Source organism: Roseovarius litorisediminis (genome assembly GCF_900172295.1).
In the GTDB taxonomy this organism is placed as follows: Bacteria; Pseudomonadota; Alphaproteobacteria; order Rhodobacterales; family Rhodobacteraceae; genus Roseovarius; species Roseovarius litorisediminis.
Genome location: NZ_FWFL01000013.1, coordinates 1 through 57,179 on the forward strand (window position 1 = coordinate 1; position 57,179 = coordinate 57,179).

Annotated in this window: 57 protein-coding genes and 1 tRNA gene (1 of these 58 running past the window's edge); 38 read left to right on the forward strand and 20 right to left on the reverse strand. The window is 57.1% G+C overall.

Annotated elements, in window-relative coordinates; genetic code table 11:
• Positions 1-228: 228 nt before the first annotated feature.
• Both PEL8287_RS18120 and PEL8287_RS18125 read right to left on the reverse strand, forming a co-directional pair.
• Positions 229-1,377, reverse strand: a complete 1,149-nt coding sequence (locus PEL8287_RS18120) for a M24 family metallopeptidase (protein ID WP_085893857.1) — start codon at positions 1,375-1,377, stop codon at positions 229-231.
• A 140-nt stretch (positions 1,378-1,517) separates the two neighbouring features.
• On the reverse strand, positions 1,518-2,471 hold the full coding sequence (locus tag PEL8287_RS18125) for a radical SAM protein (RefSeq protein ID WP_085893908.1): 954 nt from the start codon (positions 2,469-2,471) through the stop codon (positions 1,518-1,520).
• A gap of 172 nt (positions 2,472-2,643) precedes the next feature.
• On the opposite strand from PEL8287_RS18125, the gene zwf reads away from it, so the two are divergent.
• From zwf to pgi, 3 genes are read left to right on the forward strand one after another with little or no spacing between them, the layout of a single operon-like run.
• Complete coding sequence (gene zwf, locus PEL8287_RS18130; RefSeq protein ID WP_085893858.1) at positions 2,644-4,098, forward strand: glucose-6-phosphate dehydrogenase; 1,455 nt, start codon at positions 2,644-2,646, stop codon at positions 4,096-4,098.
• Entirely contained in the window at positions 4,095-4,766 is a 672-nt protein-coding gene (pgl, locus tag PEL8287_RS18135) for a 6-phosphogluconolactonase (RefSeq protein ID WP_085893859.1), read from the forward strand. The genes zwf and pgl overlap by 4 nt, the downstream gene beginning before the upstream one ends.
• Positions 4,767-4,774: 8 nt before the next feature.
• Complete coding sequence (gene pgi / locus PEL8287_RS18140) at positions 4,775-6,379, forward strand: glucose-6-phosphate isomerase (protein WP_085893860.1); 1,605 nt, start codon at positions 4,775-4,777, stop codon at positions 6,377-6,379.
• A gap of 52 nt (positions 6,380-6,431) precedes the next feature.
• Here pgi and PEL8287_RS18145 read toward each other — a convergent pair whose 3' ends face one another.
• From PEL8287_RS18145 to PEL8287_RS18165, 6 genes are all read right to left on the reverse strand, one after another.
• Positions 6,432-6,857: a cupin domain-containing protein gene (locus tag PEL8287_RS18145; protein ID WP_085893861.1), complete on the reverse strand. Its 426-nt coding sequence runs from the start codon at positions 6,855-6,857 to the stop codon at positions 6,432-6,434.
• 18 nt (positions 6,858-6,875) lie between these two features.
• Positions 6,876-7,037 (reverse strand): hypothetical protein, encoded by a 162-nt coding sequence (locus tag PEL8287_RS20120; protein ID WP_176228693.1) that lies wholly within the window; start codon positions 7,035-7,037, stop codon positions 6,876-6,878.
• A 109-nt stretch (positions 7,038-7,146) separates the two neighbouring features.
• Positions 7,147-8,421, reverse strand: coding sequence for a phosphopyruvate hydratase (gene eno, locus PEL8287_RS18150; RefSeq protein WP_085893862.1), 1,275 nt, complete (start codon positions 8,419-8,421; stop codon positions 7,147-7,149).
• A 113-nt stretch (positions 8,422-8,534) separates the two neighbouring features.
• On the reverse strand, positions 8,535-9,428 hold the full coding sequence (locus tag PEL8287_RS18155) for a DMT family transporter (protein WP_085893863.1): 894 nt from the start codon (positions 9,426-9,428) through the stop codon (positions 8,535-8,537).
• A gap of 63 nt (positions 9,429-9,491) precedes the next feature.
• Positions 9,492-10,382, reverse strand: coding sequence for a cation diffusion facilitator family transporter (locus tag PEL8287_RS18160; RefSeq protein WP_085893864.1), 891 nt, complete (start codon positions 10,380-10,382; stop codon positions 9,492-9,494).
• 112 nt (positions 10,383-10,494) lie between these two features.
• Entirely contained in the window at positions 10,495-10,908 is a 414-nt protein-coding gene (locus PEL8287_RS18165) for a Fur family transcriptional regulator (RefSeq protein ID WP_085893909.1), read from the reverse strand.
• A 174-nt stretch (positions 10,909-11,082) separates the two neighbouring features.
• Here PEL8287_RS18165 and PEL8287_RS18170 point away from each other — a divergent pair, with 174 nt between their 5' ends.
• The gene (locus PEL8287_RS18170; RefSeq protein ID WP_176228694.1) at positions 11,083-11,922 is read left to right on the forward strand and encodes a CE1 family esterase; all 840 of its coding nucleotides are present in this window, start codon (positions 11,083-11,085) and stop codon (positions 11,920-11,922) included.
• A 304-nt stretch (positions 11,923-12,226) separates the two neighbouring features.
• A complete protein-coding gene (locus PEL8287_RS18175) occupies positions 12,227-13,513 on the forward strand; it encodes a DEAD/DEAH box helicase (protein WP_235862337.1) in 1,287 nt (428 codons plus the stop codon).
• Between the two features lie 143 nt (positions 13,514-13,656).
• On the opposite strand, the gene PEL8287_RS18180 is transcribed toward PEL8287_RS18175, so the two are convergent.
• Positions 13,657-14,541: a LysR family transcriptional regulator gene (locus tag PEL8287_RS18180; protein WP_085893866.1), complete on the reverse strand. Its 885-nt coding sequence runs from the start codon at positions 14,539-14,541 to the stop codon at positions 13,657-13,659.
• A 243-nt stretch (positions 14,542-14,784) separates the two neighbouring features.
• On the opposite strand from PEL8287_RS18180, the gene dctP reads away from it, so the two are divergent.
• From dctP to PEL8287_RS18200, 4 genes are all read left to right on the forward strand, one after another.
• Positions 14,785-15,777: a TRAP transporter substrate-binding protein DctP gene (dctP, locus tag PEL8287_RS18185; protein WP_085893867.1), complete on the forward strand. Its 993-nt coding sequence runs from the start codon at positions 14,785-14,787 to the stop codon at positions 15,775-15,777.
• Positions 15,778-15,854: 77 nt separating this feature from the next.
• Positions 15,855-16,364, forward strand: a complete 510-nt coding sequence (locus PEL8287_RS18190) for a TRAP transporter small permease (RefSeq protein ID WP_085893868.1) — start codon at positions 15,855-15,857, stop codon at positions 16,362-16,364.
• Positions 16,364-17,665 (forward strand): TRAP transporter large permease, encoded by a 1,302-nt coding sequence (locus tag PEL8287_RS18195; RefSeq protein WP_085893869.1) that lies wholly within the window; start codon positions 16,364-16,366, stop codon positions 17,663-17,665. The genes PEL8287_RS18190 and PEL8287_RS18195 overlap by 1 nt, the downstream gene beginning before the upstream one ends.
• Entirely contained in the window at positions 17,641-18,423 is a 783-nt protein-coding gene (locus PEL8287_RS18200; RefSeq protein WP_085893870.1) for an alpha/beta fold hydrolase, read from the forward strand. Before PEL8287_RS18195 ends, PEL8287_RS18200 begins: the two co-directional genes overlap by 25 nt.
• A gap of 53 nt (positions 18,424-18,476) precedes the next feature.
• Here the strand turns inward: PEL8287_RS18200 and PEL8287_RS18205 are convergent, their stop codons facing one another.
• On the reverse strand, positions 18,477-19,370 hold the full coding sequence (locus tag PEL8287_RS18205) for a LysR family transcriptional regulator (protein WP_085893871.1): 894 nt from the start codon (positions 19,368-19,370) through the stop codon (positions 18,477-18,479).
• 140 nt (positions 19,371-19,510) lie between these two features.
• Between PEL8287_RS18205 and PEL8287_RS18210 the strand changes: the two genes are divergently transcribed.
• From PEL8287_RS18210 to PEL8287_RS18245, 8 genes are all read left to right on the forward strand, one after another.
• Entirely contained in the window at positions 19,511-20,842 is a 1,332-nt protein-coding gene (locus tag PEL8287_RS18210) for an NAD(P)/FAD-dependent oxidoreductase (protein WP_085893872.1), read from the forward strand.
• A 90-nt stretch (positions 20,843-20,932) separates the two neighbouring features.
• The gene (locus PEL8287_RS18215; RefSeq protein WP_085893873.1) at positions 20,933-21,973 is read left to right on the forward strand and encodes an ABC transporter substrate-binding protein; all 1,041 of its coding nucleotides are present in this window, start codon (positions 20,933-20,935) and stop codon (positions 21,971-21,973) included.
• A 67-nt stretch (positions 21,974-22,040) separates the two neighbouring features.
• A complete protein-coding gene (locus PEL8287_RS18220; protein WP_139837859.1) occupies positions 22,041-23,117 on the forward strand; it encodes an ABC transporter ATP-binding protein in 1,077 nt (358 codons plus the stop codon).
• A 7-nt stretch (positions 23,118-23,124) separates the two neighbouring features.
• A complete protein-coding gene (locus tag PEL8287_RS18225) occupies positions 23,125-24,009 on the forward strand; it encodes an ABC transporter permease (protein ID WP_139837860.1) in 885 nt (294 codons plus the stop codon).
• Positions 24,009-24,833: an ABC transporter permease gene (locus tag PEL8287_RS18230; RefSeq protein WP_085893876.1), complete on the forward strand. Its 825-nt coding sequence runs from the start codon at positions 24,009-24,011 to the stop codon at positions 24,831-24,833. The genes PEL8287_RS18225 and PEL8287_RS18230 overlap by 1 nt, the downstream gene beginning before the upstream one ends.
• A gap of 1 nt (position 24,834) precedes the next feature.
• Positions 24,835-26,451: a GMC family oxidoreductase gene (locus PEL8287_RS18235; protein ID WP_085893877.1), complete on the forward strand. Its 1,617-nt coding sequence runs from the start codon at positions 24,835-24,837 to the stop codon at positions 26,449-26,451.
• 11 nt (positions 26,452-26,462) lie between these two features.
• Complete coding sequence (locus PEL8287_RS18240; RefSeq protein ID WP_085893878.1) at positions 26,463-27,566, forward strand: mandelate racemase/muconate lactonizing enzyme family protein; 1,104 nt, start codon at positions 26,463-26,465, stop codon at positions 27,564-27,566.
• Positions 27,567-27,916: 350 nt separating this feature from the next.
• Positions 27,917-29,509 carry an FMN-binding glutamate synthase family protein gene (locus PEL8287_RS18245; RefSeq protein ID WP_085893879.1) on the forward strand — a complete coding sequence of 531 codons (1,593 nt, stop codon included), beginning with the start codon at positions 27,917-27,919 and terminating at the stop codon, positions 29,507-29,509.
• 58 nt (positions 29,510-29,567) lie between these two features.
• Here the strand turns inward: PEL8287_RS18245 and PEL8287_RS18250 are convergent, their stop codons facing one another.
• Entirely contained in the window at positions 29,568-30,542 is a 975-nt protein-coding gene (locus PEL8287_RS18250; protein WP_217807694.1) for a LysR family transcriptional regulator, read from the reverse strand.
• A 76-nt stretch (positions 30,543-30,618) separates the two neighbouring features.
• On the opposite strand from PEL8287_RS18250, the gene PEL8287_RS18255 reads away from it, so the two are divergent.
• The 12 genes from PEL8287_RS18255 (at position 30,619) to PEL8287_RS18310 (ending at position 43,996) form a co-directional block, all read left to right on the forward strand.
• Positions 30,619-31,491 (forward strand): ABC transporter permease, encoded by an 873-nt coding sequence (locus PEL8287_RS18255; RefSeq protein ID WP_085893880.1) that lies wholly within the window; start codon positions 30,619-30,621, stop codon positions 31,489-31,491.
• A 10-nt stretch (positions 31,492-31,501) separates the two neighbouring features.
• Positions 31,502-32,287 (forward strand): ABC transporter permease, encoded by a 786-nt coding sequence (locus tag PEL8287_RS18260; RefSeq protein ID WP_085893912.1) that lies wholly within the window; start codon positions 31,502-31,504, stop codon positions 32,285-32,287.
• Positions 32,288-32,312: 25 nt separating this feature from the next.
• Positions 32,313-33,482 (forward strand): ABC transporter substrate-binding protein, encoded by a 1,170-nt coding sequence (locus PEL8287_RS18265; protein ID WP_085893881.1) that lies wholly within the window; start codon positions 32,313-32,315, stop codon positions 33,480-33,482.
• A gap of 69 nt (positions 33,483-33,551) precedes the next feature.
• Positions 33,552-34,625 carry an ABC transporter ATP-binding protein gene (locus PEL8287_RS18270; protein ID WP_085893882.1) on the forward strand — a complete coding sequence of 358 codons (1,074 nt, stop codon included), beginning with the start codon at positions 33,552-33,554 and terminating at the stop codon, positions 34,623-34,625.
• Positions 34,622-35,965, forward strand: coding sequence for an aminotransferase family protein (locus tag PEL8287_RS18275; RefSeq protein WP_085893883.1), 1,344 nt, complete (start codon positions 34,622-34,624; stop codon positions 35,963-35,965). Before PEL8287_RS18270 ends, PEL8287_RS18275 begins: the two co-directional genes overlap by 4 nt.
• A 13-nt stretch (positions 35,966-35,978) precedes the next feature.
• Entirely contained in the window at positions 35,979-36,905 is a 927-nt protein-coding gene (gene kce / locus PEL8287_RS18280; RefSeq protein ID WP_085893884.1) for a 3,5-dioxohexanoate:acetyl-CoA acetone transferase, read from the forward strand.
• A 2-nt stretch (positions 36,906-36,907) separates the two neighbouring features.
• Entirely contained in the window at positions 36,908-37,390 is a 483-nt protein-coding gene (locus PEL8287_RS18285; RefSeq protein WP_085893885.1) for a GNAT family N-acetyltransferase, read from the forward strand.
• Positions 37,391-38,410, forward strand: coding sequence for a histone deacetylase family protein (locus PEL8287_RS18290; protein ID WP_085893886.1), 1,020 nt, complete (start codon positions 37,391-37,393; stop codon positions 38,408-38,410).
• Positions 38,407-39,513: an NAD(P)/FAD-dependent oxidoreductase gene (locus PEL8287_RS18295; RefSeq protein WP_085893887.1), complete on the forward strand. Its 1,107-nt coding sequence runs from the start codon at positions 38,407-38,409 to the stop codon at positions 39,511-39,513. Before PEL8287_RS18290 ends, PEL8287_RS18295 begins: the two co-directional genes overlap by 4 nt.
• Positions 39,514-39,791: 278 nt before the next feature.
• Positions 39,792-40,979, forward strand: coding sequence for a tyrosine-type recombinase/integrase (locus tag PEL8287_RS18300; protein WP_085893888.1), 1,188 nt, complete (start codon positions 39,792-39,794; stop codon positions 40,977-40,979).
• A 163-nt stretch (positions 40,980-41,142) separates the two neighbouring features.
• Positions 41,143-41,400 carry a helix-turn-helix transcriptional regulator gene (locus tag PEL8287_RS18305; RefSeq protein ID WP_139837861.1) on the forward strand — a complete coding sequence of 86 codons (258 nt, stop codon included), beginning with the start codon at positions 41,143-41,145 and terminating at the stop codon, positions 41,398-41,400.
• Positions 41,401-41,542: 142 nt separating this feature from the next.
• Positions 41,543-43,996 carry an AICE element replication initiation protein gene (locus PEL8287_RS18310; RefSeq protein WP_085893890.1) on the forward strand — a complete coding sequence of 818 codons (2,454 nt, stop codon included), beginning with the start codon at positions 41,543-41,545 and terminating at the stop codon, positions 43,994-43,996.
• Between the two features lie 19 nt (positions 43,997-44,015).
• Here the strand turns inward: PEL8287_RS18310 and PEL8287_RS18315 are convergent, their stop codons facing one another.
• A complete protein-coding gene (locus PEL8287_RS18315; protein WP_085893891.1) occupies positions 44,016-44,516 on the reverse strand; it encodes a hypothetical protein in 501 nt (166 codons plus the stop codon).
• A gap of 1,119 nt (positions 44,517-45,635) precedes the next feature.
• Here PEL8287_RS18315 and PEL8287_RS18320 point away from each other — a divergent pair.
• From PEL8287_RS18320 to PEL8287_RS18355, 8 genes are all read left to right on the forward strand, one after another.
• Positions 45,636-45,899 (forward strand): hypothetical protein, encoded by a 264-nt coding sequence (locus tag PEL8287_RS18320; protein WP_085893892.1) that lies wholly within the window; start codon positions 45,636-45,638, stop codon positions 45,897-45,899.
• A 29-nt stretch (positions 45,900-45,928) separates the two neighbouring features.
• Entirely contained in the window at positions 45,929-46,309 is a 381-nt protein-coding gene (locus tag PEL8287_RS18325; protein WP_139837862.1) for a hypothetical protein, read from the forward strand.
• 106 nt (positions 46,310-46,415) lie between these two features.
• Entirely contained in the window at positions 46,416-47,006 is a 591-nt protein-coding gene (locus PEL8287_RS18330; protein WP_085893894.1) for a hypothetical protein, read from the forward strand.
• Complete coding sequence (locus PEL8287_RS18335; RefSeq protein WP_085893895.1) at positions 46,996-47,385, forward strand: hypothetical protein; 390 nt, start codon at positions 46,996-46,998, stop codon at positions 47,383-47,385. The genes PEL8287_RS18330 and PEL8287_RS18335 overlap by 11 nt, the downstream gene beginning before the upstream one ends.
• A 1-nt stretch (position 47,386) precedes the next feature.
• On the forward strand, positions 47,387-47,974 hold the full coding sequence (locus PEL8287_RS18340; protein ID WP_085893896.1) for a hypothetical protein: 588 nt from the start codon (positions 47,387-47,389) through the stop codon (positions 47,972-47,974).
• Positions 47,971-48,186, forward strand: coding sequence for a hypothetical protein (locus PEL8287_RS18345; protein WP_085893897.1), 216 nt, complete (start codon positions 47,971-47,973; stop codon positions 48,184-48,186). Before PEL8287_RS18340 ends, PEL8287_RS18345 begins: the two co-directional genes overlap by 4 nt.
• Complete coding sequence (locus PEL8287_RS18350; protein WP_085893898.1) at positions 48,176-48,958, forward strand: terminase large subunit domain-containing protein; 783 nt, start codon at positions 48,176-48,178, stop codon at positions 48,956-48,958. Before PEL8287_RS18345 ends, PEL8287_RS18350 begins: the two co-directional genes overlap by 11 nt.
• Positions 48,943-49,674, forward strand: a complete 732-nt coding sequence (locus tag PEL8287_RS18355; protein WP_085893899.1) for a hypothetical protein — start codon at positions 48,943-48,945, stop codon at positions 49,672-49,674. Before PEL8287_RS18350 ends, PEL8287_RS18355 begins: the two co-directional genes overlap by 16 nt.
• Positions 49,675-49,684: 10 nt before the next feature.
• On the opposite strand, the gene PEL8287_RS18360 is transcribed toward PEL8287_RS18355, so the two are convergent.
• The 7 genes from PEL8287_RS18360 to PEL8287_RS18390 all read right to left on the reverse strand — a co-directional run bounded on the left by PEL8287_RS18360 (position 49,685) and on the right by PEL8287_RS18390 (position 55,153).
• Positions 49,685-50,095, reverse strand: coding sequence for a hypothetical protein (locus PEL8287_RS18360; RefSeq protein WP_085893900.1), 411 nt, complete (start codon positions 50,093-50,095; stop codon positions 49,685-49,687).
• 35 nt (positions 50,096-50,130) lie between these two features.
• Positions 50,131-52,062: an ATP-dependent helicase gene (locus PEL8287_RS18365; RefSeq protein WP_176228695.1), complete on the reverse strand. Its 1,932-nt coding sequence runs from the start codon at positions 52,060-52,062 to the stop codon at positions 50,131-50,133.
• A 105-nt stretch (positions 52,063-52,167) separates the two neighbouring features.
• A complete protein-coding gene (locus PEL8287_RS18370) occupies positions 52,168-52,503 on the reverse strand; it encodes a hypothetical protein (protein WP_085893902.1) in 336 nt (111 codons plus the stop codon).
• On the reverse strand, positions 52,500-53,132 hold the full coding sequence (locus tag PEL8287_RS18375) for a hypothetical protein (RefSeq protein ID WP_085893903.1): 633 nt from the start codon (positions 53,130-53,132) through the stop codon (positions 52,500-52,502). Before PEL8287_RS18375 ends, PEL8287_RS18370 begins: the two co-directional genes overlap by 4 nt.
• On the reverse strand, positions 53,125-53,901 hold the full coding sequence (locus PEL8287_RS18380) for a hypothetical protein (RefSeq protein ID WP_085893904.1): 777 nt from the start codon (positions 53,899-53,901) through the stop codon (positions 53,125-53,127). Before PEL8287_RS18380 ends, PEL8287_RS18375 begins: the two co-directional genes overlap by 8 nt.
• A gap of 183 nt (positions 53,902-54,084) precedes the next feature.
• A tRNA-Asn gene (locus PEL8287_RS18385) sits at positions 54,085-54,159 on the reverse strand.
• Between the two features lie 70 nt (positions 54,160-54,229).
• Complete coding sequence (locus tag PEL8287_RS18390; protein ID WP_085893905.1) at positions 54,230-55,153, reverse strand: MBL fold metallo-hydrolase; 924 nt, start codon at positions 55,151-55,153, stop codon at positions 54,230-54,232.
• 40 nt (positions 55,154-55,193) lie between these two features.
• Here PEL8287_RS18390 and PEL8287_RS18395 point away from each other — a divergent pair, with 40 nt between their 5' ends.
• Complete coding sequence (locus PEL8287_RS18395; protein ID WP_085893906.1) at positions 55,194-56,501, forward strand: ATP-binding protein; 1,308 nt, start codon at positions 55,194-55,196, stop codon at positions 56,499-56,501.
• Positions 56,502-56,772: 271 nt separating this feature from the next.
• Here the strand turns inward: PEL8287_RS18395 and PEL8287_RS18400 are convergent, their stop codons facing one another.
• Positions 56,773-57,179, reverse strand: the 3' portion of a protein-coding gene (locus PEL8287_RS18400; protein ID WP_085893907.1) for a hypothetical protein. Its footprint extends 61 nt past the window's final position; 407 of the gene's 468 nt are visible here — the last part of the coding sequence; the start codon falls outside the window, past its right edge; its stop codon occupies positions 56,773-56,775.

Here is a 57,179-nt window from a genome sequence, read left to right on the forward strand (position 1 = left end):
GATTACGCGGCCCATGCGGTGCAAATGACGAATTCCTCCTCGCCGCCACCGCCCAAAACCTCCGCAAACTGGCCAAGATCCTTCCTGCACCGCAGCAAACGCGCAAAGCCTGATAGAAAAGGCGCTCGCGCTCTGTTCAGAACCACACTTTCTGCAACAGCAACACGTTGCTTTTCCACAGAATCGGCTCGGACCGGACATTCGGGCAGGATCAATTTGATCCGTGGCTTAGCGCACAAGCAGATCAAGGGGCTGGCGCGACAGGCGCTCGACCCCGGTGGCGGTGACCCGAACGGAGTGGCCGTAACACATCGCCAGCCCGGCATCGCTGTCCATCAGGATCATATGGAGGAAGAACACCTGATTTTCCTGCATGATCAGCGGATTGCCGTGGTAGAACATCGGGAAGTCCACCCAGATCGGATTGTAGATCGCCCCCATGGCATAGCCGCAGGCCTGCGACCGGGCGTGGTTGAGCCCGGCGGCGTCAAATACGCGGGCGTGGGCGTCAAAGACATTGCCCATCGGATCGCCCGGGCGGATGGCGGCCTCGCAGGCCTCAAGCGCGTCGACGGCGGCGGCGTGCATGTGGCGCTGGTGGTCGTTGGGTTTGCCGATCACCACGGTGCGCATCATCGCCGCGTGATAGCGGGCATAGGCGCCGGACCATTCCCAGGTGATCTGATCCTGTGGGTCCAGATGGCGGCGGCCTGAATAGTAGCGGCACAACAGCGCGCCGGGGCCGGAGCCGAGGATAAATTCGTTGCCGGCGTAATCTCCGCCGCCCTTGAACACGGCACCCTGCATTTCGGCCAGAATATCGCCTTCGAAGGCGCCCGGGCCGGTGACGGCAAGGCCTGCGTCCATCGCATCATCCGACAGGGCGGCGGCACGGCGGTGCATTTCAATCTCTGCGGGGGATTTGATGCGGCGCAAAGAGCGGATCACCTCGGAGGCGTCGATCAGATCGGGCAGGGCGGCGCGCAGCATCTGACCGTTGAAATCCGTCAGGCCGACGGTTTTGGATTCAAACCCCAGCCGGCCCCCGGCAACGCCGAGCTTTTGTAGCAGCTTGAGCAGATCATCGGTGGGTCGTGCGCCTTCGACCTCGGTCCAGATATGGATTTCATCGTCCGAAAGTGTCGAGGTCAGCTGGGCCTGCCGCCAGTCGGGCAGGCGGGTGAGCAGGTGCAGATCGCCATAGGCCGTCAGCACCAGCGCCTGAAACATCGCAAAGCCGAAGGTGTCATAGCCGCAGATCCAGAAATGGCTTTCGGGGGCGAACATGATCAGCGCGTCAAGGCCCGCATCTGCCACTGCCCGGGTCGCAAGGGCCTGACGGTTGGTATATTCGTGATTGTCAAAATGCAGCGGCATGGGGGCTCCTCAAGGGTTTAGGCCCCTGGCGGGAGTATTTCTGCCAAGAAGAAGGGCAGGTTTGCCGCGAGGGGTTTACAGATGATTATGGTGGGCCATCACCGCTTGGGATAGCCAGTTAACGCAGTTTTATGTCGTTTTCAGGCTGAACACCTGGCCCCGCCCAGAACGCAAAACTTGGCGCAATGGGGATGGTTGAGGGCCACGTCACGTTCGGCCTGCTCGAGTGTTTTACCCAACTCGAACTCGGGCGCGTAGGGCAACAGGGTGCAGGCGAGCACGGCAGGTTGGTCGGCGCCTTTGCGTTTCACCACCATGCGAGAGGAGGAACACATCACATCATTGGGTGATTTGTTCAGGATATCCCAGCATTGGGTGGTGATTTCAGGCACCTCGGCGGTTTCGTCCATTTCAGGGAAAAGCACGGTTTTGCCGGGATCGTCCGCATCAATGTCAAAGCCATGCTTTTCATAAAGTGCGCGATAGCCGTCGCGCGATTGCGCCTCGGTCTCATTCCATACGGTGCGCCCGGCCACGGCCATGCGGATACCGGTGTCGCGCAGCCAGGCCATGCCTTCCAGCGTACGCTGGAAAGTGCCTTTGCCGCGCTCGGTGTCATGGTTGGCCTCGTCCCAATGATCTACGGAAATCCGCAGGGTCAGTTTGTCACGATACTCTGCCGCCAAAGCAGCAAGTCCCGCACGCACCGATTTGCGCATCATCGGACGCATGGCGTTGGTCAGGATCAGCACCTCGTAGCCCCGTTCAAGGGCCGCGCGGGCCATATCGTTCATCTCGGGGTTCATGAATGGCTCACCGCCGGTAAAGGCGATCTCGCGGATCGGCCACTGGCGTTCTTCTATCTGGTCCAGATAGCTGCGTACCTCTTCGGCGGTGATATAGACCAGCTGATCGTTGGTTGGAGAGCTTTCCATATAGCAGTTGACGCAGGTGATGTTGCATAGCGTGCCGGTATTGAACCACAGCGTTTCAGGAGCGCGGAGAGGAACGGTGGCGCGCGGCTGCCCGTCCGCCGTTACCGTTGGATTCTGGAATTTGCCGGCGTTGGCTGTCGGTAAAACAGAGTCTTTCATCGGATCCCGCGTTCTGGTGTCTGCCATTTCTCGCCTATCCTGTTGCGTCTGGCAAGGGAAGGTCTGCGTTGGGTTCCCTGACACCATTGTGAACGCGCCCTGACATGCTAGACTTAGACATTGATTTGCGTCACGCAAGCACAAGTGGCGTCAGATGGGCAGGAGTAAGCGTATGGTTTCGAGGGTCATTCCGGTAGAACCCTTCGATCTGGTGATTTTCGGGGGCACGGGCGATCTGGCCCGGCGCAAGATTCTGCCGGGGCTTTTCCGGCGGTTCGTTGCCGGCCAGATCGAGCCTGAGGCCCGTATCATCGGTGCGGCGCGCAGCGAGTTGGATGATGCCGGATACCGGGCCTTTGTCGGCGAAGCGATTGCCGATTTCGGGGGCAACGAGACGCGACAGAAGAAAAAGCTGAAAAGCTTTCTGGACATGTTGGGCTATGTCACTGTTGATGCGAAGGGCGATACAGGCTGGGAAGAACTGGCAGAGCGGGTAACAGATGATCGCATCCGCGCATTTTATTTCTCGGTCGGGCCGGGCCTTTTTGGCGATCTGGCCAAACGTCTGCACAAACACGGGATGGCGGATGCGCAAAGCCGCATCGTGGTGGAAAAGCCCTTTGGTCGCGATCTGGAAAGTGCGCGGGATCTGAACAGGGGTCTGGCCCAGCATTTTGACGAGAGTCAGATTTACCGGATCGATCATTATCTGGGCAAGGAAACTGTGCAGAACCTGATGGCGGTGCGTTTTGGCAATATGCTGTTTGAGCCGCTTTGGAACAGCCAATACGTGGACCACATCCAGATTACCGTGGCTGAAACCGTGGGTGTCGGTGATCGCGGCGGTTACTATGATAAATCGGGCGCCATGCGCGATATGGTGCAAAACCATATGATGCAGCTTTTGTGCCTGATTGCGATGGAGCCACCCGCCAAGTTTGATCCCGACGCCGTGCGTGATGAAAAACTCAAGGTCATTCGTGCACTTGATCCGGTTGAAAAAGATGATCTGGTGCGCGGCCAGTACGAAGGCGACGGTACCCAGCCTGGCTATCGCAATCAGGTTGAAAACCGTGACAGTACCACCGAAAGCTTTGTCGCACTCAAACTGCATATCAGCAACTGGCGTTGGGCGGGGACGCCGTTTTACCTGCGCACCGGCAAGCGTCTGCGCGAACGCGCCAGTGAAATTGCCGTTGTTTTCAAGGACACGCCCCATTCGATCTTTGGCCCCGAGGCGGGAAATCACCGCAACATCCTGACGATCAAGCTGCAACCCAATGAAGGGATCGAGCTGGGCGTGACCATCAAAGAACCGGGGCCGGGCGGCATGCGTCTGGTCGATGTGCCGCTGGACATGACCTTTGCCGAGGCTCTGGGCCCGGAAGAGGCCGATTTTCCAGACGCTTACGAACGGCTGATCATGGACGTGATCCGTGGCAATCAGACACTTTTTATGCGCGGCGACGAGGTTGAGGCCGCTTGGGCCTGGACCGACCCGATCATCGCGGGTTGGCAGGACCGTGGGGATGTTCCCCTGGCCTATACATCAGGCAGTTCGGGACCGGATGACGCATTGATGCTGATGCACCGGGACGGACGCCGCTGGAGGGAGATCAAGGCATGAATTTCATCGAATACCCCGACCAGGAAATGCTGGCGATTGATCTGGCCAACGTTTTGACAGGTGAATTGACAATGGCGCTTGATCATCAGGATCGGGTGCTTTTTGTTGTGCCCGGCGGCACCACGCCGGGACCGGTCTTTGACGGTCTGTGCGAGGCCGATCTGGACTGGGCGCGCGTGGATGTGCTGCTGAGTGACGAACGTTGGGTGCCCGAGGTGCATGTGCGCTCGAACACCCGGTTGGTGCGTGAACGGTTGCTGACCGGACGCGCCGCCGCTGCGCGCTATCTGCCGCTTTACGCCAAAGCCGAAACACCCGAGGCCGTGCTGCCCGAGCTTGAGGCCAATATTTCCCCCAACCTGCCGATATCGGTCTGTCTGCTGGGTATGGGGGCGGATATGCATACCGCTTCGCTGATCCCCAAGGCTGACAAGCTTGACGAAGCTTTGGCGCGTCGTGCGCCGGTTCTGGTGCCCATCCGTGCCCCCGGGGAGGAAGAGGCGCGTGTTACCCTGTCGGCACGGGTTCTGGATGCAGCCCTGTCCAAACATATCGTCATCACCGGCCAGCAAAAGCGCGCCGCACTGGAGCGGGCCCGCCAGCTTAAACCGGCCGAGGCGCCGGTTGCGGCCGTGCTGGACGGTGCGGTTGTGCATTGGGCGAAATAGGGGCTGGTATGTGGGATAAGCTGAAGAAAATCGCGGCTGAGCTGCGTAAAACCGATATGCTGACGCTGTTCGATGATCCCGATCGACCCGGGGATTTTTCGATCCGGTTTGACGGGATGCTATTCGATTATTCCAAGACCTATCTGACCGATGCGGCCCGTAAGGCCTTGCTGTCGCTGGCCGAGGGGCGCGGAGTAGCGTCCCGTCGGGATGACATGTTCAGCGGCGCGCGTATCAACCAAACCGAGGACCGAGCGGTGCTGCATACCGCTTTGCGCAATCTTTCGGGCCCCCCGGTGATCGAAGAAGGGCAGGATGTCATGCCTGCGGTGCTGAAGACGCTGGCCCGGATGGAGCAATTTGCCGATGATCTGCGTGCGGGTCGGTATGCCGGGGCTGGGGGCGCCATCACGGACGTAGTTAATATCGGCATCGGTGGCTCGCATCTGGGGCCCGAGATGGGGACGCTGGCGCTGGCGCCCTACCATAACGGGCCACGCTGCCATTTTGTGTCCAACGTGGATGGTGCTGACATCTCGGACAAGCTGAAAGGGCTGGATCCGGCAACGACACTGGTGATTGTCGCCTCGAAATCCTTTACCACCATCGAGACGATGACCAATGCCGAAACCGCCCGCCGCTGGATGGCGGAAGGCGGGGGCGACCCGGCGGCACAATTTGCGGCTGTCTCGACGGCTTTGGACAAGACCTCTGATTTTGGTATCCCCCACAGCCGCGTTTTCGGGTTTGAGGATTGGGTCGGCGGTCGGTATTCGATGTGGGGGCCGATTGGTCTGCCTTTGATGATCGCCATCGGACCCAGGAATTTTCGCGACTTTCTGTCTGGCGCCGAGGCGATGGATACCCATTTCCGAAAGGCGCCTTTAGCGCAGAACATGCCTGTTCTTCTGGCGCTTGTCGGGCTTTGGCACAACCAGGTTTGCGGTCATGCCACCCGTGCGGTTTTGCCTTATGATCAACGGCTTGCGCGGTTGCCTGCCTATTTTCAGCAGCTTGAAATGGAATCGAACGGCAAACGTGTGACGATGGATGGCACCGCGCTTGAAGGCCAAAGCGGCCCGGTCGTCTGGGGCGAGCCGGGCACCAATGGGCAACATGCGTTTTACCAGCTGATCCATCAGGGCACGCAGGTGGTGCCCTGTGAATTTATGGTAGCCGCAAAGGGGCACGAGCCGAATCTGGCGCATCATCACCGCCTGCTGGTGGCCAATTGTCTGGCACAATCCGAGGCGCTGATGCGGGGCAGGTCACTGGACATGGCGCGCGAGCTGATGGCCGCCAAGGGATTTGAAGGGGATGAGTTGGAGCGTCAGGCACGGCACCGGGTGTTCCCCGGAAACCGCCCCTCGACGACGCTGATCTATGACCGGCTAAGTCCGCGCCGTCTGGGCCAGATCATCGCGCTTTATGAACACCGTGTTTTTGTTGAAGGCACAATTCTGGGCATTAATTCGTTTGACCAGTGGGGGGTCGAACTGGGCAAGGTGCTGGCGGTCGAGCTTGAGCCCGTTCTGACGGGCAAGGCAGACGGGGCTTCCAAAGACGGCTCAACCCGGCAACTGGTGGATTTCATACGCATTTGTTCGAAATAAGGGCTTATCAGGCCTCACAGGTTTCGCCGCAAGCGCGCAAAGAGCGGCGCCATCAACGCAGAATATCAAACCCGGGTTCGGCCAGTGTGAATCCGTCGAACTGAAACCCGGGTGAAACCGTACAGCCAACCAGCGTAAAATCCCCCGTGCAGCGCGCCCTTTGCCAATGATGCGGGGGCACAATAAGCTGCGGGCGTTGCCCGGCGGACAGATCGGGGCCCAGTAAATGATCGGTGGCCGGTCCCAGGTCAGAATCGGACAGGGACAAGATCAGCGGGCTGCCCGTATAGAAATGCCAGATTTCAGTGGCATCCACCTTGTGCCAGTGACTGGTCTCATTCCTGCGCAGCAGGAAATAAATAGCAGTGCCCGCCGGGCGGCCAACACTCTCGGCCACCCAGGTTTCCCGGTAATGTCCGCCCTCGGGGTGGGGGCGGAGATCAAGCAATTTGATGATATCGTCAGCGCTGCGTGTCACGCCTGCGATAGTGCCACGTCAGACGCTGGGAGTGCAATCAGCGATTGATGCATCCAGATCCTGTACCGGGTCATCGGCGCTGCATTCCTCGCCTGAAATCGGGTAATGTTTTTCGTCTGCGCAGGCGCCCAGAAAGGCAATTGCGGAAAGAGTTAGAAGCAGTTTTAGAAATTTTGGCATCTTTAGTCTCCATCTCTGAGGCCGGGGCCCCCCCGTTTCACATCAAGATGTAATGCCAATCAGGGCAACTCGGTTTGATCCGGGTCAAACCGAGCTGCTTTTTTGCCCATCAGCGCAGAATGCTGCGTCCGGCATATTCGGCGGTTTCGCCCAGCTGTTCCTCGATCCGGATCAGTTGATTGTATTTTGCCAGCCGGTCCGAACGCGCAAGGCTGCCGGTCTTGATCTGCCCGCAATTTGTGGCCACAGCCAGATCGGCAATCGTTGCATCCTCTGTCTCGCCTGAGCGGTGCGACATCACATTGGTCATACGCGCGCGGTGGGCCATATCAACTGCCTTAAGAGTTTCCGTCAAGCTACCGATCTGATTGACTTTTACCAGCATCGAGTTGGCGGCGCCCCGCGCGATACCCTCGGCCAGACGGGTCGGGTTGGTCACAAACAGATCGTCACCCACCAGCTGTACCTTGTCGCCCAGCATTTTTGTAAGCGCAATCCAGCCATCCCAGTCGTCCTCGGACATGCCATCCTCGATCGAGATGATCGGATAGTCGTTGCAAAGCGCTGCCAGATAGGCGGCGTTTTCTTCTGATGTCAGGGATTTTCCTTCTCCGGCAAGGACATATTTGCCATCTTTGAAGTACTCAGTTGCGGCACAGTCCAGAGCCAGATAAATATCCTCACCCGGTTTGTAGCCAGCTTTTTCAATCGATTTGAGGATAAAATCCAGCGCTTCACGGGTCGAGGCAATATTCGGTGCGAAACCGCCCTCGTCGCCGATGCCAGTGGACAGGCCGGCCGCTGAAAGTTCTTTTTTCAGGGTATGGAATACCTCGGACCCCATGCGCACCGCCTCGCGGATACTGGTGGCCGCCACAGGCATGATCATGAATTCCTGAATGTCTATCGGGTTGTCGGCATGTTCGCCGCCGTTGATGATGTTCATCATCGGCACCGGCAGAACCCGGGCCGAGGTTCCGCCGACATAACGGTAAAGCGGCTGCGCCGAAAAATCTGCCGCAGCCTTGGCGCAGGCAAGGGAAACACCCAGAATGGCGTTGGCGCCCAGACGGGATTTGTTGACGGTGCCATCCAGTTCGATCATCGCCATGTCGATGGCAACCTGTTCACAAGCGTCCATACCAAGCAATTCTTCGGCAATCTCTCCGTTGACGGCGGCGCAGGCCTCAAGAACGCCTTTGCCCATGTAACGCGATTTGTCGCCATCACGCTTTTCGACCGCCTCATGTGCGCCGGTCGAGGCCCCCGAGGGCACAGCCGCGCGGCCCATTGTGCCGTCTTCCAGAATAACGTCTACTTCGACCGTCGGGTTGCCACGGCTGTCCAGAATTTCGCGGGCGTGAATGTCGATGATTGTGCTCATGTCCTATGTCCTCGGCAGAAATTACGTTTCGCGTCCCATAGCAAGTTTGACAGGGAAAGCAAAAGGGGCGCTCGCGCTAACAGGCAGATTTTACACGGGCGTCTTGTCGCAAGTCATCCGCGGCGCGGGCAGGGGGGCGCCAAACGCCGGGCCAGCTGCCTTTCGCGCAGGAAGGTATAAAGCCCTGTAGCAATGATCAGCGTTGCCCCGGCAAGGGTCAGCGCATCGGGCCGCTCGTGGAAGACAATCACACCTACCAGCAGTGAAAAGATCAGCCGCGAATACCGGAAGGGTGTCACTGCCGAAGCATCCGCAACACGCATCGCACTAACAATGCCGTAATATCCAAGTGCGCCAAACAGCACGCCCCCGGCCATCATCGCTGCCTCAGGCCCGGCAAGGGCCGTGGGCGCTCCGGGGCCAAACAGAAGCAGGGCAGCCCCCGCGGGCACCAACACGGCAAAGCCCTGAAAGGAAACAACAGTTGACGGCACAGCGGAGTCCACACGCCGCGTGATCAGGTCACGCGCTGAAACACCCAGTACCGCCACCAGCACCAGCAGAGCGGCGGGTTCAAACCCTTCAAGACCCGGCCTTATGATCAGCAGAACACCGGCAAAGCCCAGCCCGATCGCCGTCCAGCGGCGCCAGCCAACGTCTTCGCCCAGAAACAGGGCGGCCCCCATGGTAATGGCCAGCGGCGTTGCCTGAAAGACCGCCGCCACCACCGAGATATCAACCAGTGACAGCGAGGTGGCGAAACTGACTGCGGCAATCGCCTCGGTTGCGGCGCGCATCAGCATCAGGGGGCGCCAAGCCGCGCGCGCCCACAATCGGTGGCGGTTCAGAATGGCCAGTGTGGCAAAGATGAACCCGCTGCCCACGCCCAGGAATATCAGGATCTGACCGACCGGTACCGTAGTCGACAGTTGTTTTATGAACATGTCCTCGACGGTAAAGGCGGCCATGGCCGCAAGCACCAGAAGGATGCCACGAATGTTTTCCATATCTGGCTCCCGGCCCGTTGACTGTGCCGGGTTAGACCACCCTGAAAGAAGACGCCAGCGCGTTTAATCCAGCACGACGATGCCGTTGTGTTTGGCCTTGTGTTCCGGTTCGACATGAATGGTGACACGCGCGCCGGGGATTTCATCGCAAAGCGCGGCCTCGATCCGGTCGCAGACCTCATGCGCATCATGAACAGTTGTTTCGCCCGGGAGCACGAGGTGGAAGTCGATAAAGGTGACGCGGCCGGCATGACGTGTACGCAGATCATGCGCCTCGACTGCGCCAAAGCCCTCTTCCGAAATAACCCGGCGGACCTCGTTCAGCGTTTCGTCGGAGACAGATTCGTCCATCAGACCGCTCAACGATTGCCAGATGACAACCCAGCCTGACCAAAGGATATTCAGTGCCACCAGCGCCGCAAGCGCCGGGTCCAGTACCCACCAGCCGGTAAGCAGCGCCAGTCCGATGCCCAGCAACACGCCGCCGGATGAAATTACGTCGGTCAACAGATGTTTGCCGTCGGCCACCAGCGCGGGCGAGCGTTGTTTGCGCCCCCGGGTGATCAGAATCCAGGCCCAGAAGCCGTTGATGGCGCCGGCCCCGGCATTGATCAGCAGGCCCAGGGTTGGCGCGGCGATGGGAGTGGGATTGAAAAATCCGCTATAAGCCTCGCGCAGAATGAACAGGGCCGCGATGACGATCAGGACACCTTCAAGAACAGCCGAAAAGAACTCGGCCTTGTGATGGCCATAAGGATGGTTGGCATCGGCCGGAAGGGCAGCCACCCGTAACGCCAAGATCACGGCAAGGGCCGTGGCCACGTTCACCAGACTTTCCAGCGCGTCCGACATCAGCGCCAGCGATCCGGTCAGCCACCACGCCAGAACCTTTAACGCCATTACCGCCAGCCCGATTATCAGGCTGCCCACGGCCAGTTTCATCACCTGAGTCACAACGTCTGTTCCGTTACTCTTGTACTCTTGCCGCTTGGGGTCTAGCGCCCCGAAGAACGGCGCGCAAGTTTCTGACTTTTAATTGAGAATGGATACCACCTGCGCCAGTGTATCAGGTTTTCTTGATCGGCACGCCGTAAAGCTCCAGCCGGTGACCGATCAGCCTGTAACCCAGTTTTTCAGCGATCTTTTCCTGAAGCAGCTCGATCTCGGGGTCAACAAATTCGATCACCTCGCCCGAATTCATGTCAATCAGGTGGTCGTGGTGGTCACGCTCGGCATCCTCGTAGCGGGCGCGGCCGTCGCCGAATTCCAGCTTGTCCAGAATGCCTGCCTCTTCGAACAGTTTGACTGTGCGATAAACCGTGGCGATCGAAATTCGTGGATCACGCCCGGATGCGCGCGCGTACAGCTCTTCTACGTCCGGGTGGTCGTCAGATTCCTCCAGCACGCCTGCGATGGTGCGTCGCTGATCGGTCATGCGCAGGCCCTTGGCCTCGCAACGGTCTGAGATTGTATCGGGCATCTGTGGTCTCGCTGGCTCGTCGTGGCGTTGGATAACGGCAACGGCAACAGATTTCCACCGCTTTGTTGTGACGCCGGGGATCATTTGGTGGGCAGGTCCGGGGCGATTTTTCAGCCGATCTGTGCTAATATTTTTAGTGGCCGTTTCATTTTCGCAAGAATGGAGGTCCGAACCGTGCCATTAAACAAGGTGCCGCGTCACACCGCCTGTCTTGCCATGATGCTTTTTGTCATCGCCGTTCTGACAGCAACCCGCGTCGCTGCCTGCGGAATGACGACAGATTGTATGATCGGCGACCGGACATATCGCATCGCCCTGCCGGAGGGCAATGAAGGGGCAGCCCCGATTCCGGCAATCCTGTTTGTTCACGGCTATCGGGGCAAGGCCGCCAATGTCATGCACAACAAGGCCCTGCTGGCGCTGACCGCCGATCCCGGTGTGGCGCTGATTGCGGCGCAGGCGTCGGGACCCGAATGGAACATCCCTGGCGTGCCAAGTGTCGACGCCGCGCCAGGCGTGGACGAGTTGCAATATTTCGATGCGCTGATCGATGATGCGGTGCGGCGTTTCGATATCGACCGGACGCGGGTGATGGTGGCGGGGTTTTCCTCGGGTGCGATGATGGTGTGGAATCTGGCGTGCAACCGGGGTCAGGCCTATCTGGGTTTCGTGCCGATGTCGGGTACATTCTGGGAACCGCTTCCTGAAAGGTGTCCCTCTGGCCCGGTAAACCTGATCCATTATCACGGTACGAAAGACACGATCGTGCCCTTGCAGGGGCGGCTGCTCAAGGATTCGCATCAGGGTGACGTGACCCGCGCTATCAGTCTTATGGTCGGTCACGGCACCTACACGCCCCGGCGATCCACCCAAACCGGAGACCTGAAATGTGACCGGCAACAGAACAGCACGGGCAGGCTGCTGGAATTGTGTCTTTTCCCCGGAAAACATCAGATGCGGGTGGCCAATATCCGGCGGGCCTGGAAGATATTTGCCACACAATCCGGGGAATGACCCATTAAGCACCTTTGAAATAAGTGGTTTTCGATTTGCCGGTTGACTTTGAGGCGCGCGCCACCCATGTAGCGCTTAACCGATATTTCCTGCCGCGTGAGCAGTGCCGCCAACAAAGAAATGGCAGCCCAAGAATAGAAATGTCGTCGAATGATCCCAAAATCACGCGTGGGGCCAAACGTCTGATCGGCGGAGGACATGCTGTTCTTTGTCAGGATGCAGGCGCAACCACGAAAGCGGGTCCGCACCAGCGGTGCCCGTATTGGCATGGAGCAAAAGCTTTGTGCTGCCAAAGGATATGAAGTTGAATCTATTTGAAGAAATGGGCCTGCCCGGCCCGCTGGTCAAGAAACTGACAGCCATGGGCATTAGTGAGCCGACCCCGATCCAAAGCCATGCGATCCCGCATGCGCTGAACGGGCATGACGTGATCGGGCTGGCGCAGACCGGCACCGGCAAGACGGCTGCCTTTGGTCTGCCGCTGATCACAAAACTGATGGAAGAACCCGGCCGCCCGTCGCCGAAATCCGTGCGCAGCCTGATTTTGGCGCCGACGCGGGAACTGGCGGGGCAGATCCGCGACGCACTTTTCCCGCTGGTCAAGGACACGCCGATCAAGATCGGTGTTGTGGTTGGCGGCATGTCGATCAACGCCCAGATCAAACGGCTGGAGCGGGGCACAGATATTCTGGTGGCCACGCCGGGCCGTCTGCTGGACCTTCTGGACCGGCGCGCGCTGCGTTTGGACGCGACGACGTTTCTGGTGCTGGACGAGGCCGATCAGATGCTGGACCTTGGATTTATCCACGCTCTGCGCAAGATTGCCGGGCTGATCCCGGCCACACGTCAGACCATGCTGTTTTCGGCCACCATGCCCAAGCAGATGGAAGAGATCGCAGCCAGCTACCTGACCCACCCCAAGAAGGTGCAGGTCAGCCCCCCGGGCAAGGCTGCCGACAAGATCACCCAAGAGGTGCATTTTATTGCCAAGGCTGAAAAACCAGGCCTGCTTATCGAAATGCTGGGTAAACACCGTAACGAACTGGCACTGGTTTTTGGCCGGACCAAACACGGGTCTGACAAGCTGGCACGTAAACTTGAATCTGCCGGATATTCGGTCGCCGCAATTCATGGCAACAAAAGCCAGGGACAACGCGACCGGGCGCTGAAAGCGTTCCGGGATGGTCAGGTCAAGGTGCTGGTGGCCACCGATGTGGCCGCCCGAGGTCTGGATATTCCGGACGTCAAACACGTCTACAATTTTGACCTGCCCAATGTGGCCGAAAACTACGTCCACCGCATTGGCCGGACCGCGCGCGCCGGGCGCGATGGCGCGGCGATTGCCTTTTGCGCCCCTGATGAAATGGGGGAATTGAAGGATATTCAAAAGGCCATGGGTGTTTCGATTCCCGTTGCCTCGGGTCGTCCCTGGGAAGTGCTGCCAAGTCCCAAGGCGAAATCTGGGGGCAATCGGGGTCGTGGTGGCCGCCCCGGCGGAGGGCGTCCCGGTGGTGGACAGGATGGCAAACCGGGCAGCGAGGGGCAAAAACGCCGCCGGTCGCGCAACCGGCGTCCCAACAAGGCTGCCTAAAGTCTTTTCGTAAAAATAAAAATGTGTGAACCCCGTCAATTCTGGCGGGGTTTTCGCATGGCATGCGCGCAAACCGGGGCGCTTCAGATCTTCCGGGTATTGCCTTTCGACCGTTGGTCCGCAGCGCGCGGCAAGCGCACCTGCTACAAAGTTTCCCAGAATAGCTGACCTGTCTTGTCCAGCCGGTCCAATGAACTGAACAGCGATAAAGTAAGATCCGTCTGCCACTCCGGCCCGCCAACGCAGACCAGCTTTCCGCTTGCCAATTCATCCGCGACAACGCGCTCGGACAGCCAAGCCACACCGCTACCATCAATGGCGCTGCGCTTTAGGGCTTCGGCATGAGCATCCATATATCGCAGAACCAAAGGAGGTTGTCGCGTTCCGATAATCTGGTCGACAACTGTCCCAAGGTAACTGGCCGGATCATAGCTTAGGTAGGGGATGTTCTTGACATCCTTGCTGGAAATATCCCAACCGCCTTCGGCAGCGGCATTTGCTTCTGCAACCGGAATCAGTTTTTCAACGCCTATGTCTTTTCGCGCCACCAGGTCTTCGTCGAAAAAAGGAGCGCCATTCTTGTGCCGATAGCACAGTAGGAAATCACAGGTGCCGTCGGAAAACAGCTGGCAGCACGTGGCCAGATAATCGGAAAAGACGCGAACACGCAGGTTAGGCAGTTCGTTCTCAAGTTCTTTTACGCGTTTGGTCAGAAAGTTTACAGAAATCGTGTGCAGGACCGCGATCCGCTGGAAAGCGGTTCTTCCGAATTCTGTGCCTCGGATGCTTTGCCGGGTGTCCGACAAGTTGTTAACCGTTTCCTGAGCGACGGGCAAAAACAGAATGCCAGCTTCTGACAACTGGACCGGATATGTCGACCTTCTGATAAGTGGCACGCCCAGCCAGTTTTCCAGGGATTTGATGCGGCGACTAAAGGCCGGCTGGGTGATGTTTCTTTCTTCGGCCGCGCGCGAAAAGTTGAGCGTACGGCCAAGGCAGACAAAATCTTGAAGCCATTTAATGTCCATATTCGTCCCCTTTCATCATGAAACCTATTGAATAATATAAATTATGCAAGTTTGGCATGAATATATGCCATGTTTGAATTGGCTTACTTGCGAAAACCAGAAGTAATCTGACTATGGGGTTGGATAGCACGTTTCAAAAGCAAATGCGCGTTGCTGTAACGAAACCAACCACAGCAATTACAAGGGTAGGGCGCTGATGAAATCAAAAGGTCAGCCAATCCCACTCACAACAGGGAGTAGAGAATGAAAAAATCATGGAAATGCACAACCGCGGCGGCAGCATTGACCGTTGCGGCAACAATAACCGGCGCCCAAGCCGAAACAACACTTCGCCTGTCCACTTACGTCAATGAGGCGGATATCCGGTATCAGGGCTTTCAGCACTTTGCTGACCAAGTTGCGGAGAAAACCAACGGAAGCGTCAAGGTGGAAATTTTCCCGTCAGCGACGCTGCACGGCTGGTCTGAGGGTGTCGATTCAGTTCAGGGCGGTGTTTCGGATATTAGCTGGATCAACGCGGACAACCGTCTTCCCTGCTATGCGATGACCTCGCTTTATCCTGCTGAGATCAGCCTGGAAAACCAGATCGAACTGGATAGCGCTTACGCCAATCTGGTCCGCGACGAAGCCGCCAAGGTCAATCTGGTTCCGTTGCTCAACTCTAACTACACCTATGATCAGGAATGGTGGTTCGAAGAGCCGATCGCTGATCTTGGCAAGCTTGACGGCAAACTTGTACGTTCGATCGGGCCGCTGGTCAGTCTGATGATCGAGACCTGGGGTGGCGAGCCGGTATTCGTAGCCCCGAAAGAGGTGTTTCAATCCGCTGAACGCGGTGTGGTGGACGGCATCAACATGGGTGTTGCGACCTACAGTTCCTGGAAGCTTTGGACAGTGATGCCCTATATGGTCAACGCCAATCTGTTCTATGGTAACGTCAACTATATGATAAACAAAGATAAGTTTGACGCTTTAACAGCCGAAGAACAGGCTGCGCTGAATGCAGCTGCCACTGAGACCGAAACATGGTTGCAGCCGCTTTACGAAGACTGGGTCGACCAGCAGGTTGGCAATGCCGTGATGAAAGGCGGCGGTGCCGCCGTATCAATCACGGACGAGCAGCGCGCGAGCCTGATCGCCAGTGTCAGAGACCAGTGGGACGCCAAGGCTGATGAGGCATGTGGTGCCGAACTGGCTGGTGAAATCCGCGACCTGCTGGCCAAGCACGCCCCATAACGCAGGGCGCTTATACTACGTGGTCCCCGACACGACGGGGACCACGGCTTTTCTTTCAAAAAAATCACGGGTGCGCCATGAATGAGACAATTGACCGTCTTCTGGGCATTATGGACCGGTTTGTAGTCTGGTTGGCCGGGCTAGGGGCCGCCATTGTTGTGGTCCAGATGCTTTGGATTTCCTATGGTGTCTTTGTACGATACGGGCTTGGAAAACCGGACCGGATGGTGACCGAGGCAACTGCGCTGTTGCTTTTTCCCGTGGCTTTTGCCGGACTTGCATACGCCATGCGCGAAGATGCGTTTCCCAAGGTTACCATGGCCACGGACCGTCTGAGCGCCGGGGCTCAAAAGATCTTTCAGGTCATCAATCATATCCTGATGCTGGGGGTAGGGGCGTTCTTTTCCTACGCGGGGGTGAGCGCAACAATCCGCTCATATAATTCGGGCGTTGCCTCGGAAATTCTGCACTTGCCTCGTTTCTGGTTCTGGGCACCGGGCGCCTTTGCGCTTGTGATCTTTTCAATCTACGCCGCGCTGCGTCTGATCCGTCTGATCCGAACCCCCGCGGTATCGGGGGAAATATAATGGAATGGTATACCGTCGGACTGGGCCTGTTGGGCCTTTTGATGCTGTTTATCGTGATTGGCCTGCCAATTCCCTTTGCTCTGGCCGGGGCTGCGATGCCGTTTCTGTGGCAGATTCAGGGTTGGAATACCTCTGTGGTGTCTGCCGAGTTGAAGCTTTGGGGCGTCTGGATTGATTACATCCTTCTCGCGGTGCCGTTATTTGTCTTCCTGGGGGAGCTCATAGGGAAATCCAATATAGGGCCCAATCTGTATCAGTTCCTGCATCAGGGTGTACGGATCAAGGGCTCGGCAGCGTATGGATCCATTGGCGCCAGTGCCGGCTTTGGTGCGGTCTGCGGCTCGTCGATGGTCGGGGCGCTGACAATCGGCGGCGTGGCTTTGCCTGAGATGCTGCGTCTGGGATACGGGAAACGCCTGTCCAGCGGTGTTCTGGCTGCGGGTGGCACATTATCGGTGCTGATCCCGCCCAGCCTGATCCTGCTGTTCTACGGGATCGTTACGGATCAGAGCATCGGCGATCTGTTCATTGCGGGCGTCATTCCGGGGATCATTCTGGTCACAGGCTTTGTCGTGGTCGTGCTGATCTGGGGCATGTTGTATCCCGAAGACATTCCCAGCAGCGAAGACTCGAAAAAGATGCCTTTTTTGATGATCATCAACACTGTCGGCCCGGTCGTTTTGATCGGACTGGTGATTACCGTGGCAATCTATGCCGGGATTGCCACGCCAACCGAAGCCGCTGCGGTAGCAAGCCTGCTGACAGTTGTACTTGCCTTTGGTGTCGGCGGGTTGACCTGGCAGGGCTTCAAGGATGCAATTTTTGCCACCATGCGGACTATGGGGTATCTGGGCCTGCTTTTGTCGGCCGGCGTACTGTTTGGTTTTGTGCTGACCTACTACCGTGTACCTCAGCAGTTCACCGAACTGTTCCTGTCTTTCGATCTGTCATCAACGACGGTTCTGATTATTGTTCTGGTGTTCTACATCATTCTGGGGATGTTCCTTGAACCGGTCTCGATGACCTTTATCACCTTGCCGACAATCTATCCGCTGATGAGCGCGGCCGGTTTCGATCTGATCTGGTTCGGGGTTGTCTACACCATCACGATGGAGATTGCGGTGCTGACACCGCCGGTGGGGCTCAACTTATACGTCATACAGGCCATCAGTCGAGATGAGGTCACGATCGGAGATGTGATCATGGGCTGCCTGCCGTTTATTGGTGCGATGGTTCTGCTGATCGCCATCCTCATTTTTGCTCCGGAGGTCGCACTATGGCTGCCCGAACAGATGAATTGATCAGGGTGCAGCCGGCCCCGCATCGTCGTGCAGGATCGGGTCAACCTCTGGTACTTGTTCACGGATTCCTTGGCGGGTCTGCGCAATGGGAAGCAGAGATCGCACATTTCAGCGCGACCCACGATGTAATCGCCCCTGATCTGCCGGGTTTCGGAGATGCCAGCGCGTTGCCGGGATGTGATCGTATCGAAGGAATGGCGGACTATGTGATCGACTTTCTGGATAGTCTGGAGATCAAGTCATTTACGCTGTTGGGGCATTCGATGGGCGGTATGATCGTTCAGGCGATCGCGGCCAAAATTCCCGACAGGATTGACCGCCTGGTTCTTTACGGAACCGGTCCATTGGGCGTCATGCCCAACAGGTTTGAAACCATCATGCAGTCGCGTGAACGCCTGCTTGCGGACGGGGTGGAAAAGACGATCCGCCGGATCGGTGCCACGTGGCTTGTCGAGGGTGAAAAAGCCTCTGGAATGCCGATTTTGACGAGCATCGGTGAGTGTGCGTCACAAGACGCAGCGCTTCAGGCATTTGACGCAATGGAAAACTGGGACGGGCGTCTTCAGCTTGAAAAGATAGCTATGCCCACGCTGATCCTGTGGGGCGACACGGACCGGTCCTATCGTTGGGCCCAGATTGAAACGTTATGGCAGAAAATTTCAGATGCAAACCTGGCTGTCATACCTGGTACGTCTCATGCCGCACACCTGGAGAAGCCGCGATTGGTTCACGCTGTACTGGAAGATTTCCTGAGCTAGGGGCGGGGTGCATCGGTTGCCGCAAGGCCCCGCGTGAGATTTATTGAAAGCCGTCAGATGGTAAAAGCCTGCAGCGCCTTCCGAATGCGGGTCTGGATTTCGACGGCGGCTTTCCCAAGCGGTTGGCCTTTTGCGGTGATGACCGAAATCTGATTTTTTATACGGGGCCGGAAAGGTCTCCAGACGACACCATCGTGCAGATCGATCTTGCCGTTGATCGGGTCAAGAATGGCAACATATTTGCCGACAGAAATGAGATTGCGGGCGATCGCAAAATAGTAGGCACTGGCGTTGCGCGTGATCACTGTATTGGTTTCGGCCAGCAATGTATCGAGTTGATGATCGATCAAATGGTCACCGGTAATGTTTATAACCGATCGCCCAGCCAGAGATTGCGGGCGAATTATATCCAGTTCGGCAAGCGGATCGTTCTTGTGAAGGGCGCAAACGCATTCGAATTCGAAAATTTCCGCGTCCAGGCCCGCGACCGGCACGGGCAGATCAATCAGGCCGATGTCAATCTGATGGCTTGCCACCCAAGAGGCTATCTGTCGTGAGGAATGCACTTTTACCTCAACGCTTATATTGGGATTTTCGTCATGAAAAGACGCCAGCAGCGATGGTAAGAAATTAAAGGCAAGTACACCGTTGGTGGCAATGCTGGCACCGCCGGTCTGACCCGACAGGATGCCGTCTGCGCGCTGTTCGACCAGAGAGATTGCCCTTAACCCCTGGACTACCTCATCATGCAACATCATCGCCTCGTTGGTGGGTGCGAAAAATCCGCGTTCCCGGTGAAACAGGCGAAACCCCAGTTTGGCCTCAAAATTGCTTAACGCAATACTGACAGCAGGTTGTGTCAGGTTGAGCCGCTCAGCTGCACGCGAGACCGATCCCGCTTCGAACAGCGCGTTGAACACTTCCAGATGGCGTAGCTTCATCGGCATGCGGGCAGGGATCTTTGTATAAGTAAATCGAATAAGAGGATAACTTAATTTAAATTGATTAAATCAAATCCCCTTCCTATCGTCAACATTCAAGACCGCCTGCGCAGACAGGGTTTAATAGTTAGGTTTGGGGGAATGACATGACGGAACGTTCGGTCCTGACGCCGGATTGCAAAGACAGTTCGTACTGGCTGGAGGATCTGCCGGTTTCCCCGACACTGCCCACCGCGCCGCTGCAGACCGTTGATGTGGCCATTGTCGGCTCGGGCTATACCGGCATGCAGGCGGCGATTGAAACTGCGCGCGGCGGGCGGTCGACTTTGGTGTTGGACGCGCAAGACCCCGGCTGGGGATGCAGCACCCGCAACGGCGGCCAGATCAGCACCAGCATCAAACCCAGCCTGCAAAAACTGACGTCGAAATATGGGGCGGCGCGCGCCCGCGCGATCCGGCAAGAGGGCGAAACCGCGCTTGAGTGGATCGAGGAGTTTGTTACGGCCGAAGGCATCGACTGTGATTTCCGCCGCAATGGCCGCTATCATGCCGCCCATACGCCCGGCCATTACGAGGAACTGGCCCGCGATTCTGATACCCTGCGCAAGAACGAAGGCATCGAGTCGTTTGTCGTACCGCGTGCCGATCAGCGCACTGAGCTGGGTTCGGATGGCTATCACGGCGGCGTTGTCTTTACGCGCCACGCCTCGTTGGACCCGGCGAAGTATCACCGGGGTCTTTTGCAGACGGCGCTTGATGCGGGCGCGCATGTGGTTGGACATTGTGCCGTCACGGACATTGCCCGCGACGCAAGCGGCTTTCATCTGACCACTGAAAAAGGCCCGGTGCGCGCCCGTGACGTGATTGTGGCCACCAACGGCTATACCACCGGAATCACGCCATGGCTGCAACGCCGGGTGATCCCGATCGGCAGTTATGTCATCGCGACCGAGCCTTTGCCAAGCGATCTGATGGCCGAGCTTTTCCCCACAAACCGCATCGCCAGCGACACCTGCAAGGTGGTCTATTACTACCGCCCCTCGCCCGATGGGCAGCGGGTGCTGTTTGGCGGACGGGTGTCGGCGAATGAAACCAATACCACCATCAGCGGGCCGAAACTTTTTGCCGACATGTGCCGCATCTTTCCGCAACTTTCCCCCTACCGCGTTACCCATTCGTGGATGGGCCGGGTTGCCTATACATTTGACGAGCTGGCCCACACCGGTGTGCATGACGGGGTGCATTACGCCATGGGCTATTGCGGGTCGGGCGTATCAATGGCCAGTTATCTGGGCAAGCGGCTGGGGCAAAAGGTGCTGGGGCATGCCGAGGGGCAAACCGCCTTCGACGGGCTGCAAAACCCGACGCGGCCGCTTTATACCGGCAACCCCTGGTTTCTGCCCGCCGCCGTGGCATGGTATCGTCACCAGGACGAACGCCAGCGCAGACGCGCGGCGGCCCTGAATGATCAGGCATAACCGGGCGGCAATACGCCAAACCGCGCGGACGAAAAACAGGCGAACAAGGCTTGCCCGATGGGCAGCAAAACTACAACAAGGAGGAAAGATATGAAACGAACACTAGGATTGACACTGGCGGCGTCGCTGTTGGGAACAGCGGTCTATGCGCAGGAAAAAACAGTGACGATCGCCTCATGGGGCGGCTCGTATCAAGAGGCCCAAAGCAAGGCCCTGTTTGATCCGGCGGCAGCCAATACCGGCATCATCGTGAAACAGGAGACCTATGGCGGCATGTCCGATGTGCGCCTGCAGGTGTCTTCGGGGGCGGTATCGCTGGATATCGTGGCCAGCGGATCAGGTTCGGCCGCGCGCGCCGGGGCCGAGGGGCTGCTGGAGCCGCTGGATTATTCGATAATTGACGTCTCGACCTTCTATCCCACGCTGAAATCCGAATTCTGCGTCGGTGGCGATGTGTTCTCGACTGTCTATGCCTGGAACACGGCAACCTATGGCGATGCCGGTCCGCAAAACTGGGCGGATTTCTTTGACACCGAGAAATTCCCCGGCAAGCGCGCCTATCGTAACAAGGTTGCCGGCGCGCTTGAACCGGCGCTGATGGCTGACGGCGTCGCCCCCGAAGATGTTTACACGGTGCTGGATTCCGAAGAAGGGATTGAACGCGCGATTGACAAGATCCGAGAGCTTAAACCGAATATCGACGTATTCTGGAGCTCGGGCGCGCAACATGCGCAGTTGATGAAAGACGGTGAGGTTGACATGACCACCGGCTGGAACGGGCGCTTTGACAATGCCGCCAAGGATGGTGGCAAGGTGAAATACAGCTTTAATCAGGCGCTGCTGGATTATGACTGTTTCGCTATCCCCAAAGGCGCGCCCAACAAAGATACGGCGATGGAGTTCCTCGCCGAGATTTCCAAGGCCGAGTATCAGGACGACCTGCCGAAATACATCACCTATGGCCCCACCAACAAGGCCGCTTATGACACCGGTGAAATCAGTGCCGAGGTCGCCGCTGGCCTGCCTTCCTCTCCGGCCAATGCAGCAATGCAACTGCCCGTGTCACTGGAATGGTACGCCAAGTGGGAAACCATCGCAGATGAGATGTATCAGGAAATGCTGACCGAGTAATCGGATCCGTCCACGCAACTGTCGCGGGCCTGCAATGGCCCGCGACACGACTGAAGGAAGACCCAAATTGACCCAGGCCCTGCCCATTACCATCCGCAACGTTACCAAGAAATACGGGGCGGTGCATGCGCTGGATGACGTGTCACTGGATGTGCAAAGCGGCGAATTTCTGACGCTGCTTGGCCCCTCCGGTTCGGGCAAAACCACCCTGTTGATGGTGCTGGCCGGGTTCACCCGCCCCGACAACGGCAGCCTGAAATTCGGACCTGATGAGGTGATCCGCAAGGCCCCGCATCTGCGCGATGTCGGCATGGTGTTCCAGAACTATGCCCTGTTTCCCCATATGACCGTATCGGGCAATGTGGGCTATCCGCTGCGCCTGCGCAAAGTGCCAAAACCCGAGGCCGCCGCCCGGATTGAGCGCGCGTTGGATACCGTGCAGCTGGGCGGCTACGGCGACCGGCGGATTGACCAGCTTTCGGGCGGGCAAAAACAACGCGTGGCGCTGGCCCGCTCGATTGTGTTTGAGCCGCGCATCCTGCTGATGGACGAACCGCTGTCGGCGCTGGACAAGAAGTTGCGCGACCGCATGCAGATCGAATTGCGCCACCTGCACGAAAAACTGGGCATGACCACCGTTTACGTGACCCACGACCAGCGCGAGGCGCTGACGATGTCGGACCGGATCGCGGTGGTAAACCACGGCAAGATCATGCAGCTTGCCACGCCGCAGCAGTTATATGACAGCCCGGCCAATCGCTTTGTGGCTGACTTCATCGGCGATTCCACATTTTTGCCGGTTACCCGTAAGGGCAGTCAGGTGCTCTATGGCGACACTGTTCTCATGCATTCGGGCGCCCTGCCTGACACCCCGACGCTGGCCCTGATGGTGCGCCCCGAACGGTTGCGGCTTGCCGGAGCAGACAGCGCCGATAATGCCAATATCTTTCACGCCACGGCCTCGGAAGTAGTGTATCAGGGCGACAGCTATCTGATGTATGCGCGCCTGTCCGACGGGTCCGAGATCAGCCTGCGCGGCTCGATCCGGGGCGGTACCGTCACCGGCCTGCCTGCCGTGGGCGACCCTGTGACACTGGCGCTTGATCCCGCCGACACCATCCTGATCGACGGCGGGGATCACTGACATGGCCATGACCGCGACAGACACCAACCGCGCAGGTCTGCGCCGCGATGGGCATCTGGAAAAACTAAAACTTTTCGGCCTTAGCTCGCCCGCACTGCTGATGGTGTTGGTTATACTGGTCATCCCCGTTGGCTGGCTGTTTTATGTGTCTTTTGTCGGCGCCGACGGGCAGTTCTCGCTGGAAAACTACGCCCGCATGATCAAACGCAAATCCTACTTCCGGATTTTCATGACAACCTTTCAGGTCAGCCTGCTGACCACGGGTATCTGCATCGTGATCGGCTATCCGCTGGCCTATTTCCTGTCGCAACTGCCCAGCCGTCTGGCCAATCTTTGTCTGATCACCGTTCTGCTGCCGTTCTGGACATCACTTCTGGTGCGCACCTACGCCTGGCTTGTCTTGCTGCAAAAGAAGGGGCTGGTGAACGATTGGGCGATCTCGCTTGGCCTGTGGGACGAACCGATAAAGATCGTGCACAACATGACCGGCACGCTGATCGGCATGGTCCATATCATGCTGCCGTTTCTGATCCTGCCGGTTTACAACGCGATGAAGGCGATTGACCGCGATTACCTCAAGGCAGCGTCGAACCTTGGCGCAAGCCCTCGCAAAGCGTTCTGGACAGTTTTCTTTCCGCTCTCGACGCCCGGGCTTTTTGCCGGGTCACTGATGGTATTTGTGCTGTGTCTTGGGTTCTTCGTCACCCCGGCGGTGCTGGGCGGTGGCAAGGTGATCATGGTGTCGATGAAAATCGTCTCGAACATCGAGCTTTTTGTGAACTGGGGGGCTGCCAGCGCGCTTGGCGTGGTGCTTTTGGTTCTGACCATGGCTATCCTCTGGATCGCTTCGCGGTTCGTGAACCTCGCGGCGATGACCGGGGGGGGACACTGATGCTCAACTGGCTCAAAAGTCCTGCGTCGGAAACGCAGATCACCCATGGCCAGCGGCTGTGGCTTTATGCCTTTGCGATCCTCATCATGATACTTTTGGTGACGCCCACGCTGATCGTGATTCCGATGTCTTTTTCAGACTCGCAATATCTGGAATTTCCGCCAGAGAAATGGTCGCTGCGCTGGTACGACAATTACTTTTCCTCACCCGAATGGATGCAGGCCACGGTGACCTCTCTCAAGGCCGCGTTTCTGACCATGCTGGTGGCCACCCCGGTGGGTGTGGTCGCCGCCTACGGCTTGCATACCTCGCGCATCGCACTGGTGCGACTGGCCTTCATGCTGCTGATCACGCCGATGATGGTGCCGGTGGTGCTGGTGGCAATCGGCGCGTTTTATGCCTTTGTCAAACTCAACCTGCTTTATTCACTGACCGGGCTGGTGCTGGCGCACAGCATTTTGGCGCTGCCGCTGGTGGTGATCGTCACCGGATCGGCGCTGAAAAGCTATGACATGAATCAGGAACTGGCAGCCCGCAGCCTTGGTGCCCCGCGCTGGAAGGCGTTCGTCACCGTCACCCTGCCGCAGATACGCTTTGCGGTGGTCACGGCGGCACTTCTGGCGTTTCTCACCTCGTTTGATGAAGTTGTGATTGCCATGTTCATTTCGGGCGGCGATAACCCGACTTTGACGCGCAACATGTTCAACGCATTGCGCGATCAGATCGACCCGACGATTGCCGCCATTTCGACCATCATGATCGTGGTGACATCGCTGATGATGGTCCTGGCGCAACTTTTTGGGCGTGGCCCTGCGGGAAAATAACGTGCAGCAATTTGACTATGTGATTGTCGGGGCCGGTTCTGCCGGGTCAGCGCTGGCCAGCCGCCTGACGGAAAGTGGAAAATACACCGCGCTGCTGCTTGAGGCGGGCGGGTCTGATCGGACGTTCTGGGTTCAGATGCCGCTTGGCTATGGCAAGGTCTTTCACGATCCGTCCGTGAACTGGCGCTACACGACCGAGCCTGATCCAAACCTTGACAACCAGCGCTCCTACTGGCCGCGCGGCAAGGTGCTGGGCGGCTCAAGTTCGATCAATGCGATGGTCTGGGTGCGTGGCCACCCAAACGACTATGCCGAATGGGGGGCCGCCGCCCCCGGCTGGGGCTGGGACGAGGTCGCGCCGGTTTTTCACCGCATGGAAGACTGGGACGGCCCGGCCAACCCCACCCGCGGCACTGGTGGCCCACAGGCGGTGCACGACGTCAAGGATGAGGTCCATCCCCTGACCCGCAGCTATCTTGAGGCCGCAGAACAGGCGGGGATCGCCACCAACCCCGATTACAACGCCGCCAATATGGAAGGGGCCGCCTGCTATCAGATATCGTCCCGCGGCGGCATCCGTGCCTCGGCCGCGCGCAGCTATCTATGGCCCGCCAAAAAGCGCCGCAACCTTGATATCCAAACCAGGGCGCATGTCACCCGCATCCTGTTTGACGGCACGCGCGCGGTGGGCGTGGAATACCGCCAAAACGGCCAGACCAGAACCGCCCATGCCCACGCTGAAGTGATCCTTTGTGGCGGGGCCATCAACTCGCCGCAACTGCTGCAACTGTCCGGTATCGGCCCCAGTGCTGTTTTGCAAAACCACGGGATTGAGGTGCTGTCCGAGTCCCCCAATGTCGGCCGCAATTTACAGGATCATCTGGGCAGCGATATCTACTACCGTGCCACTGTTCCGACGCTTAATCAGGAACTGCGCCCGATGCTGGGCAAGCTGCGCGCGGGCCTGCGATATATTCTGACACGCAAAGGCCCTCTGTCGCTCAGCCTGAATCAGGGCGGCGGTTTTGTGCGGCTTGACCCGGAGGCCCCTGGCCCCGACCTTCAACTTTATTTCTCGCCCGTCAGCTATACCCGCGCGCCCGTCGGCGTACGGCCTTTGATGAACCCCGACCCGTTTCGCGGCTTTCTGATGGGCTTTAGCCCCTGCAAACCGACCAGCACCGGCTATCTGCAAATCCGTTCGCCCGATCCGATGGCAGCGCCCGAGCTGCACCCCAACTATCTGGATACCGAATATGACCGCGCAATGATGCTTAAAGGCATCCACCTGATGCGTCGGATCGCACGCAGTCCGGCCCTGCAATCGGTGATCGAATCCGAGATGACACCGGGCGCGGATATCACCAGCGACGACCAGATCGCGGCCTATATCCGGCAAAAGGCCTGGACCGTTTTTCACCAATGTTCCACCTGCCGCATGGGTCGCGATGCAGGCGTATCGGTGGTGGATGCGCGCCTGCGGGTGCACGGCATTCAAGGCCTGCGCGTGGCCGATGCCTCGATCTTTCCCACCATCCCCACCGGCAATACCAACGCGCCTGCCATCATGGTCGGCGAACGCGCCTCGGACCTTATTTTACAAGACGCCAAAGGCTGAAAGGGTTTTTCATGAAACTGAAATCAATCGAAACGTTCACCAATCAGGCCGTCGGCTTTGTGCGGGTCACAGCCGAGGATGGATCACAGGGCTGGGGGCAGGTTTCCACCTATCATTCCGACATCACCTGTCAGGTGCTGCACCGGCAGGTCGCACCCTGGACGTTGGGGCAGGACACCACCGATCTGGATGACCTTCTTGATATCGTGGCCGAGCGCGAGCATAAATTTCCCGGCTCGTACCTGCGCCGGGCCATGGCGGGCCTTGATACTGCGATCTGGGACATGCGCGGCAAACAGGCGGGCAAACCCGTGGCCGAACTGTTGGGCGGGACGCCGGGACTTATCCGCGCCTATGCGTCGTCGATGAAACGCGACATTACCCCTGCGGATGAGGCCGCGCGCCTGAAACACTTGCGCGACACTCAAGGCTTTGACGCCTTCAAGGTGCGGGCAGGGGCCGAAGTGGGCCGCAACGCCGATGAATGGCCCGGCCGGACCGAGGAAATCATCCCGACCATGCGCCGCGAACTGGGTGACAACGTGGATCTGCTGATCGACGCCAACAGCTGCTATTCGCCGACACGCGCCATCGAAGTGGGCCATACCCTGCAGGATCACGGTTTTTGCCACTATGAAGAACCCTGTCCCTATTGGGAACTGGAGCAAACCAAACAGGTCGCCGACGCGCTGGATATTGATGTGACGGGCGGCGAACAGGATTGTGACCTGCCGACATGGAAGCGGATGATCGACATGCGGGCGGTCGATATCGTGCAGCCTGATATCCTGTATCTTGGCGGTATCTGCCGCACGATGCGAGTGGTCGAAATGGCCCGCACCGCCGGACTGCCGGTCACCCCGCATTGCGCCAACTGGTCGTTGGTCACCCTCTTTACCATGCACCTTCTGCGTGCCATCCCCAATGCTGGCAAATATCTGGAGTTCTCGATCGAAGGTGCGGATTACTACCCTTGGCAGGAAGGTCTCTTTGTGCAGTCCCCTTACACAATCGAAGATGGCCATGCGCGTGTGACCGACACGCCCGGTTGGGGCGTCGAAATCGATCCGGAATGGCTGGCAAGGTCAAGTTATCAGATCAGTGACCTGCCCTGAACAAACAAGGCCCGGGCATTGTTTCCGGGGCTTGCGGCAGGCCCCATAATATTGCTCTGGACGAGGAAACCGGCTGGATCAGGGTAAATCGTTTTGAAGCACTTTCGCAGCAGATCTTGCATCCAACGGTGCGAAAGTGGAATCCGGACAAACCGCATCTGATTACACCGATTTCGACATCACCCTGCGACTTGCGGTCTTAGGTGAAATCAATTGCGCCAATCGATTGCTCCGCGTTTCGCAAGTAACCAATGGCGTCAAACAGCCCTTTGTTTCGCCTCATGCGGGGGCGATAACTTGACGTAGGGGCCAGACAATGCGTTACTTTTTTCATTATCTGGAGTAATATCATGCGTTATGTTCCCCTGCTGATTGTGATGTTGCTGGTCCCTGCGGGCCTGCTTTTGTCAATTCCTGCGCCTTTCTGGGGCGGGGCCTTGTCCGGCCTTGCCCTGCTTATGTCGCTTGTCGGGCTTTATGATCTTTTTCAGAACAAAAGTGCGGTTTTGAAGAATTACCCGCTTGTGGCCCGGCTTAGGTTTTTGTTTGAGCATTTCCGCCCCGAAATACGCCAATATTTTCTGGAAAGCGATCACGAGGAAACGCCATTTTCGAGGGAACAGCGTGCGCTGGTCTATCGGCGTGCCAAGGGAATGGAAGGGCTTCGACCGTTCGGTACACTGCGCAATGTGAATGAGGTGGGGCACGAATGGATCAACCACTCGATCGCGTCTCAGCACCTTCCTGAGGCGCCGTTTACAGTTACTTTCGGCGGTCCGAATTGCAAAAAGCCTTATCAGGGGTCGGTCCTGAACATCTCGGGCATGTCTTACGGGGCGCTGTCGCCCAATGCCATCGAAGCCCTGAACCAGGGGGCAAAGGCAGGGGGGTTCGCCCATACGACCGGTGAAGGATCGATTTCAAAATTTCATCGCAAGCATGGCGGCGATTTGATCTGGCAGATCGGCAGTGGCTATTTTGGGTGCCGCACGGAGGGTGGTGTATTTGATCCCAAAAAATTTGCGGACACGTCAGCAGACGATCAGGTGAAGATGATCGAGATCAAACTGTCTCAGGGGGCAAAACCCGGCCATGGTGGAATTCTGCTGGGCGCCAAGGTTACCAAGGAAATCGCCGCAGCGCGTGGCATTCCGGTGGGCGCCGATTGTGTTAGCCCAAGCGCCCATAGCGCCTTTTCGACACCGCTTGAGCTGTGTTCATTCATTGATCGGCTCCGGTCTCTTTCAGGAGGCAAGCCGCTTGGTTTCAAGATGTGCGTCGGACATCCATGGGAATGGTTCGCGATTGCCAAGGCGATGAAGGAAACTGGTATCAGTCCTGATTTCATTACCGTTGACGGAGCCGAGGGCGGAACCGGGGCCGCGCCTGTCGAATTTGCCGATCACAAGGGTGCACCGCTTCGCGAGGGGCTAATGCTGGTTCACAATACGCTGGTCGGCCTTGGCATACGCGATCAGATCAAAGTGGTCGCGTCAGGCAAACTGATCAGCGCATTTGACATGTGCAGGGTTTTTGCGCTGGGGGCTGACAGTTGCAATGTCGCCCGTGGGTTCATGTTTTCAATCGGATGCATCCAGGCTCAGGCTTGTCATACGGGGAAGTGTCCGACCGGGGTAACGACCCAGGAACCGGGCCGATACAAGGCGTTGGTTGTGCAGGACAAAAGCACCAGAGTGGCTAACTTTCACAAAAATACGATGAAAGCGCTGAAGGAAGCCGTGGAATCGTCCGGGCTTTCCCATCCTTCGGAATTTACGCCAGACCACCTTATGATCCGGATTAACAGCCGCGAGGCACGCTCGGCGGCCAGCCAGTATTTGTGGCTGGAAACCGGGGATCTTGAGACAAACGATGCTGTACATCCGGCATTTGCGAAATACTGGAGTGCTGCTCAATCCGGATCATTTGCCAGCGCCACGTAAGGAAGGCGTGTAGCATTATTTCTATGTTTCAAGGTCGCTTGTCGTTTTGACGGCCGTTTCATGTATCCGCCGAGTAGGTACGTGCACTAAGCGGCAGTTCCTGGATCTTGTTTCGTAAGTTGCCAGCAAACAACGCTTCGGCACGGTTCAGGCGTTTGCGAGGGTTGAGCACCATGAAGATATCCACCTGAGGCGGGTCGTCATAGGGTGGCAGACGCCAAAGCAACCCTCGATCCACGTCCGGCGCGGCCACGTGAATGGGCAGGGAACCAATGCCCATCCCGCACTGGACCATCCGACGTACCTCTTCAAGCTGAGACGAGCGGCCCACGATATCATAATCAAGCCCCCATTTGCTGCGCAGCAGGGCAACCGGACGCAGTGCATCATTCAGATCATCGGTATCGAATGACACGGCTGGGTAATTCCGCAAATCAGCCAGCGTCAGCCCCTCGCAGCCAAACAGCGGGTGCGAAGGGCCACAATAAAAGCCAAAGAATTCACGGTACATGTGATCGTAATCCAGGTCAGAAAATTTGCGGCTGACCAGACAGATGCCAAAGCTGGCCAGGCGTTCGCGGACGCTGTGGATCACCCGCGCGCTGGTATCAATCCGGAGATTGAAGCGTACTTTTGGATGGTTTGCACTCATGGCGCTTAATTCATCGTCCAGCAGCGGCGTCACCACGTGGCTGGCGAGCATGATGTTGATTTCTCCCGATACTTCCTGCTCGGCATCATGGGTCAGTTCCGGAAGACGCACCACGCCGGAAAAAATCTCGGTACATTCCGAATGTAACTGACGCCCTGCAGCTGTCAGCCTGAATGTCCCATGGCCCCGATCAACCAGGCGGCAGCCCAGTTCGGTTTCAAGTCGTTGCAGTGCCAGGCTGACCGACGGCTGCCCCCTTAGCAGGCGGTGAGCGGCGCGGGTGATGCTGCCCTCTTCGGCGATAACCAGAAAGGTGCGCAGCAGGTTCCAGTCAAGCTGGAAGGCAAATTTCGTGTCGATATCGAAGGACATTGATTTCATTAATCCTATACATTTTAAGTATCAATTTGGTCAATTTTCCGAATGCGTGCAATAGATTAAACAGGGAGAAATACATTTGTCAGATCAAAGCCTGCCTGCCGACCGCCGTCCCTGGATTTTGTTATCACCTGCCTTGGTTTTCATAACCTTGCTGGTGGTGATCCCGATGGCATTCATTCTGGTCTATTCGTTCTATGAAAATATCGACCTTGCGGTAGATGTTCCCGCCTTTCAGTTCGGAAACTGGGAGGAACTGTTGACCGACAGCTATTATCATACGGCAATCTGGAAAACACTGCGCCTGTCGTTTATCGTGACCGTGCTGGCAGCGGTGCTGGGCTATATTCCGGCCTATGTCATCGCGATGACCCGTTACCGTCATAAATGGTTACTTTTGCTGCTTTTGATCCTGCCATTCTGGATCAGTTTCATTATCCGTACCCTCAGCTGGATTCATATTTTCGGCAATCAGGGCGCCCTTAACGGTTTGATGAACCTGCTAGGTCTGGGAGATCTGCCAATCCAGATCATGTATACCGAGTTTACGGTGATCGTCGGCTTCATCCACGTCTTCCTGCCTTACATGATCCTGAATATCTATGTCAGCCTTGAAGGGATTGATACCAATCTTGAGCCCGCAGCGCGCACGCTGGGCGCTACGCCATGGCAGGCCTTCCGCGAGGTCACGCTGCCGTTGTCTCTGCCGGGGCTCGCAGCGGGTAGCCTGCTTGTGTTCGTGCTGACCGGCGGCAGCTATGTTACGCCGCTTATCCTGGGTGGCCCCAGTGATTTCCTGTTTGGCAACCTGGTTTATGATGCGGTTGTGACTGAACTGAACTGGCCAATGGGCGCCACGCTTTCATTCACCCTGTTGTTCATTCTGGGCAGCGTTGTCGTGATTTACAGCCGGTTCATGGGGATGAATCAGCTGGCCAAGGCATTTGGGTGAGGGGGCGGTCATGCGGGTCTGGTCACTGCTGAAATTCTACACCGTCCTGGTTTATACCTTCATGTTCGCGCCGATCATGGTCGTGCTGGTTCTGGCGTTCAACTCGTCGCAATTTGGCGGTTTCCCGATCGAAGGATTTTCGTTGCGCTGGTTTTATGCGCTGGCTGAGAATGATGCGATCATCCGTGCTTTGCGCACGTCGGTCATGCTGGGGCTGCTGACCGCGCTGATCGCGACAACGCTTGGCATTCTCGCCAGCGTGGCGCTGGTACGCTACCAGTTTCGCGGCAAGCAGTGGATCACGACCTTTTTGATCTCACCCGTACTGGTGCCTGAAACCGTGCTGGCAGTGGGGCTGTTGATCTTTATGCGCTGGTTGCACATGCCGCGTAGTTTTGCCCTGTTGCTGATTGGACACTCGATTATTGCGCTGCCTTTCGTGGTATTGGTCGTGCAGGCGCGGCTGATCGGTATCCGCAAGGATTATGAAGAGGCCGCGCGCTCGCTGGGGGCCAGCCCGCTACAGACGTTTTTCCAGATTACGCTGCCGCTTTTGCTGCCTGCGGTTTTTGCTGGTGCCCTTTTTGCCTTTACCATTTCGTTTGACAATATAACCGCTACTATCTTCTGGCGGCCTGCAGGAATGGAAACCGTGCCGACCCAGATTTTTGGCATGTTGCGCAACTCTGTCAGCCCCGAGATCAATGCACTTGGGTTCGTGATGATCTGCATTACCGTGGGCGTACCGCTGCTGGCAGGAGGGCTGGCGCGTTATTTCTCACGCAAGAAAATATAATACCAACCTCAAAGGGAGACTACCAATGACAAAAAAAGTTGACGATACAAAACGCTATGAGCAGCTGCGCGAAAGGATGGGAAATGGCGACATGGACCGCCGTTCGTTCTTTGGCTTGCTTGGGGCCGCAGGCCTGTACACCGGCCTGTCCGGCGGGATCATGACCGCGATGGCCAAGCAGGCTCGTGCGGCCGGCACCGAGTTGAATTTCGAAGGCTGGGGTGGTGTTGTATCCGAAGCCCTGCGCAAGAACGCCTTTGATCCTTACGAAGCCGCCACCGGCAACAAGGTGATCGATGCCACCTTTGGTGGTGAAAACGAGGTGCTGACCAAGGTCAAGGCCGCGGGCAACACAAATGGCCACAACATCCTGCATAATTCGGGGGTGACCTGGTATAAACGCTGGGTTGATAACGGATTTCATACGGTGCTGAACGAGGCCAACATCCCCAACATGGCCAATGTCATGACTGCGATGATCGAACCCTTCCGCAAGATCACGCCCGATGGCTTGTCCGCTGTGCCCTATGACTATGGTACCACGGGGATCGCTTATAACACGAAATACGTTTCCAAAGAGAAGGCCGAAGAACTGGGCGCTGCCTTGCTTCTGGATAAAGAATTGAAAGGCAAGATCGGCGGCTGGGGTGGCGACTGGGCCAACCGTGCCTGGTATGGTGCCCTGCAGACCAATCAGGACCCGAACGACATTCAGGATTGGGATGCGGTCTGGGAGAAGGCCCGCGAACACCGCGATCTGGTGCTGAAATACTGGGGTTCAGGCGCCGAATTGATGGATCTTCTGGCCAAGGAAGAAATCTATGTGACCGAGGCCTGGTCAGGCCGCGTCGCTGCGCTTCAGGCGCAAGGCCATCCGATCGCATATATGGATCCGCCCAACGGTCTGGCCTGGATGGAAACCATGTTCGTGCTCAAAGGGTCGCCCATGGCCGAGGCCGAGGAACTGCTGAACTTCATGCTAGATCCTGAAACCGCCATCGCTGTGGCCGCAGGGCAAAAATATCCCTCGTCACTTGATCCGACCAAAGTTCCGATGCCCGAAGAAGTGCAGGCGCTGCCCGCTTTCGATCCGACCGGCAAACTGGACAGCCTTGTTTTCCGTGATCCGGCCAAATGGAACACGGTCGAAAAAGAACAAAGCAAGATGTGGAACCGCGTCCAGAAGGGCGGCTGAGTTTTCTCTTTCCGGATGGGCCGCTTTTGACGGCGGCCCATTCCCCAAACTTTCATATGGAATTTTAAAATGGCACGTGTGCAACTTGTTGATCTGCGCAAAACGTTCGGAGCCGTGCAGGCAGTAAGCCGCGCCAATGTGGTGTTTGAAGAAGGCTCGTTCACCACGCTTCTGGGGCCTTCGGGCTGCGGCAAGACCACGATCTTGCGCATGGTTTCGGGGCTTGAAACACCCACCAGCGGCGACATCCTTATTGGCGATAAGCGCATCAACGACGTGCCCATCCACAAACGGAACCTTGGGCTGGTTTTCCAGAACTACGCATTGTTCCCGCACCGCACCATTGGTGAGAATATCGCCTTTGGGCTCAAGTATCGCGATGTGCCCAAGGAAGATGTTGCCCGCAAGATCAAGGAATCGCTTGATATTGTGCGTCTCCCCGGTGTCGAAGACCGGTATCCCAGCCAGTTGTCTGGTGGTCAGCAACAACGCATCGCGCTGGCCCGTGCCATCGTGATTGAACCCGATGTTCTGCTGCTGGATGAGCCGCTTTCGGCGCTTGATGCCAATCTGCGAGAGGATATGAGGGTCGAGTTGAAGGCGATTCAGGATCGCATCGGAGTGACGTCGATATTTGTAACGCACGATCAATCCGAAGCCCTGGCGATGTCGGACAAGATCATTGTCATGAGCGCCGGTCAGGTTGAACAGATTGGCACGCCGGAAGAGGTTTATAACAGGCCCGCATCCGCCTTTGTGGCCCGGTTCCTGGGGGCCTCAAACCTGCTGGACGCACAGGTAGTCGGGCGTGACAAAAACCATGTTGTTCTGGAAACCCCGGAATTCGGCAAGACCGCCGTGCCATTGTCCCATGCTGCGACGCTGGGACAGGCAGAACGCGCAAAGCTGATGATCCGCGCGGAAAAACTGACCCTTGGCCCCAAAGGCAATTCCGGCGCCGAGGCCGTGGTGGAAACCGTCGATTATCAGGGCCAGCTTGCCCGCTATTTCCTGCGGGTGGGGGATACCCAGATGCAGGCGATGAACATGATTGACGAGAAACCTTTTTTAGCGGGCGAAACCGTTTCGCTGTCGCTTAACCCCAACGCCTGCAGCGCGTTGCCCGAGGATAAGCAGGAATGACAAGCCGTCTTTTCTATCAAACCCGTCTTGAGCGTCCGCAACTTGACCGCGCTGACGGCATTTATATGTGGGATACCACGGGCAAGCGTTATATCGACGGCTCGTCCGGGGCGATGGTCAGTAATATCGGCCACTCAAACCCAAATGTGCTGGATGCCATGCGCAAGCAGATGGAAAGCTCGACCTTCGGGTATCGTTTGCATTTCCAGACCGAAGCGTCTGAGTCGCTGGCCGAACGTGCCGCCGAACTGGCACCGGACGGAATGAACCGGGTTTTCTTTGTCTCGGGGGGGTCGGAAGCCACCGAAAGCGCGATGAAACTGGCCCGGCAATATGCCCTGACCCAGGGTGAGGCACAGCGCTACAAGGTCATTTCACGTATGCCGTGTTATCACGGATCAACCCTTGGGGCGTTGGCGGTTACCGGTTATGCCCCCATGACGGCGCCGTTTGATCCGATGATGCGCGCCATGCCCAAAATCCCTGCGCCTCGTGCCTATCTGGACGGGCTTGATCCAGATGATCCGGCGACCGGACTGCACTATGCCCAGATGCTTGAGAACAAGATTCTGGACGAGGGGCCTCAAACCGTGCTGGCCTTTATTGTCGAACCCGTCGGCGGCGCGTCGACCGGGGCACTGGTGCCGCCAGCCGGGTATATGCAGCGCATTCGTGAGATTTGTGATCAATACGGCGTGTTGCTTATTCATGACGAGGTAATGAGTGGCGGCGGGCGTACGGGCCGCTTTTTCGGTGCGGACCATTGGAATACGGTGCCCGATATTATCTGTCTTTCAAAAGGTTTCGGCGGCGGGTACGTGCCGCTTGGTGCTGTTATCGCCCGCGATGACATGGTCGAGGCAGTGCTGGATGCGGGCGGCTTCATCCATGGCCATACCTATGCCGGCAACCCGCTGGCCTGTGCCGCCGGGCTGGCGGTGATTAACGAAATTGAAACCAACGACCTGACAGGCAACGCCGCCCGGATGGGCGATCTTCTGGCCGGGCATCTGCGCGATCTGATGCAGAAATACCCGATCATCGGCGATGTCCGCGGCAAGGGCCTGTTGATGGCGTTTGAACTGATGCTGGACCGGCAGACCAAAACGCCGCTGCCCACCGGGCTGAACGCCTACAACAGGTTGGTCGATATCGCCTATGCCAACGGGTTGATCATCTATTCCCGCCGAACCCGCGGCGGTTTGACTGGTGATCATTTTCTGGTGTGCCCGCCGATGATCACCACCGAGGTGCAACTGCAAGAGATAATAGGTTTGCTTGATACCTCTTTGGCCGAATTCGTGGCCGATTTGCCTGTTGAGTTAATGAAATCCAACTGAGAAGGCCCCAGCGATGTCAAAGACGATCATCACCTGCGCTGTGACCGGCTCGATTCATACGCCGTCGATGTCCCCGTATTTGCCATACAAGCCTGCAGATATTGCAAGCCAGGCCGTGGGGGCGGCCAACGCAGGGGCAACCATCCTGCACCTGCACGCACGTGATCCGGAAAACGGGCGCCCCTCGGGTGATCCATCGCATTACGCGCAGTTCCTGCCAAAAATTGCGAGCGAATGCGACGCTGTTCTGAACCTGACAACCGGCGGCAGCGCGATCATGACACTGGATGACCGGCTGAAGGCCGCACTGCATTTCTGCCCTGAGATGTGCTCGCTCAACATGGGTACGATGAATTTTGCACTTTACCCGATGGCTGAAAAACAACGCGACTGGCAGTTTGACTGGGAAGAGCCGTTTCTGCGCAACACCGATGATCTGGTATTTAAGAACACCCCTCGCGATATTGCCGGCATACTGACCCGCATGGGGCAGGAGCGCGGCGCGCGGTTCGAGTTTGAATGCTACGACATCAGTCACCTTTACATGCTGCGCCATTTTGCGGATCGCGGATTGATCAAGGCCCCATATTTCATACAGTTCGTGTTTGGCGTTCTGGGGGGGATGGGCCCGGATCCTGAAACTCTGACCCATATGATCCGGCTGGCCGATACGCTTTTTGGAGACGAGTACATGTTCTCGGTGCTTGCCGCCGGGCGTCATCAGCTTCCGATGGCCGAACAGGCGATCAAGCTGGGGGGCCATGTGCGTGTCGGGCTGGAGGACAACCTGATGATAGAGCGTGGTGTGCTGGCCCGATCAAACGCGCAGCAGGTCGAGAAGGTGCGTGCGATCATTGAAGGGCTGGGTCACACCGTCGCCACGCCAGCAGATGCGCGCGCCATGCTTGGCTTGAAAGGCGCGGACAAGATCGCGGTCTGAACATGAAGATTCTGATTGAACCCGTCAATTCCGACACTCTGGCATTTCTGGATACAGCACTGAACCAACTTTCCACCGGGATGGGCGACACACACCGAGCTGGGGCGGCCACGCTGCAAACCGCGCTGTTTGGTGAATACCCCGTCTGTCACGCGATGATTGCGCGCCATGCAGATGGGGCCACCCCGTTGGGCGCTGCGCTTTTTTCCCCGGTCTTTTCAACAGTAAGGGGCTGTGCGGGCGTCTATGTTTCTGACCTGTGGGTATCGCCAGAAATGCGAGGTCAGGCGCTTGGAAAGCAATTGCTGGCAAAGGTAATTAAATACGCCGAGGATCTCTGGCAGGCAGGCTATATCCGGCTGGCGGCCTATAATGACAATGCTCCGGCCCTGGCCTTTTATGAAAAGCTGGGCTTTGAAACCGTAACTGGTGAAACCGGGCTGGCCCTGTCGGGCGCGCCGCTCAGGAAGCTGATGGGGATGTGAATGAAAGCCTTTTTTGATGACCGCCAGAGCAAGCATGATCCAAAGCATTTCATGGCCAATGGCGCGGTGCTGCCCAGCCCTGAGCAGCCCGAGCGTATCAATCGCCTGCGTGCCGGGGCCGAAGCGGCGGGGTGTGTTTTCGAGGCCCCCGAGGATTTTGGCCTTGGGCCAATCGCTGCGGTGCACTCGCCTGAATACATCGCCTTTCTGCAGAACATTTACAGCCGCTGGCGCCGGATTGACGGTGCAGGCGACGAAGTGATCCCGAATATCCACCCCGCCAATCGCAGTGATGGCTATCCTAAATCCGCCGTGGGGCAGGCCGGCTATCATCAGGCCGACACCGCCTGCCCAATTGCCGAACATACGTGGGAGGCAGCCTATTGGTCGGCCCAGTCCGCCATCGCCGGGGCAGATTGTCTGGCCAGTGGCGCGCCGGCATATGTCCTGTCGCGCCCTCCGGGGCATCATGCCTTTGGTGATCTGGCGGGTGGTTTTTGTTTCCTGAACAACTCGGGCATCGCTGCCGAACGGCTGCGTGCCAAGGGCTTGCGCCCTGCCATTCTGGATGTGGATGTGCATCATGGGAATGGCACTCAGGGCATGTTCTATGAACGGGCAGATGTGTTGACCGTTTCGCTCCATGCCGATCCTGAACGGTTTTATCCGTTCTTCTGGGGCTTTGCGCAGGAACGCGGGGCCGGGCCCGGGTTGGGGTACAACCTCAACCTGCCGCTGCCACGCGGCACCGGAGACGATGACTATCTCAAGGCCCTGCAAACTGCTTTGATGCGCATTCAGGCGTTTGGCTGTGATGCTTTGGTGGTGGCGCTTGGCCTGGACGCCCATGTCGACGACCCGTTCAAAGGACTGGCCATTTCCACCCCCGGTTTCGCGCGGATTGGCGCCGCCATAGCCAGAGTGGGCATACCAACGCTTTTCGTCCAGGAGGGCGGCTATCTGTCCGAGGCTTTGGCCGATAACCTGACCAGCACCCTATCGGGGTTCCAAAACGCATGAGCACCTCACCCGACATAATCGTTATCGGCGGAGGTATCGCTGGAATCAGTGCTGCCGCCGCATTGGCGCAAGATGCGCGCGTGACCGTGCTCGAGTCCGAACCACAGTTGGGCTATCATTCCACCGGGCGCTCGGCCGCCATCTTCATCCGTAATTACGGTAACGCAACCCTGCGTGCCTTGAATGCCGCAGCCTATCCCGCCCTTGCAGGCGATCTGCTGGGCGAAAGCGTGCTGTCGGTGCGCGGTGAATTGCTGGTGGTTCAGGAGCACGAGCTTGATTCCCTAGCCGACTACTTAAAGGGCGCCTCGGATGTCGATCAGCTGACAGCGGATGAGGCGCATGCACTCGTACCCGTGCTGCGCCGGGAAAAAATTGCGGCGGCCGTGATCGAGCGGGATGCACAGGATATTGATGTCGATCGTCTGCTGCAGGGTTGCAACAGGTTGTTGCGGGATCGCGGCGGCACGGTTCTAACAGGTCAGCCCGTGACCGATATCCAGCAGAACGGCACGGGGTGGCGTGTGACCACCCGCGACAATGATTTCACCACGGGTATCATCGTGAATGCCGCCGGGGCCTGGGCCGATCACGTTGCGGCCATGGCAGATGTGCCAGGCGTCAATCTGCAACCTATGCGCCGATCTGCCGTATTGATGGCGGTGCCCGATGATGTTGGGCCGGTCCGGGACTGGCCGCTTTTCGGGTCGGTTTCGGAAGGGGGCCAGGGCTGGTACGCCAAACCCGATGGGAATCGGCTGATGATCTCGCCAGCGGACGAAGACCCGGTCGACCCGCAGGATGCCTGGCCCGATGACATGGTGCTGGCGGAAGGGTTGTATCGGTTTGAACAAATGGTGGATGTGCCGATTGTCAAACCCTCGCATAGCTGGGCCGGGCTGCGCAGTTTCGCCCCCGACAGAACGCCGGTTGTGGGCTTTGACCCTGCAGCCCATGGATTCTTCTGGCTTGCGGGGCAGGGCGGTTACGGCGTCCAGACGTCTCCGGCCCTTGCCGCATTGACGCGCGCCATTTGCACCGGGGCCCAGGATGATCTTACAGAAAAAATGGCTGCTTCACTGTCGCCCAATCGATTCCGATAGTGATCGATCTGCAAAAAGCTGGAAATGCCATCAACTTCAACATCATCAAACCGCGGTAAGCTTCTGGAGATGTTAAGATTATTGGCTCCGGCGGTAGGGATCGAACCTACGACCAATTGATTAACAGGGGATTGGTCTACGGTGGGAGGTAATCGGGTTAGATCGGTGATCGTGTTGTAAATATAAGGTAAATACGGCTCTGCAACAAAAAACAAGTTGGTCATAATCGCATTAGATCGTATGTAATCGGTGATTAATGTTGCAGAGGATGTTGCAGAATGGCCCGATTGGAAACGAACCTGACTTCCCGACCCGCAATTGCGAAGATCAAAAACCCGCAGGCAGGCACCGACTTTTATTCGCACAAAGGCGATGCCTTGAAGGGGTTGCGCCTTGCTGTTGGAGCGCGAACGAAGGTGTGGATTTTGTCGAAGCGGATCGGCGGCAAGGTGCGGTCAATTAAACTCGGTGACTGGCCGGAAGTCGTAAACGGCGACAAGGCATTGATCATTGCACGCGACAAGATCGAGGAACTTGAGACAGGCACAGACGCGAAGGCGACAAACATCGCGACACTTCACGACGCCTTCGAGTCCCATGCCGCCCAGTCAGATGCAAAACCTGAGACCGTCGCGAACTACAGGCTCCAGATAGCAAACCACCTCGACGACTTGTTCTCGAAACCAGTGGAGCAGATCACGTTACCAATGATGGAGGCCGCAATCAGCGGCAAGACCGTCTCGACGGCAAAGCACCTCGTTCAGATCATCAAAATGGCATTCCGCCGTGCCTCAATTGTCCGCCGCTGCTTTGACGTGTCTGCTGACCTCAAGGTGAAAGGCGCGAAGAAATACAAACCGTCGAACAACGTGAAGTTTGATCCGGCGGAGCAATGGCCTGCAATCGACCTGATCTTCGAGTGCAACAGCCTTGTGCATCGAACAGCGTGGCTGCTGATGCTGTTCACGGGTTTCCGTTCGATCAATGTCCGCACGCTAAACTGGGATCAAGTCGATCTCGACAAGAAGACAATCAAGCTGACCGCCATGAAGAACGGCCTCGACCGCACATTCCCGATCTCAGACGTTGTGTGCGCGGCGCTGACGCGCCTTCCGCATCGCGAGGGGTTTGTGTTCCCTGCTGACACACCCCGGTCAAACACGGGCCATATCGGCCAGCTTGCGGCCCGGACTCGCGGTGTTGAGAAATACCACGGTAAGGAACGCCCCATGAAGGCATTGCGACAGCATGATTGCCGCCGCCTGTTCACTACCGCTGCCCGCCGCGCCCGACTTCCTGAATACGTTATCGACGAACTGCGCGGTGACACGGCGAAGAAGGTTCAAGACATTTACGACCAAGGTTCGGCCAACCACGGCGACGCAAACCTGATCGCCGAACGCATCTGCACCGAATGCGGGATAACACCTGCTTTCGTACTTGAACGGATCAAAAGCGGCGCATAATGATGCAATTCTAATACGCCCCATCTCACACGCGTCCTTCCGTGAGATGAGGCCGTGGTGCAGAGGTCAGGATTAACGCCCGTCGCGGGCCTTAAGCAAATGCGATCCTGAGCGCGAAGGCATAAGCACCCGGTCGAAGGCAACGCCACGAAAGGCGAATCCTTTGACTACTCCATCAGACGAAATCCGCGCTTTACGCGATACTGTCGGTCAATTGGCCGATCAACTGACCCGCATCGGTGTCGGTCCAAAACTCATGACAACGCCCGAATGCGCCGAATTTCTTGGCGTTGGGAAAGACGTCATGTTCGAGTGGCGGAAAAGCGGAGAGGGGCCTCCCTACCTGCACATCACCGCCCGCACCCTCAGATATGACCGTGACGCTGTGCTTGAATGGGCACGGTCGCACGAAGTGAAGTAACCGGAGCGAGGGTCGAGTCCCCGCTCCGGGTTAGGCGTGTCACGAAGTGTTTGGAATAACTGCTTTATAGCAGTTTTCGCAGTGCGCCAAAACCACGGTTTGAGGTGATTGACCACGCTCTCTTAGGAAAGAGAGAATAGTAATGGAAGAAATCGAAAAGCTCCGGCAGATCACGCAACTTGCGGGTCCAGGCTATTCGGAATTGAAGCGGCGGGACGGCAAGAAAGCCTATTTCGCCGCCGATGGTGAGATCACCGACAATGTGATCCGCGCCCACCTTGATGGTTCGCAGCCCATCGGGATCAATATGAACGTCGGGGACGACAAATCCCACTTCGCCGTGTTCGATCTCGATGACCATGACGGCAAGTATGAGTCAGGGGTTATGCGGAAACGGCTCGGCTATATCGCCGCCGCCTTGCACCAGATGGGCATACCATACTTCGCTGTTCGGTCCGGTGGCGGGCGCGGTTATCACTTGTGGATTGCCTTTGAGAATGCGGCCCGCATGGATACCGTTCGAGGCCGGATGCGTGATGTGCTCGAAACTGCTAACCGAATCCTCGGCCAATCCCCGTGGGCGCACGAAAAATTCGTGCCTGACGACGGTCAGGGCAAAGGAATGTTCCACGACACGGAACAGGTTTGGAAGCGGTCAGGCCGACCTGATCGACCAGATATTACCAAAATCGAACACCACGTAGAATTGCTGCCAAAGGGCGGCAAACGGCCAGTGGTTGCGTTGCCCCTCGCACTCAAAAGCATCGTCCTCACGCCCACGCAGATCGACGATACGGGCGCGATGCAGTTCGTCGAAGGCGGCGAGATCGTCCTCCGCAAAGCACAACCTCAAAAGACCGGGCCAAAGGGCAGTCAGCGGACGAAGGCTGTCGATTTGGATGCGGCTTTGCAGGCGTTCATGAAGGCACGACCCGGCGGTGGTTACAAAGGTTGGTCCGATGCCGGTTTCAATATCTTTGGCGCGTTCGGCGAAGACGGTCCCGAGCATTGGCTGACCTACTCAAAGGAAACCGACGGTTTCGTTTCCGAGAAGGACGTGCTCGACAAGTGGGCGGACATTGCGAAGGCCGGGACGTGTGGGCCGGAGCCGTTTTGGGCCTATGCACGGGCTGGTGGTTACGCTGGCGGTCTGCCCGACGATGTTCAGCTTGGCCGCAAAGGTGATCAGGCCAAAGTAATCCTCGACGATGTGGTGAACTCACTCAAACTGTTCCGCGATCCTGACGGCACGGCCTATGCCCGTGTTGGCCCACGGCGTATAATGCGGATCGACTCGATCGAGTTTGCGGATTGGCTGCGCCGAACCGCCTATGCAAGCGGCGTGACGCCCAGCCAGGAGCAGATCAACCTCGTCGTCGGTATTGCGCGAGCACACGCCTACGAGACGGTCGAAGATGTGTATCTACGGGTCGCACGGAAGGATGGCATCATCTACGTCGATCTGTGCGATGCTGACGACCGCATCTTGGTCATCTCAGCCGACGGCATTGACCTGATTGATGGTGACGATGAAAGCCCGGTTGTGTTCCGCCGGTCTCGGCAGTTGCCTATCGAGGTGGCCACGGGATCGCTCCAAGACATCCGCTCAATGGTCAACATGGATGATGACCAGTTCGTTGTCTTCATGGCCTGCGCCGTCAAAATGTTCTTTCCCGATACTCCATCACCCATCGTCAATCTGATCGGTGAATATGGTTCGGCCAAGACTTCAACCACGCGGGTGTTGCGCTCGCTGATTGATCCAGTTTCCGCGATGGTCGCTCCGGGCAGTGACAGGGCTGACGACGTTTTGATCCGCGCTTGGCACAACTACGTGCTGACCCTCGAAAACATGTCCGACCTGACGAAACTTTCGGACACCCTCTGCGGCATCACAACGGGCATGGGATTTGAGGTTCGGCAATTGTTTACCAATGGCGATCTGTTTTCGATCTGGGTGCGCCGCCCGGTGATCGTCAACGGCATCGACCCGTCGAAATATGCGGCTGACCTGATCTCACGGATGGTCGAAATCGAACTGGAAAAGCCTGAAAAGCGAATGCTCGAATCCGAGTTTGAGCAGCAGTTGGCCGAATCCGCACCTCGTATGTTCATGGGTGCTGTCGGCCTTGTCGTCGAAGTGTTGAAGGTGTTGCCGAAAATTGACCCGCATGAGTTTGCGGAGAATGTACGGCTGGCCGAGTTCGGGGCGATTGGCGAGGCGACAGCCCGTGTTCTCGGCAAGGAACCCGGCTGGTTCATCGACATGATGGTTGAGGCTCAAGACATTGCGCAGGACGAAGCGGCGGATGACTCGGCAACCATGCAGGCTTTAGAGTCGTTTCAGGAGCCGGTGGCGCGGCGGGGCAAGTTTTGGGGCACGCCTCAAGAATTGCTTTTAGAGTTGCAGCAATCTGCGGAGATGATTGGCTTGAACGTATCCCGGTTGCCAATGACAGCGGCGACGTTGAGTAGGGAGTTGAACCAGCTCAAGCCATCGTTGAGGAAGCGTGGGTGGGAGGTCGACAAGAAGTCACGGAAGTGGCGGCTTGTTCCTCCGCCTGAGATTTCGGCGGATGAGATCGCTGCGATGTGATCGAGATGAGCTAATGATCCTAGTCTGGTTCTTGGGCATCCTTGCCTGCAAGCTTGTGGCGGGCGTCCTGTTCCCTGTCATAGTAGTGAATTCGCCAATGCCTCCGACCAAAACCGCCAGGCGGTCGAGCAGTCAAGTCGAACACTTCCGCCTGATCAAATCGACACACAATCTCTTCGTCCATCTCGTGTCTACTCTCAACACAAACCATGAAAGTACCTTGTGAAGTCAGCAGGATGTTGCCCTTCTCCCTGAAGGCATCTTCTGGTGTACCGATCTGGCCGTAGGGAGAGAGCAACCAATCGGTTCCGTAGCTCAAAACTTCATTGCCTTTTGGGTATGGGCAAAGCCGGTAAAGTAACGTTTGGTCATTCGAAGTGAGGACTAGAAACTTTCTTTCTCCACTTTCGTCTTGGATGCACAGACCCGCAGTATTTTCACCGCGCCCAAGAAGCTCGAGGAATTCGCAATGTGAGCACTCTCCGAACGTTTTGACTTCCGTCTTCGGGAACAATTCCATAATTCGCCTCTTTCAAATCCGCATTTCCTGCTTACCGTTTAACAGGCTCGGATTGGGAAGTGAATCAAAGGATGTGCAGGCATTACAGGGTGTGCAACCATTTCGGGCGGTTTCAGCCATAGAGGTATGTTTATTGGTTGGTTGGTGAATGTTGACCGACCAACCAACTAATTTTTCCCACTATAAGTGAGCGCATGTAATCCCTGTATTCCATGTAATCTTGATGGTAGGTGCCTCCGCGTCTCTGCCTACCTCCCCTCGCAATCTCCGCCTAACTTGATGCGAGCCGGTCGCAACTTGGCTCCTGCAAACCCGGCAATTGATCAGCAATCAACCGCAGACAGCTTCTAACCGATTCTTCTCCAAGTGGTTTTGTGCAAGCCATGTTGCAGAATTGGTTTGCTCTGCAACACAGGCAAGTAAGTGAGTGAAAAGGTCAGTTACTTATGGGCAGTAAGTGACAAAATGGGTCAGAAATGGTACGGGACAGAAACCCGATCACTGCGCGTTGATATTCACTATGCAAACAACCTGCCGTTCGCTGCTGGCGCAACTACAACGCATCCTAGTCAATTCTCCGGGAAATACTCATCAAGCAACCGTTTTAGAGCGTGAATACGTTTCACACCTCTATTTGGGGTCGTTATCGAATTCAAGGGATGGGTAATACTAGCAAGAGGATGAGTGATGCTTCTGAGCGGATGGCTAATGCTGTTTAAAGGATGAGAAATCGAATTGATTGGATCCATCGGCGATGAATTCCTCTTTGCATCTTCGACAACCAACCAAAATTGGTCAATAACTGTGCTCACGTTGAACCCCTGTCCAAGAATTTCCTATTGAATGACATAAACGCATGGCGTGTCGAAGGCCACTGGTAAGTTTATACTGCATAAGCGGAATGGGAACATTTTCCTGTGGTGGGGTTGAGCTCCAACCCGGTCATGTGACGGCCTGATCGGCACCCAATTCTCCCTAAACGCCACCTCATTCCCCAGAACATCGTCCCCAAGCCAGGTGATACGAATCATCTATCGGACCCTGCAATGAAACAGTGCGCCCAAGGTGGTCCGATTGCTTCTTTGGCCCTTGGGCGCGCATCATCACAAGAGACGATCAATGCAGATCAGCGCAACTATCAAAGACGGCACAGCCGACCTGACCGTTACCACCGTTTCGAGCAGTTCACATCTGGAGATCAAAGGCGCAGACCAGCTTGCCGACGACCTGGAACAATTTCTGAGCGATCCCGATGCCACTGCCGTTGAACGCCATTACCGTATTGTGCCCACAGATACAGGCCTGAGCGTGCAGGTGCAGCTTGGTGGGTTCATCATCCCGTGGCAGTACATCATGACCGTTGTGAACGCCCTGCGCGTTTGATGCACCGCCCATCGTCCCCAGAAGAACGGTTGGTCACTGCGATAATCATGCAGGCCTATCGCGACCTTTTTACCCCTGTCCGAGACGCGGCCAGCCCGTCGATTGTCACACAGTTAGATCAGGATCAGGCAATATATTTTCTTACGGACACCCATGGACGGTTCGCCCGACACCGCAACTCCTTGTGCAGCCTGATCGGTTGGGACGGTGATGTTCTGGCCGAACGCATTCGTGCGATGATGGATGGCGACGATTTCACCCATCCCAACGGCGAGCCATCACCCGACAGCCTCAAGCGACACGCGGACGCCGCCGAGCGTGTACGGGCGCGGTATCGCCACCTTAAAAAACCGCGCGACAAAGGCAAAACACCTGCTTCTCCGGTCGGCAATCTGATCGCTGCCGAATAAATTCAATTTGAGCGCATCGGTGCGTCGCCTTTTGATGTCCAATCAAACAAAGAGCGATGGCGCACCACGGCATCGCTCTTTTGTTTGGACAGAAAAGGAATGACCAATGCCCGACGATACAACGGCTGCCCTGCAAGCCCTCATCAAGCAGGTTGAAACGCTCACAACTACCGTCACAGATCAGCAAAAGCGGATGGACAGCCTGCACGACTTCAACGGTCGCGTACTGGACGAGAAAAAGGACATGCAGCGCCAGCTTGAACAGCAAGCCGCCTCCGACAAGAAGTGGGCGGACATGGGTTACGAACGCGCGCCCGATGGCAACTACTATCCGAAAGGAACAACCCCCAAACACAGCCTGACGCGTGAAGAAGCCCGCGACCCACAGAAGTATCGCGCAGCAAAAGCAGCAGCGGAAAAGGCTGGTGCGACACTCACAATCACCGATCCCAATAAGCCCGAAGACGCCCACCATCGTGGTCGCCCGGAAGTGGACACATCCCATTCAACCACCCTCGTCAAAGACGACGATCAACGGGTCGCCTATATGCGCCGTGATGTGATGGGATCAGACGCTACCCAGTATCGGAAGCTGCGCGCGGACGGGTTCACTGTGCAATCGTGGGACCAGCCCGATGACCTGCCGCAGCACATGCAGGCGAAACTCGTGGAAATGGAAAAAGCCCATGACGCCTGAGGATCGTGCAACCTTGGAATGGGCCTATCGCGTCGGGCTGGGTTTTTCCGCTGAGGACGAAGTGGTCGTTCTGCGCGACTTGAGCATTATCATCCCCAGCGAGCGCATGACGTTGGACCCGTCAAGCAGCCCGCATGATGCACTTTTGGTCGCCCTTGCACAGGCGATGAAGCTCCACCTGACCGGCGTCAATTTTGGCAAGTTGCGCCTCGATCTCATCGCGGCTGGCATGGGGAAAGAGGCGGCAAATAGCGTTCATGATCATTTGGTAGATATCTCCGTTGAGGAATGGGATCGGCTGCGAGAGCGGATCAATTGGTACGGCGACGATAACGGCGACCCCATCGCCGCCTCAACCAAAGCATCAGGAGACACCTGATATGGCCGGGAACAAAGGCTCTGGACGCCGCGCTGTAATCGATATGCGCCCGGACAAGAACGAGATCGTGAAAATGATCATCAAGCGCGAACTCGGGACGCCGGACAGCATCCCATATGGGGACATTGCCAGGCGCATCGGCGTCAATTTCACCACCATCGAACGTTATCGCAAAGACAAGATCACGGAGGAAATGCGCCGGAAAGTCATGGCCGATCTGAGGGTCCAAGATGCGGAGGCAGACACTGCCATTCTCAACGAAGATCGCATGGACGTTGGGCGCACCTATGACAGCCTCGCGCGCCGGGTTGAGAAGCTGATCACGAAGGCCGAGGAAAATGAAGACGATGGGTTTGCGCTTGCCGCGATGGAGGGACTCAGAAAAATCCTTCGCGACATCGCCACGATGCACGGCAAAATGAGTCAGGAATTGACCGTCACCCAGTCTCTCGCCACCTCCCCTGAGTGGGTAACCGTCAAAAATATTCTTCGCGCCGTCTGCGACGAGGTGCCGGAAGCACGCGAACCGCTACTTCGGCACATGCGCCACAACGTCCTTTCGGTCACGAAAGAGGAGTCGATCCTATGACCCATCGCGATTTTGAAGGCTGGGACGAATACAACCGCCGCTTCACAGCAGCCACTGAAGCGGGTCATCCCGAATGGGTGCGACTTGCCGCAACCAACAAAGAAGCAAATGGCGAACGTCCGTACTTCACAGGCCGGGAGTGCAAACACGGGCACATTTCGCCACGATACAAAAGCAGCAAGTGCATGGTGTGCGGACTCCATGGCCTTTGATGCGCTTCTCCCTTGGTGTGAAGACCTAGAACGACAGCTCGACCCGGCCGCGCGGCTGGCACACTGGATCGGTCATGAACCCGACGCATGGCAGATCGAGGCGTTCACGACGAGGGCAACAGAGATTGCCCTACGTGTAGGACGACAGGCGGGTAAAACGTCTGTGCTGGCCGCGCGCTCGGTCGAAGAATTGCACATCCCGGAATCGCTGACCATCTGCGTTGCCCCAGCAGAGCGGCAGGCCAAGATCATCGCCCGCGAAATTGGGCGGCAGTTGAAGCGGACGGATTTGGTGATAACGCGATCCACGTTGACCGAACTCGAAATGTCGAACGGCGCGCGTGTCGTCGCGCTGCCGTCTACATCGGACACCATTCGCGGTTATCCGTCGGTGTCATGCCTGATCATTGACGAGTGCGCCTTTCTCCAAGGAGAGGGCGGTGGGGAAGACCTGATTGCGGGCGTCCTGCCGATGTTGACCACGCAAGGGCAGGTGTATTTTTCCAGCACTCCTGCGGGGAAAAACAACTTCTTCGCGAAGCTGTTTCTGGATGCGAAACCCGGTGATGGCGTGCACCGCATCGTCGTCAAAGGGACGGAAATCCCACGGTTGAAAGACAAAGTGGAGCGGATGCGTAGGACTCTTTCCGCGACGAAATTCCGCCAAGAAATCGAATGTGAACTCCTCTCTGATGGTCACGCGTATTTCGATCTCACAATCATCGAACAAGCGACAAGCACAAAGGAGGTTGCAATATGTCCGATATTCTAGAACCCCAACTCGACCTACACTTCTTGCCCAATGGTGAGGTGGTGAATGAGACAAACCAAGACCCCGCCATCCCGCGCGTCACCGGCTACCAACGCTATTGGGTGTCCGCTGACTTGGGTCAGGCTCATGACTGGAGTGCCGCCGTTGTTATCAAGGACCAAGCTTTGCCCATCGTTGACGACGGCAAGGTGATTATCGGGCCGCGTGAAAGGACGGTCGTTTATGCCGACCGCTTTCGCGGCGTTTCCTATGTCGATGTGGTCGATTACCTGATCCGCCTGCGCAACGCGCCGCCTTTCGGTGGCAAGTCGGAGTTGGCTATTGATGGAACATCAATTGGCCGCGTCGTCTCGGATTTGCTCTGGGATCAAAGCGTTGACCACAAAGCGGTACAAATGACGGGCGGTCAGGATTGGGCGAAGAAAGGCGCGCGGTATGTGAATGCGGGCAAGACATTCATGATAGAAAACCTCGCCGTTCTGTTTGCCTCAGGAGACATCAAGTTCGCTGCTGACTGCCCTCTGCGCGACGAAATCGAAGCTGACCTTGCATCGTTCGCCACAACGACAACGGCGGCGGGCAATCAGATCATCACGCAGTCACGCTCCGAAGGCGGGCATGGGGACCTGGGTATCGCACTGATCCTCGGCGGGTTTGCGTCACAATACTTGCACGCCGGTCTCCCCGTGCAACAATCCCTTCGCGGATGGTCCTAAGCACTTCCTTTTAAGCCCACTTTCCAAGTAACCCCACTTGCGGGCGGTCACCTGGTGGAATGCTGGCTGGCGAAAGAATGAAGATCATAACATTCATCTTCGCATTCGGATCGTTTGGGCAATTCTCGACCAGATCGAACAGTGAATTTGCCAATTCCGCGGCGGCAAAAACGTCGTTACAGCCCGACGCCTGAATTAACTCCATGCCGGGACCATCGCTTGCTATTGGAAGACCGGGATAGGTATCTCTCAGCGCACCAATCATCGCAGCAAGTCGGGCATTAATGCCAAGCTGACGCTGCAATGCGTCGGGTTTCCGCGCAAGCGAGCGCAATTCATCGAAAGCAGAAACCAAAGTATTGGTGACGTCTGCGGCGGCATCGGTTTCTGGCGCTCGTCGCCGTTTGAACATACCAAACATCTGGAGCCCTCCTGGGGCTGATTTAACCGGGTTTGTTATGGCACGTTAACAGCAGCGGGTGCAGCGGGTGCCATATCTGCGATGAAGCGACTCGCCTGCAAGACAGCCGTTCCATAGTTGACATAGGCGGGCGCGATTCCGGCCTTCATCGCATCCGCAAGGGGCATTTCTTGCGCGTAGGTCAGGATCAGTGTTCCGGGCTTCCCATTAGCAGGGTCCGACTTGACACGCGTTATCCCGACAAAAAAGAGCCTGCGCTGTTCTTCATCGTAGTGCTGGCGTTCAAGAGGCGTTAGCACATTCTTTGGCGCTCTCGGCAGAAGTCCATTTACGCAGCCCGAGATGATAGTGACGGGTGAACTAAGACCTTTGCTCTTGTGCAAGCTCATAATTCGGACCTCTTGGACGTCTGTCGGAATCTCCGGCTGGGTTATAGCCGCTACCAACTCGCCAACGAGTGAAGGGGCATCTATGGTCGGATCGGCCGCGATTACTGCTACGGCGATCTCACGCAGTTCGCGCGTGTCTGCCTGCCCCGCTGGGAACAAGATATCCACGACTGAGGCCAAGTCGGGCAATGCCGTCAATGCACTCAGTTCCGCGACGAGTGCGGTGAAGGCGGTTACGATTGGTCCGGTGTAGGGTAGGTGCAGAATACCAGCACTCAACTGACTGAAAACCTGCCACGGCGACATGCCGTTTGCTTCGCAGTGGTTCCTAACGCGCTTGTAACCCGCCGTATGGAAGTTGTTCCCATCCTTACCGACGAGCCAGCGAAGGGCGACTCGGTCATCCTGATTTGCAAAAAGTTTGAGCAGTGCGAAAGCCCGCTGTGCCTCCTCTTTTTCCAACTCAGACTCGGTATACTCTGAACGGGCGGGAACGCCGCCGGCAAGTAATGCCTCGTAGATCGGCGTACCGACTGCCCGACTTTGTGCAAGCACCAACACGTCGCCAGCAGGAGTGCCCGCAGCAAGCATCTGTTGGATTGTTGCCACGACTCCCGCCACTTCGGCGTTCAGGTTGGGATACTGGACGATACTGACGACCCCTGGACCTTTTGCCGCCAGCGGAACAAGCGAGCGTGGCACTGGGCGATGAACGTTGTGAGCGATGAGAGCGTTTGCCATATCGACCACGCGCGTCGGACAACGATGGCAATCGACAAGGCCGATATCGACTGCTCCGGCATTCACCACGAGCCAGTCACGGATTCCGTCCGGGTGGGCGTGCTTGAAACTGTAGATCGACTGATCATCGTCACCCACAATGCAAACATCAGCCGCATTCGAAAGCAGTTCAATAATAGCCTGCTCGGCTTTGTTGAGGTCTTGGTATTCGTCCACTAGAATGTGGTTGAACTCGGCTCGTTCAGGCGCGCCGGGGTTGGTTGATAGGTACCGATAGATTTCCGGGATCACTTCACCAATAAGCATAGCCTCGTGAAAGCCCAACCATCCCAGAAGGTCATACTGAAATATGGCATCCTCAGGTGAGGGTGCGTAGCCCGGTACTTGGTTGTTAAGCCGTGCCCATGCCCCCTCATACGCCTGCCGCCGGGCTTCGACTGCTTTCTTCCCGCCGTGCGCAGCCATTAAGTCGCAGATCATCGCGTCCGACTCGAACTTGTTCAGAGGACGCGGGATGCGACCAGTTGCGGCAAGTACGTGGTTCCGCGTCAACATGCGCAAGGCGAGGCTGTGCAACGTGTGAGCGTTCAGGGCATCGCAGCCGGGAACACCCATGCCGACCAGTTCTCGGTGCAGGTCTTGCGCTGCGACCCGCGTGAACGTCACTGGGAGAATAAGGTCGGGCGCGACTCCAGTTTCCAGCAGGCGAGCGACCCGGCGCTTCATCGCATACGACTTACCTGTTCCAGGTCCCGCTACAACGCGAACGCGTGCATTTGTCGTCGATGCAATGTTGTGTGCCGGTGTTCCCGGCGTTAATCCATCAAACCAAGCCAACCTATTGTTCCCCAAAGCACCGAATGATTCTGCAACACATCTCTAAGTAGAGGCGGGCGAGGATTTTAGCAATGTCGAGAGAAAGTTGAGCGTAACACCAGGTGTTTATTCTGAGGCGTTCCCCAGCTTGGGTCCGAGATACTGGATCGCCGCATCATTGTTGCCGCGACCCGCGATAGCAGCCGCGACTCGGCGCAGGTTGCGTTGAGTCACGGTCGCGCGGAAGCGAGCACCCACGGGCGGGTCGGGAAAACCTCCCGGATGATGGTAGACGTGGTAGAGTCGCGTCTCATCCTTAAAGCGCATCTTCCGCAGGAGCGGTTTGAGTTGCGAATAGAACATGATCGTTTCGGCGGCGGTGTTGGGGTGATCCGAGAAAAGCTTCCAGAGGTCATTTTCATCCAATACGCCGTTCTCGGTATCCCATTCGATCTTGTTCATGGGGATGCCCTTGGGCTGGGCCTGACAGTCACCGGACGAAGCGGACGGATGCGGTTCGAAAAGTCGAGGCGATAGGTCTCGAATGCTTCCCGCACTCGTTCAATGATACGGGTGCGGGTTTCCTCGCGCGATGGGCGCTCGGGTGCCACGACCGCGCGGCGACATTTCAAGGTGACATAGACAAACTCGTCGTCTGCCTTGGTCTCATCCACAGCCCAGCCATCAGGTAGTTTTGCCGCGAGAGCCGCTTTCGCCTTCGCGATTTCGTCTGCCTTGGTCGGCGTATCGGCTGCCCGTAGAGCGGCTTGCTCCTTCGCGGCCATTGCCTCACACGCCGGAACTAGGACAGGGGCGATCTCGCCCGTCTCGTCGAACGTCTGAACCGCCTGCTTGATCTCGTCTCTGTTCGCCCGCAGGGACAGCAGCTTATTTCTTAAGGCTACAAGTTGCGACAACAGCTTCTTGCGGTCACGCTCAGCTTCCCTGATCTCGCTGTCCGCCTCTTGGATCGTAGTCGAGAAGAGGTCATCGAATGCCGGGTTGTGCTCGCCGGTCAGCAACCTTTGAATCTGCTGCTCGGGTGACTCGCCGTCTGGGTGATAGAAGAAGCCGTCGCGAATCTCACCCATCGAACTGCCCCATTTCAGGAGTGTCCAACGTCGCCGTGCGCTCGATCAGCAGTCCCTTGCCATGGGCATGGCGAAAGCAGACGGGCGAAATAGAGAAGTCGATCTCGTCGGCAATGCGGATCATGCCCAGGAACGCATGGCGGTCGAAACGCATAATGCGAGTGGCGTTGTTCAGGAAGGGGGCGGTGCTTTCGTGGGTCCACGTTTTGCCGTTGCTGCTCATCCGCGACACGGCCGACTGTCCATTGATGAACAGGTCTGCTGCCAACTTCTTGTCGCCGTGCATCCGCCGCAAATCGCGCCGCGTCGTGTTCGTTACCTCAACCCCTTGGGTGAATGGTTGGTAGTGAGTAAACGCTTCATCTACCATCTGTCGGTGCGTGCTGCCGGGTATCAAATTGTGCAGACGGACGAAGAATTCCTGTTCGTCTTGCCACCGAAAGCACAAATCGGTGCGGTGAACAAATACCTCGGTAGGTGGTGCTCCGAAAGCTTCAAGCGTTCTGATCACATCAGGACTGAACCAGAAATCAGGAAGTTCCAGACTTCCCGCGTCATACTCAATGACTAGGCTGGTGGTCAAAACGAATAGCTTGCCTGCAAGTAGCCCCACTTGCTTCTCGAAGTCCTTGCCGCGCGGCTTGACGAGGGGACGCAGGAAGGCGAGGCCGTTCACGAAGTCAGCGGACAGCGCGTAGCGATCACCGTTCACCGGAATTGGCGAGAGCGGGTGGCTATAGGGCCGCATGTTTTCGAGGCGCTGCAACATGCCTTCGGTGGATAAAGCCCTGATGTGTCAGGACTTAGGCGCGATCTTGGTGACAATGGGCGACTCTGCAACATGTTTAAACGTCGAGAGCGCAATGTTGCAGAGTTGTTGCAGAATGATGGTCATCACCCGTGAGGATGATCTGCCAAAGTCGCCTAACATGTTGTGATTATTAGGTTTTTTTGGCTCCGGCGGTAGGGATCGAACCTACGACCAATTGATTAACAGTCAACTGCTCTACCGCTGAGCTACGCCGGAACACGAGGTGCCGTATAACAATCAGGTTGGGCCGCGTCCAGAGGGATTATGACAAAAATTTTGATGTGCCTTACTCGCATGAGCCGATGTTTTCAAAAACGGATTCCGCGGTCAGTGCAGTCCGTGTGTCCACGAGGCTTTTTCCTTTCAGATCAATCAGGTGGGCCAGAACATTTCGGGTTGCTGCAGGAATCAGAGCTGTGGGCGTGTCGGTATAAATCGCTTTTGCCAGTGTGCTCGCTGTTGCCGGTCCCTTACTCAGATGTTTGAGGATTTCAGCTTCACGTGAACGGCGATGGTTCATCAGCCACTCAAGCCGTGCTTTCGGGTTGGTAACCGGCGCGCCATGACCTGCGTGCAATACACAGGCCTGCATGTTCAAAAGGCGGGCGCAGGATGCCATGAAGCAGGTCAGGTCTCCGTCCGGGGGCGAGACAAGAGAACTGGCCCAACCCATGACCAGATCCCCCGTGAAAATGATGTCATCCATCGCAAAGCACAGGTGATTTCCGAAATGTCCCGGGGTCCAATGGGCGGTCAGCCGCCAATCTTTTCCGGATACAACAGCGCCATCCGTCAGCGTGATATCCGGGGTGAAGTCCTGGTCCACCCCCTCGCCACCGCCCATCAGGCCAGTGTCGGCCAATTCAGTCATTACCGCGCTGCGACCCGCCGATGCCGTCCCAAAAGCATGTACACGCGCCCCGGTTTTTTCTGCCAGCACAGGAGCCAGTGGAGAATGGTCTAAATGAGCGTGGGTGACAAAAATATGGGTTATATTCTGCTCGGGGCGCAAGGCGCGCAGAATTGCCTGCAAATGCGCCGGATCGTCGGGGCCCGGATCAATGACTGCAAGATCTGTTGTTCCAATCAGGTAAGTGTTGGTTCCGCGAAATGTCATCGGCGACGGGTTCGGCGCCAGAACACGGCGAATTCCATGACCCAGGTCTTCTGGAACGCCCACCAACGGATTGAAATCTTCTGCTGTCTGCATTGCACTTCCTCTCGGGTCCCGGCATCGCTAGGTTTAGCGCATGAACTTCCTATGGCTCAAACCTTATATGCCACGCAGCTTGTACTGGAGGGCGCTGCTTATCCTGCTCTTGCCGGTGATCAGTTTGCTTTTGGTGGTGTCCGTCGTTTTTATCCAGCGCCACTTTGAAGGGGTGACCCAGCAAATGACCCGTTCGGTCAGCCGCGAGGTCAGGGTTCTGTTAGGGGACACCACGCTTTCGGTCGAGGAAATAGCGCGGCTTCCCATGGCGCAAACGCTGGAGATTGATGTGCGTCCTCTTGCATTGGCGGATGTGCCACCAGATAATCTGCGACGCTGGTATGATTTCACCGGAATCGTTGTCATCCGGGAATTCACCCTTTTGTTTCCCAATCTGCTGGCGATCGATTTACCCGATAACACCACGGTAAGACTGTATTTTGAACGCGACGGCGCCGCTGTGGAGCTGGAGTTTGATCGACGGCGGGTATCGGCACGCAATCCGCATCAGTTGCTGGTGAACATGGTCTTTTTTGGCGTTGTGATGACGATAATTTCCTATTTGTATCTGCGCAACCAGCTGCGTCCGATTACCCGGCTTGCGGCTGCGTCCGAAGCATTTGGGCGCGGTCGTCACGTTCCCTACCGGCCATCGGGTGCAGTCGAGGTTCGGGCTGCAGGCAATGCCTTTGTCGATATGCGGGCCCGTATCGAGCGCCAGATCGAGCAGCGTACCCTGATGCTGTCCGGGGTCAGCCATGACCTGCGTACACCGCTTACACGTCTTAAGCTCGGCTTGTCCCTGCTGGACGATGCCGAACGTGAACAGATGCAGCAGGATGTGGCTGATATGGAGCGGCTGCTGGACGAATTTCTTGACTTCGCCCGGGGCGCGCAGGAAGGCGAACCCGAAGCTGTGGACCCGATCGCTCTGGTCCAGCAGATTGTCGAAGATAGTGCGCGCGCCGATATCAATGCCACTTTGGTTGAGGTCAGTGGCGAAGGCACAGTAATGCTGCGTCCGGGGGGCATCCGCCGGGCGATTGAGAATTTGATTAACAATGCTGTACGATATGGAACACGCGCCGAAGTCTCTGTCACACTGACCGAAAAATCCCTGAGAATCAGGATCGAGGATGATGGGCCTGGCATTCCACCGGATCAGCGGGAAGAGGCGTTGAAGCCTTTTACGCGGCTTGATCCCGCGCGAAATCAGAATAAGGGGACAGGCGTCGGATTGGGTTTGTCGATCGCGACTGATATCGCGCGTGCGCATGGGGGTACTTTGCGGCTTGGCGAAAGTACGCGCTTGGGCGGATTGCGCGCCGATATTGTGATTGCAAGGTGAACAGGTGCGGTGAAATGGTAGTGCGCGCAGTCTCAAGCTATCCAGTCTCGGCGCAATTTCCCTGGAAACAGGGAATTTACAGGGAAATTCTGCGAATTTAGCCTGAAACCGACTGATTTTGATAATTTTGCCCCTGAATATCGACGTAATAACAGGCGTTTACGGACCAATTCCCTGTTCTTTTGATAACAGGGAATTAATTCGACCAAACAGTGAATTTTTCAGGGATTAACAGGGAAAGCCCATGCGGTAACAGGGAAGGCGCTGGCGCTTATCGAAAACCCGGCATGTTCAGTTCTTTCAAGCTGCCGCTATCGTCTTCATCGTCGTCGGCATCTGCCAGATCCGCCAAAAGCAATGTGACAGCGTGGCCGTTATTGGCCACACGTGTTTGTTCAAACAACTCGACATCTGACCGGCTCAACCAGGCAAGCGGGTTGGTTTCCGTGACGCTACTAAATCCTTTAGCGCCATTGGCTACAATTTTACCGGCCAGGCTGAGGTGGGGCAGCCGTTCGCCACGCTTGCAGGTGATCCACGGAAACCTACTGCTTTTGACAGAATACCGAACTTGACCATTTCGCGACCAAACCGCCGCCAGGCATTCTTCCCTGCGATCGATCATGCGTCGGATTGTTGCCTCCAGGCTGACGTTTAGATGATCGCGCAGCCGCTGTG

Coding starts and splice junctions, on each gene's coding strand:
- PEL8287_RS18120 (WP_085893857.1), bottom strand. CDS start 1,377: ATGCCGCTGCATTTTGACAATCACGAATATACCAACCGTCAGGCCCTT.
- PEL8287_RS18125 (WP_085893908.1), bottom strand. CDS start 2,471: ATGAAAGACTCTGTTTTACCGACAGCCAACGCCGGCAAATTCCAGAAT.
- zwf (WP_085893858.1), top strand. CDS start 2,644: ATGGTTTCGAGGGTCATTCCGGTAGAACCCTTCGATCTGGTGATTTTC.
- pgl (WP_085893859.1), top strand. CDS start 4,095: ATGAATTTCATCGAATACCCCGACCAGGAAATGCTGGCGATTGATCTG.
- pgi (WP_085893860.1), top strand. CDS start 4,775: ATGTGGGATAAGCTGAAGAAAATCGCGGCTGAGCTGCGTAAAACCGAT.
- PEL8287_RS20120 (WP_176228693.1), bottom strand. CDS start 7,037: ATGCCAAAATTTCTAAAACTGCTTCTAACTCTTTCCGCAATTGCCTTT.
- eno (WP_085893862.1), bottom strand. CDS start 8,421: ATGAGCACAATCATCGACATTCACGCCCGCGAAATTCTGGACAGCCGT.
- PEL8287_RS18155 (WP_085893863.1), bottom strand. CDS start 9,428: ATGGAAAACATTCGTGGCATCCTTCTGGTGCTTGCGGCCATGGCCGCC.
- PEL8287_RS18165 (WP_085893909.1), bottom strand. CDS start 10,908: ATGCCCGATACAATCTCAGACCGTTGCGAGGCCAAGGGCCTGCGCATG.
- PEL8287_RS18180 (WP_085893866.1), bottom strand. CDS start 14,541: ATGGACATTAAATGGCTTCAAGATTTTGTCTGCCTTGGCCGTACGCTC.
- dctP (WP_085893867.1), top strand. CDS start 14,785: ATGAAAAAATCATGGAAATGCACAACCGCGGCGGCAGCATTGACCGTT.
- PEL8287_RS18190 (WP_085893868.1), top strand. CDS start 15,855: ATGAATGAGACAATTGACCGTCTTCTGGGCATTATGGACCGGTTTGTA.
- PEL8287_RS18195 (WP_085893869.1), top strand. CDS start 16,364: ATGGAATGGTATACCGTCGGACTGGGCCTGTTGGGCCTTTTGATGCTG.
- PEL8287_RS18200 (WP_085893870.1), top strand. CDS start 17,641: ATGGCTGCCCGAACAGATGAATTGATCAGGGTGCAGCCGGCCCCGCAT.
- PEL8287_RS18205 (WP_085893871.1), bottom strand. CDS start 19,370: ATGCCGATGAAGCTACGCCATCTGGAAGTGTTCAACGCGCTGTTCGAA.
- PEL8287_RS18210 (WP_085893872.1), top strand. CDS start 19,511: ATGACGGAACGTTCGGTCCTGACGCCGGATTGCAAAGACAGTTCGTAC.
- PEL8287_RS18215 (WP_085893873.1), top strand. CDS start 20,933: ATGAAACGAACACTAGGATTGACACTGGCGGCGTCGCTGTTGGGAACA.
- PEL8287_RS18225 (WP_139837860.1), top strand. CDS start 23,125: ATGACCGCGACAGACACCAACCGCGCAGGTCTGCGCCGCGATGGGCAT.
- PEL8287_RS18230 (WP_085893876.1), top strand. CDS start 24,009: ATGCTCAACTGGCTCAAAAGTCCTGCGTCGGAAACGCAGATCACCCAT.
- PEL8287_RS18240 (WP_085893878.1), top strand. CDS start 26,463: ATGAAACTGAAATCAATCGAAACGTTCACCAATCAGGCCGTCGGCTTT.
- PEL8287_RS18245 (WP_085893879.1), top strand. CDS start 27,917: ATGCGTTATGTTCCCCTGCTGATTGTGATGTTGCTGGTCCCTGCGGGC.
- PEL8287_RS18250 (WP_217807694.1), bottom strand. CDS start 30,542: ATGAAATCAATGTCCTTCGATATCGACACGAAATTTGCCTTCCAGCTT.
- PEL8287_RS18260 (WP_085893912.1), top strand. CDS start 31,502: ATGCGGGTCTGGTCACTGCTGAAATTCTACACCGTCCTGGTTTATACC.
- PEL8287_RS18265 (WP_085893881.1), top strand. CDS start 32,313: ATGACAAAAAAAGTTGACGATACAAAACGCTATGAGCAGCTGCGCGAA.
- PEL8287_RS18270 (WP_085893882.1), top strand. CDS start 33,552: ATGGCACGTGTGCAACTTGTTGATCTGCGCAAAACGTTCGGAGCCGTG.
- PEL8287_RS18275 (WP_085893883.1), top strand. CDS start 34,622: ATGACAAGCCGTCTTTTCTATCAAACCCGTCTTGAGCGTCCGCAACTT.
- kce (WP_085893884.1), top strand. CDS start 35,979: ATGTCAAAGACGATCATCACCTGCGCTGTGACCGGCTCGATTCATACG.
- PEL8287_RS18285 (WP_085893885.1), top strand. CDS start 36,908: ATGAAGATTCTGATTGAACCCGTCAATTCCGACACTCTGGCATTTCTG.
- PEL8287_RS18290 (WP_085893886.1), top strand. CDS start 37,391: ATGAAAGCCTTTTTTGATGACCGCCAGAGCAAGCATGATCCAAAGCAT.
- PEL8287_RS18295 (WP_085893887.1), top strand. CDS start 38,407: ATGAGCACCTCACCCGACATAATCGTTATCGGCGGAGGTATCGCTGGA.
- PEL8287_RS18300 (WP_085893888.1), top strand. CDS start 39,792: ATGGCCCGATTGGAAACGAACCTGACTTCCCGACCCGCAATTGCGAAG.
- PEL8287_RS18310 (WP_085893890.1), top strand. CDS start 41,543: ATGGAAGAAATCGAAAAGCTCCGGCAGATCACGCAACTTGCGGGTCCA.
- PEL8287_RS18315 (WP_085893891.1), bottom strand. CDS start 44,516: ATGGAATTGTTCCCGAAGACGGAAGTCAAAACGTTCGGAGAGTGCTCA.
- PEL8287_RS18320 (WP_085893892.1), top strand. CDS start 45,636: ATGCAGATCAGCGCAACTATCAAAGACGGCACAGCCGACCTGACCGTT.
- PEL8287_RS18330 (WP_085893894.1), top strand. CDS start 46,416: ATGCCCGACGATACAACGGCTGCCCTGCAAGCCCTCATCAAGCAGGTT.
- PEL8287_RS18335 (WP_085893895.1), top strand. CDS start 46,996: ATGACGCCTGAGGATCGTGCAACCTTGGAATGGGCCTATCGCGTCGGG.
- PEL8287_RS18340 (WP_085893896.1), top strand. CDS start 47,387: ATGGCCGGGAACAAAGGCTCTGGACGCCGCGCTGTAATCGATATGCGC.
- PEL8287_RS18345 (WP_085893897.1), top strand. CDS start 47,971: ATGACCCATCGCGATTTTGAAGGCTGGGACGAATACAACCGCCGCTTC.
- PEL8287_RS18350 (WP_085893898.1), top strand. CDS start 48,176: ATGGCCTTTGATGCGCTTCTCCCTTGGTGTGAAGACCTAGAACGACAG.
- PEL8287_RS18355 (WP_085893899.1), top strand. CDS start 48,943: ATGTCCGATATTCTAGAACCCCAACTCGACCTACACTTCTTGCCCAAT.
- PEL8287_RS18360 (WP_085893900.1), bottom strand. CDS start 50,095: ATGTTTGGTATGTTCAAACGGCGACGAGCGCCAGAAACCGATGCCGCC.
- PEL8287_RS18370 (WP_085893902.1), bottom strand. CDS start 52,503: ATGAACAAGATCGAATGGGATACCGAGAACGGCGTATTGGATGAAAAT.
- PEL8287_RS18375 (WP_085893903.1), bottom strand. CDS start 53,132: ATGGGTGAGATTCGCGACGGCTTCTTCTATCACCCAGACGGCGAGTCA.
- PEL8287_RS18380 (WP_085893904.1), bottom strand. CDS start 53,901: ATGTTGCAGCGCCTCGAAAACATGCGGCCCTATAGCCACCCGCTCTCG.
- PEL8287_RS18390 (WP_085893905.1), bottom strand. CDS start 55,153: ATGCAGACAGCAGAAGATTTCAATCCGTTGGTGGGCGTTCCAGAAGAC.
- PEL8287_RS18395 (WP_085893906.1), top strand. CDS start 55,194: ATGAACTTCCTATGGCTCAAACCTTATATGCCACGCAGCTTGTACTGG.